Source organism: Alteromonas macleodii (genome assembly GCF_903772925.1).
GTDB classification, from domain to species: Bacteria; Pseudomonadota; Gammaproteobacteria; order Enterobacterales; family Alteromonadaceae; genus Alteromonas; species Alteromonas macleodii_A.
In genome coordinates this window covers 4,033,105-4,090,775 of record NZ_LR812090.1, presented here as the reverse complement: position 1 = coordinate 4,090,775, position 57,671 = coordinate 4,033,105, and the positions used below count along the sequence as shown (strand labels likewise).

Annotated in this window: 48 protein-coding genes, 4 tRNA genes, 3 rRNA genes and 1 pseudogene (1 of these 56 running past the window's edge); 53 read left to right on the top strand and 3 right to left on the bottom strand. The window is 41.9% G+C overall.

The genetic code is table 11. The annotated features are described in order from the left end of the window. The 10 genes from rpsE to rplQ form a co-directional block, all read left to right on the top strand. Positions 1-469: the 3' portion of a 30S ribosomal protein S5 gene (gene rpsE / locus PCAR9_RS17535; protein ID WP_012519221.1), read on the top strand. 32 nt of this gene lie to the left of the window's left edge; the window shows 469 of its 501 coding nt (coding positions 33-501); its start codon lies off the left edge, out of view; it ends in the stop codon at positions 467-469. A gap of 6 nt (positions 470-475) precedes the next feature. Beyond that, on the top strand, positions 476-655 hold the full coding sequence (rpmD, locus tag PCAR9_RS17530) for a 50S ribosomal protein L30 (RefSeq protein ID WP_012519220.1): 180 nt from the start codon (positions 476-478) through the stop codon (positions 653-655). A gap of 3 nt (positions 656-658) precedes the next feature. After that, positions 659-1,093, top strand: a complete 435-nt coding sequence (gene rplO, locus PCAR9_RS17525; protein ID WP_012519219.1) for a 50S ribosomal protein L15 — start codon at positions 659-661, stop codon at positions 1,091-1,093. Between the two features lie 5 nt (positions 1,094-1,098). Beyond that, on the top strand, positions 1,099-2,418 hold the full coding sequence (secY, locus tag PCAR9_RS17520) for a preprotein translocase subunit SecY (RefSeq protein WP_012519218.1): 1,320 nt from the start codon (positions 1,099-1,101) through the stop codon (positions 2,416-2,418). A gap of 38 nt (positions 2,419-2,456) precedes the next feature. Continuing rightward, positions 2,457-2,573 (top strand): 50S ribosomal protein L36, encoded by a 117-nt coding sequence (rpmJ, locus tag PCAR9_RS17515; RefSeq protein WP_012519217.1) that lies wholly within the window; start codon positions 2,457-2,459, stop codon positions 2,571-2,573. Positions 2,574-2,748: 175 nt separating this feature from the next. Continuing rightward, a complete protein-coding gene (gene rpsM / locus PCAR9_RS17510; protein WP_012519216.1) occupies positions 2,749-3,105 on the top strand; it encodes a 30S ribosomal protein S13 in 357 nt (118 codons plus the stop codon). 14 nt (positions 3,106-3,119) lie between these two features. Then, positions 3,120-3,512: a 30S ribosomal protein S11 gene (rpsK, locus tag PCAR9_RS17505; RefSeq protein WP_012519215.1), complete on the top strand. Its 393-nt coding sequence runs from the start codon at positions 3,120-3,122 to the stop codon at positions 3,510-3,512. A gap of 24 nt (positions 3,513-3,536) precedes the next feature. Next, positions 3,537-4,157 carry a 30S ribosomal protein S4 gene (gene rpsD, locus PCAR9_RS17500; protein WP_012519214.1) on the top strand — a complete coding sequence of 207 codons (621 nt, stop codon included), beginning with the start codon at positions 3,537-3,539 and terminating at the stop codon, positions 4,155-4,157. Between the two features lie 19 nt (positions 4,158-4,176). Continuing rightward, complete coding sequence (locus PCAR9_RS17495) at positions 4,177-5,166, top strand: DNA-directed RNA polymerase subunit alpha (protein WP_039217818.1); 990 nt, start codon at positions 4,177-4,179, stop codon at positions 5,164-5,166. A 41-nt stretch (positions 5,167-5,207) separates the two neighbouring features. Further along, complete coding sequence (rplQ, locus tag PCAR9_RS17490) at positions 5,208-5,609, top strand: 50S ribosomal protein L17 (RefSeq protein WP_012519212.1); 402 nt, start codon at positions 5,208-5,210, stop codon at positions 5,607-5,609. Between the two features lie 142 nt (positions 5,610-5,751). Here the strand turns inward: rplQ and PCAR9_RS17485 are convergent, their stop codons facing one another. Continuing rightward, positions 5,752-6,120, bottom strand: coding sequence for a hypothetical protein (locus PCAR9_RS17485; protein WP_179984715.1), 369 nt, complete (start codon positions 6,118-6,120; stop codon positions 5,752-5,754). A 246-nt stretch (positions 6,121-6,366) separates the two neighbouring features. Here PCAR9_RS17485 and PCAR9_RS17480 point away from each other — a divergent pair, with 246 nt between their 5' ends. The 27 genes from PCAR9_RS17480 to PCAR9_RS17350 all read left to right on the top strand — a co-directional run bounded on the left by PCAR9_RS17480 (position 6,367) and on the right by PCAR9_RS17350 (position 40,360). Continuing rightward, positions 6,367-7,719: a flagellin N-terminal helical domain-containing protein gene (locus PCAR9_RS17480; protein WP_179984714.1), complete on the top strand. Its 1,353-nt coding sequence runs from the start codon at positions 6,367-6,369 to the stop codon at positions 7,717-7,719. 222 nt (positions 7,720-7,941) lie between these two features. Beyond that, positions 7,942-9,348, top strand: coding sequence for a mannose-1-phosphate guanylyltransferase/mannose-6-phosphate isomerase (locus PCAR9_RS17475; protein WP_179984713.1), 1,407 nt, complete (start codon positions 7,942-7,944; stop codon positions 9,346-9,348). A gap of 78 nt (positions 9,349-9,426) precedes the next feature. After that, positions 9,427-9,873 (top strand): GDP-mannose mannosyl hydrolase, encoded by a 447-nt coding sequence (locus PCAR9_RS17470; RefSeq protein WP_179984712.1) that lies wholly within the window; start codon positions 9,427-9,429, stop codon positions 9,871-9,873. 267 nt (positions 9,874-10,140) lie between these two features. Next, complete coding sequence (locus PCAR9_RS17465) at positions 10,141-11,796, top strand: hypothetical protein (RefSeq protein ID WP_179984711.1); 1,656 nt, start codon at positions 10,141-10,143, stop codon at positions 11,794-11,796. Positions 11,797-11,801: 5 nt separating this feature from the next. After that, positions 11,802-13,286: a coiled-coil domain-containing protein gene (locus PCAR9_RS17460; RefSeq protein WP_179984710.1), complete on the top strand. Its 1,485-nt coding sequence runs from the start codon at positions 11,802-11,804 to the stop codon at positions 13,284-13,286. After that, complete coding sequence (locus tag PCAR9_RS17455) at positions 13,279-14,241, top strand: sulfotransferase family protein (protein ID WP_179984709.1); 963 nt, start codon at positions 13,279-13,281, stop codon at positions 14,239-14,241. Before PCAR9_RS17460 ends, PCAR9_RS17455 begins: the two co-directional genes overlap by 8 nt. After that, positions 14,234-16,255, top strand: coding sequence for an exostosin domain-containing protein (locus PCAR9_RS17450; protein ID WP_179984708.1), 2,022 nt, complete (start codon positions 14,234-14,236; stop codon positions 16,253-16,255). Before PCAR9_RS17455 ends, PCAR9_RS17450 begins: the two co-directional genes overlap by 8 nt. Continuing rightward, positions 16,256-17,266, top strand: a complete 1,011-nt coding sequence (locus PCAR9_RS17445) for a glycosyltransferase 61 family protein (protein WP_179984707.1) — start codon at positions 16,256-16,258, stop codon at positions 17,264-17,266. Then, positions 17,263-17,856, top strand: coding sequence for a sulfotransferase family 2 domain-containing protein (locus PCAR9_RS17440; RefSeq protein ID WP_179984706.1), 594 nt, complete (start codon positions 17,263-17,265; stop codon positions 17,854-17,856). Before PCAR9_RS17445 ends, PCAR9_RS17440 begins: the two co-directional genes overlap by 4 nt. Positions 17,857-17,886: 30 nt before the next feature. Continuing rightward, positions 17,887-18,546: an SGNH/GDSL hydrolase family protein gene (locus tag PCAR9_RS17435; protein ID WP_179984705.1), complete on the top strand. Its 660-nt coding sequence runs from the start codon at positions 17,887-17,889 to the stop codon at positions 18,544-18,546. Position 18,547: 1 nt separating this feature from the next. Further along, positions 18,548-19,663, top strand: coding sequence for a GDP-mannose 4,6-dehydratase (gmd, locus tag PCAR9_RS17430; RefSeq protein WP_179984704.1), 1,116 nt, complete (start codon positions 18,548-18,550; stop codon positions 19,661-19,663). Positions 19,664-19,727: 64 nt separating this feature from the next. Further along, on the top strand, positions 19,728-20,687 hold the full coding sequence (gene fcl, locus PCAR9_RS17425; RefSeq protein WP_269475072.1) for a GDP-L-fucose synthase: 960 nt from the start codon (positions 19,728-19,730) through the stop codon (positions 20,685-20,687). 331 nt (positions 20,688-21,018) lie between these two features. Continuing rightward, on the top strand, positions 21,019-21,729 hold the full coding sequence (locus PCAR9_RS17420) for a DUF6270 domain-containing protein (protein WP_179984702.1): 711 nt from the start codon (positions 21,019-21,021) through the stop codon (positions 21,727-21,729). Positions 21,730-22,037: 308 nt separating this feature from the next. Further along, positions 22,038-23,195 carry a glycosyltransferase gene (locus PCAR9_RS17415; RefSeq protein ID WP_232091245.1) on the top strand — a complete coding sequence of 386 codons (1,158 nt, stop codon included), beginning with the start codon at positions 22,038-22,040 and terminating at the stop codon, positions 23,193-23,195. A 668-nt stretch (positions 23,196-23,863) separates the two neighbouring features. Then, positions 23,864-26,578: a glycosyltransferase gene (locus PCAR9_RS17410; RefSeq protein ID WP_179984700.1), complete on the top strand. Its 2,715-nt coding sequence runs from the start codon at positions 23,864-23,866 to the stop codon at positions 26,576-26,578. A gap of 15 nt (positions 26,579-26,593) precedes the next feature. Then, the gene (locus PCAR9_RS17405; protein ID WP_179984699.1) at positions 26,594-29,383 is read left to right on the top strand and encodes a glycosyltransferase; all 2,790 of its coding nucleotides are present in this window, start codon (positions 26,594-26,596) and stop codon (positions 29,381-29,383) included. 409 nt (positions 29,384-29,792) lie between these two features. Next, entirely contained in the window at positions 29,793-30,308 is a 516-nt protein-coding gene (locus PCAR9_RS17400) for a hypothetical protein (protein ID WP_179984698.1), read from the top strand. A gap of 22 nt (positions 30,309-30,330) precedes the next feature. Continuing rightward, positions 30,331-31,647, top strand: a complete 1,317-nt coding sequence (locus PCAR9_RS17395; RefSeq protein ID WP_179984697.1) for an alginate O-acetyltransferase AlgX-related protein — start codon at positions 30,331-30,333, stop codon at positions 31,645-31,647. 42 nt (positions 31,648-31,689) lie between these two features. After that, positions 31,690-31,917, top strand: a complete 228-nt coding sequence (locus PCAR9_RS17390) for a hypothetical protein (protein WP_332066661.1) — start codon at positions 31,690-31,692, stop codon at positions 31,915-31,917. 12 nt (positions 31,918-31,929) lie between these two features. Beyond that, positions 31,930-32,814 (top strand): glucose-1-phosphate thymidylyltransferase RfbA, encoded by an 885-nt coding sequence (rfbA, locus tag PCAR9_RS17385; protein ID WP_179984696.1) that lies wholly within the window; start codon positions 31,930-31,932, stop codon positions 32,812-32,814. Positions 32,815-32,889: 75 nt separating this feature from the next. Continuing rightward, positions 32,890-33,435 (top strand): dTDP-4-dehydrorhamnose 3,5-epimerase, encoded by a 546-nt coding sequence (gene rfbC / locus PCAR9_RS17380; RefSeq protein ID WP_179984695.1) that lies wholly within the window; start codon positions 32,890-32,892, stop codon positions 33,433-33,435. Positions 33,436-33,492: 57 nt separating this feature from the next. Beyond that, complete coding sequence (gene rfbD, locus PCAR9_RS17375) at positions 33,493-34,362, top strand: dTDP-4-dehydrorhamnose reductase (RefSeq protein WP_179984694.1); 870 nt, start codon at positions 33,493-33,495, stop codon at positions 34,360-34,362. Between the two features lie 37 nt (positions 34,363-34,399). Further along, positions 34,400-35,482 carry a dTDP-glucose 4,6-dehydratase gene (gene rfbB, locus PCAR9_RS17370; protein ID WP_179984693.1) on the top strand — a complete coding sequence of 361 codons (1,083 nt, stop codon included), beginning with the start codon at positions 34,400-34,402 and terminating at the stop codon, positions 35,480-35,482. A gap of 86 nt (positions 35,483-35,568) precedes the next feature. Next, positions 35,569-37,245, top strand: coding sequence for a glycosyltransferase family 2 protein (locus PCAR9_RS17365; RefSeq protein WP_179984692.1), 1,677 nt, complete (start codon positions 35,569-35,571; stop codon positions 37,243-37,245). A gap of 163 nt (positions 37,246-37,408) precedes the next feature. Further along, complete coding sequence (locus PCAR9_RS17360; protein ID WP_179984691.1) at positions 37,409-38,596, top strand: nucleotide sugar dehydrogenase; 1,188 nt, start codon at positions 37,409-37,411, stop codon at positions 38,594-38,596. Positions 38,597-38,906: 310 nt separating this feature from the next. Next, the gene (locus tag PCAR9_RS17355; protein ID WP_179984690.1) at positions 38,907-39,554 is read left to right on the top strand and encodes a YkgJ family cysteine cluster protein; all 648 of its coding nucleotides are present in this window, start codon (positions 38,907-38,909) and stop codon (positions 39,552-39,554) included. A 149-nt stretch (positions 39,555-39,703) separates the two neighbouring features. Beyond that, positions 39,704-40,360 carry a transposase gene (locus PCAR9_RS17350; protein WP_179984689.1) on the top strand — a complete coding sequence of 219 codons (657 nt, stop codon included), beginning with the start codon at positions 39,704-39,706 and terminating at the stop codon, positions 40,358-40,360. Between the two features lie 29 nt (positions 40,361-40,389). On the opposite strand, the gene PCAR9_RS17345 is transcribed toward PCAR9_RS17350, so the two are convergent. Further along, positions 40,390-41,280 (bottom strand): LysR family transcriptional regulator, encoded by an 891-nt coding sequence (locus PCAR9_RS17345; protein ID WP_179984688.1) that lies wholly within the window; start codon positions 41,278-41,280, stop codon positions 40,390-40,392. 202 nt (positions 41,281-41,482) lie between these two features. Between PCAR9_RS17345 and PCAR9_RS17340 the strand changes: the two genes are divergently transcribed. The 3 genes from PCAR9_RS17340 to PCAR9_RS17330 are packed head-to-tail and all read left to right on the top strand — an operon-like array spanning position 41,483 to position 45,729. Further along, positions 41,483-43,228: an ABC transporter transmembrane domain-containing protein gene (locus tag PCAR9_RS17340; protein WP_179984687.1), complete on the top strand. Its 1,746-nt coding sequence runs from the start codon at positions 41,483-41,485 to the stop codon at positions 43,226-43,228. Then, on the top strand, positions 43,229-44,281 hold the full coding sequence (locus PCAR9_RS17335; RefSeq protein ID WP_179984686.1) for an HlyD family secretion protein: 1,053 nt from the start codon (positions 43,229-43,231) through the stop codon (positions 44,279-44,281). Beyond that, positions 44,275-45,729: a TolC family protein gene (locus PCAR9_RS17330; RefSeq protein ID WP_179984685.1), complete on the top strand. Its 1,455-nt coding sequence runs from the start codon at positions 44,275-44,277 to the stop codon at positions 45,727-45,729. The genes PCAR9_RS17335 and PCAR9_RS17330 overlap by 7 nt, the downstream gene beginning before the upstream one ends. Before the next feature lie 192 nt (positions 45,730-45,921). On the opposite strand, the gene PCAR9_RS17325 is transcribed toward PCAR9_RS17330, so the two are convergent. Then, positions 45,922-46,731: a hypothetical protein gene (locus PCAR9_RS17325; protein WP_179984684.1), complete on the bottom strand. Its 810-nt coding sequence runs from the start codon at positions 46,729-46,731 to the stop codon at positions 45,922-45,924. Positions 46,732-47,364: 633 nt separating this feature from the next. Here PCAR9_RS17325 and PCAR9_RS17320 point away from each other — a divergent pair. From PCAR9_RS17320 to PCAR9_RS17260, 13 genes and pseudogenes are all read left to right on the top strand, one after another. After that, a 16S ribosomal RNA gene (locus PCAR9_RS17320) occupies positions 47,365-48,897 on the top strand. A 329-nt stretch (positions 48,898-49,226) separates the two neighbouring features. Continuing rightward, positions 49,227-52,102: ribosomal RNA gene (locus PCAR9_RS17315) — 23S ribosomal RNA — on the top strand. A gap of 136 nt (positions 52,103-52,238) precedes the next feature. After that, a 5S ribosomal RNA gene (gene rrf / locus PCAR9_RS17310) occupies positions 52,239-52,354 on the top strand. The 16S, 23S and 5S rRNA genes sit together here, the layout of an rRNA operon. Positions 52,355-52,579: 225 nt before the next feature. After that, positions 52,580-53,503 carry a class I SAM-dependent methyltransferase gene (locus PCAR9_RS17305; RefSeq protein ID WP_179984683.1) on the top strand — a complete coding sequence of 308 codons (924 nt, stop codon included), beginning with the start codon at positions 52,580-52,582 and terminating at the stop codon, positions 53,501-53,503. 61 nt (positions 53,504-53,564) lie between these two features. After that, positions 53,565-53,993 carry a DUF4174 domain-containing protein gene (locus PCAR9_RS17300; protein WP_179984682.1) on the top strand — a complete coding sequence of 143 codons (429 nt, stop codon included), beginning with the start codon at positions 53,565-53,567 and terminating at the stop codon, positions 53,991-53,993. 166 nt (positions 53,994-54,159) lie between these two features. Beyond that, a complete protein-coding gene (gene murB / locus PCAR9_RS17295; protein ID WP_179984681.1) occupies positions 54,160-55,185 on the top strand; it encodes a UDP-N-acetylmuramate dehydrogenase in 1,026 nt (341 codons plus the stop codon). Then, on the top strand, positions 55,182-56,168 hold the full coding sequence (gene birA / locus PCAR9_RS17290) for a bifunctional biotin--[acetyl-CoA-carboxylase] ligase/biotin operon repressor BirA (protein WP_179984680.1): 987 nt from the start codon (positions 55,182-55,184) through the stop codon (positions 56,166-56,168). Before murB ends, birA begins: the two co-directional genes overlap by 4 nt. Positions 56,169-56,315: 147 nt before the next feature. After that, positions 56,316-57,062, top strand: a complete 747-nt coding sequence (locus tag PCAR9_RS17285) for a type III pantothenate kinase (RefSeq protein ID WP_179984679.1) — start codon at positions 56,316-56,318, stop codon at positions 57,060-57,062. Positions 57,063-57,183: 121 nt separating this feature from the next. Then, positions 57,184-57,259, top strand: a tRNA-Thr gene (locus tag PCAR9_RS17280). 7 nt (positions 57,260-57,266) lie between these two features. Beyond that, positions 57,267-57,351: transfer RNA gene (locus PCAR9_RS17275), tRNA-Tyr, on the top strand. Positions 57,352-57,384: 33 nt separating this feature from the next. After that, positions 57,385-57,459 (top strand) — tRNA-Gly (locus PCAR9_RS17270). A gap of 7 nt (positions 57,460-57,466) precedes the next feature. Further along, positions 57,467-57,542 (top strand) — tRNA-Thr (locus PCAR9_RS17265). A 67-nt stretch (positions 57,543-57,609) separates the two neighbouring features. Then, positions 57,610-57,671: pseudogene (locus PCAR9_RS17260) on the top strand (GTP-binding protein); the annotation flags it as partial.

Sequence of the window (57,671 nt, the reverse complement as noted above, 5' to 3'; positions counted from 1 at the left end):
TCTAGAGAAATTGATCGCTGTAAACCGCGTTTCTAAAGTGGTTAAAGGTGGTCGTATCTTTAGTTTCACTGCATTGACAGTAGTGGGTGACGGTAACGGTCGCGTTGGTTTTGGTTACGGTAAGGCACGTGAAGTTCCTGCTGCAATCCAAAAAGCAATGGAAAAGGCTCGTCGCAACATGGTTGACGTAGACCTTAACGGTCACACGTTACAGCACCCGATTAAAGGTCGTCACTCTGGCTCTAAAGTTTACATGCAGCCAGCATCTGAAGGTACCGGTATTATTGCCGGTGGTGCGATGCGTGCAGTACTTGAAGTAGCTGGTGTACAAAACGTACTTTCAAAATGTTACGGCTCTACAAACCCAATCAACGTTGTACGTGCAACAATCAACGCGCTAACAGAAATGAATAGCCCGGCGAAAGTTGCTGCGAAGCGTGGATTGTCTGTAGAAGAAATTTTGGGGTAATCAGACATGGCAACGATTAAAGTAAAGCAAACCAAAAGTGCAATTGGCCGCTTGCCAAAGCACAAAGCTACGCTTAAAGGTTTAGGCCTTCGTAAAATCAACCATGTTCGTGAACTGGAAGATACCCCAGCCGTTCGTGGCATGATCAACCGTGTACATTACATGGTTGAGATAGTGGAGGAGTAAGACATGCGTTTAAATACAATTTCTCCAGCCGAAGGTTCAAAGCCTACTGGTAAGCGTTCTGGTCGTGGTATCGGCTCAGGTCTTGGTAAAACAGGTGGCGTAGGTCACAAAGGTCAAAAAAGCCGTTCAGGTGGCCGTGTTAAGCCAGGATTCGAAGGTGGTCAGATGCCTATCCAGCGTCGTCTTCCTAAGTTCGGTTTCACTTCACGCAAGAGCTTTGTTACTGATCAAGTAACTCTTGCTGAAATCGCGAAGGTTGATGGTGATACTGCGTCTCTTGAGACTTTAAAAGCAGCTGGACTTGTTAAGAAAGAAATCCAGTTCGTTAAAGTTGTAAAGAGCGGTGAAGTTTCACGCGCTGTTACAGTAAGCGGGTTAAAGGTTACTAAAGGCGCTAAAGAAGCGATTGAAGCTGCTGGCGGTAAAGTAGAGGAATAAGCTAGATGGCTAAACCAGGATTGGATTCAGGCGCTAAAAGCGGCTTGAGTGAGCTTAAGGCAAGATTGTTGTTCGTACTTGGTGCGATTGTTGTATTCAGACTAGGTTCTTATGTTCCTATCCCTGGCATCGATCCAGCGGTACTTGCTGACTTGTTCGAGCAACAAAAAGGCACCATTGTAGAAATGTTTAACATGTTCTCTGGTGGTGCGCTTGAGCGTGCATCCGTTCTGGCTTTGGGCATTATGCCATACATTACTGCATCCATTATCATGCAGTTGCTCTCGGTGGTTCACCCACCGATGGTGGAGCTTAAAAAAGAAGGCGAAGCAGGCCGTCGTAAAATTAGTCAGTACACGCGTTATCTAACGCTTGTATTGGCTATCTTCCAATCTATTGGTATTTCGACTGGTTTGCCTAACCTGATTAATGGATTGGTGATAAACCCTGGCTTCGGATTCTACTTTACGGCAGTGGTGAGTCTAGTCACAGGAACTATGTTCCTTATGTGGTTAGGTGAGCAAATTACCGAACGAGGTATTGGTAACGGTATCTCTATATTGATTTTTGCTGGTATTGTTGCCGGTCTGCCAACAGCGATAGGTCAGACTGCGGAACAAGCAAGGCAGGGCGACATTAACTTGTTGTTCCTACTGTTGATTGGCGCAATTGTTATCGCTCTTACATACCTAGTTGTATTTGTAGAGCGCGGACAGCGCAGAATTGTGGTAAACTACGCAAAACGTCAGCAAGGCCGTCAGGTTTTTGCTGCGCAAAGCACCCATTTACCGCTAAAAGTCAACATTGCTGGTGTAATTCCACCAATCTTTGCTTCTAGCATTATTCTGTTCCCGGGTACTATCGCAGGATGGTTCGGACAGAATGAATCAACAGCGTGGTTGCAAGATGTAGCGCTTATGCTATCTCCTGGTCAACCGCTGTACGTGATGTTATACGCAGCTGCGATTATCTTCTTCTGCTTCTTCTACACGGCGTTGGTATTCAACCCGCGTGATACTGCAGACAACTTGAAGAAGTCTGGCGCGTTCATCCCAGGCATCCGCCCGGGTGAGCAAACGTCGCGTTACATTGACAAGGTAATGACTCGCCTTACACTGGCTGGCGCACTGTACATAACCTTTATTTGTTTAGTGCCTGAATTCATGCTAATCGCTTGGAATGTTCCGTTCTACTTCGGTGGTACGTCACTTCTGATTATTGTAGTGGTTATCATGGACTTTATGGCACAAGTACAGACACATTTGATGTCTAGTCAATATGAGTCTGTGCTGAAGAAAGCTAACCTTAAAGGCTACGGCCGATAAGTTAGCCCCTTAATATTGATAGAAAGGGGAAAGATGTAATGAAAGTTCGTGCATCAGTAAAAAAGATTTGCCGTAACTGTAAAGTTATCAAGCGCAACGGTGTTGTGCGTGTAATTTGCAGTTCTGACCCAAAGCATAAGCAGCGTCAGGGCTAATCTAAGCGGAACAAGATATTCGCAAAGCTAAGTAAGCAGAACCTAGATAGTACTTGTCTGGTTCTGCTAGTTTTGTTTTAAAGTATTTTGAACCTTAATTTGCAATTTAGTCGACGGGTAAGTATCCTATCGGGCTTTTTAGGTCGTCGACAAATAAACAAGAGGAGTGCTGTTAATGGCCCGTATCGCTGGCATTAACATTCCTGAGCACAAGCATGCTGTAATCGCTATCCAAGCGATCTATGGCGTTGGTCCCACACGTGCGAAAAGCATTTGTGCGGGTGCTGGTGTTGCAGAAAATACAAAAATCAAAGAGCTAGACGAAGCTACTATTGATAAGCTTCGTGACGAAGTGGCTAAATTCACCGTTGAAGGTGACCTACGCCGTGAAGTCTCTATGAGCATCAAACGTTTGATGGACCTGGGTTGCTTCCGTGGTATTCGCCACCGTCGTAGCTTGCCTCTACGTGGTCAGCGCACTAAAACTAATGCGCGTACCCGTAAAGGTCCTCGTAAGCCAATTAAGAAGTAAACGGGGAGTAAGTTATGGCTAAAGCACCAGCTCGTAGCACGCGTAAGCGCGCTAAACGTCAGGTTGCAGACGGTATGGCTCATATCCATGCGTCTTTCAACAACACAATTGTGACTATTACAGACCGTTCAGGCAATGCACTAGCATGGGCGACATCTGGTGGTTCAGGTTTCCGTGGTTCACGTAAATCTACCCCATTTGCTGCACAGGTAGCTGCTGAGCGTGCAGGTGTTGCTGCACAAGAATACGGTCTTAAGAACCTTGAAGTATTCGTTAAAGGTCCAGGTCCAGGCCGTGAGTCTGCGATCCGTGCTCTTAACGCTACAGGTTATAAGATCACAAACATTACCGATGTGACCCCTATTCCTCACAACGGTTGTCGTCCACCGAAAAAACGTCGCGTTTAATCGACGGACAGTTGGAGAAAGATCATGGCAAGATATTTGGGTCCTAAACTCAAACTTAGCCGTCGCGAAGGAACTGACCTGTTCCTAAAAAGCGGCGTTCGCGCAATCGATTCTAAATGTAAAATCGATACAGCGCCTGGTCAGCACGGTGCCCGTCGTGGCCGTCTGTCTGACTACGGTGTTCAGCTGCGTGAAAAACAAAAAGTTCGTCGTATGTACGGCGTACTGGAAAAACAATTCCGCAACTACTATAAAGAAGCTGCACGTCTAAAAGGCAACACAGGTGAAAACTTGCTACAGCTTTTAGAACAGCGTCTTGATAACGTAGTTTACCGTATGGGTTTCGCTAGCACTCGTGCTGAAGCACGTCAGCTAGTTAGCCACAAGGCGATCATGGTAAATGGTCAAGTTGTGAACATCCCATCGTTTAACGTTTCTGCCGAAGACGTGGTTTCTGTTCGTGAAAAGGCTAAAAAGCAAGCGCGTATCGTTGCTGCTTTGGAACTGGCTGACCAACGTGAGAAGCCAACCTGGATTGAAGTAGACAGCAGCAAAATGGAAGGCACTTTCAAGCGCGTTCCTGAAAGAACTGACCTGTCTGCGGAAATTAACGAACAGTTGATCGTCGAACTTTACTCTAAGTAAAGCTAACTAAAGAGGAAGCATTGTGGGTTCTGTGACTGAATTCCTAAAACCGAGATTAGTTGAGATCGAAAACGTTTCTCCTACTCGTGCCAAAGTAACTTTGGAACCACTAGAGCGCGGCTTTGGCCACACTCTAGGTAACGCCCTACGTCGTATTTTACTGTCATCTATGCCAGGATGTGCAGTTACCGAGGTAGAAATTGACGGCGTTCTTCACGAGTACAGCACCAAAGAAGGTGTTCAGGAAGACGTAATTGAGATTTTGCTAAATCTTAAAGGTTTAGCGGTTCGCCTTGAAGGTAAAACTGAGGCAACCCTAACTCTAGTGAAATCTGGCGCTGGCCCTGTTGTTGCTGGTGATATTCAGCATGATGGCGACGTAGAAATTGCAAACCCTGAGCATGTAATTTGTACTTTAACTGGCGAAGCTGAAATCAGCATGCGCATTAAAGTAGAAATGGGCCGTGGTTATGTACCAGCTTCTACCCGTCGCTCCTCTGAAGAAGATGATCGTCCAATTGGTCGTTTGTTAGTAGACGCTTCATACAGCCCAGTTGAACGTATTGCTTACAGTGTAGAGTCTGCACGTGTTGAACAACGCACAGACCTAGACAAACTAATCATCGACATGGAGACGAACGGTACTTTGGATCCTGAAGAAGCGATCCGCCGTTCTGCTACTATCCTAGCTGAACAGCTAGATGCATTCGTAGACCTACGTGATGTGTCAGAGCCAGAAGCGAAAGAAGAGAAGCCAGAATTCGATCCGATTCTGCTTCGCCCAGTAGATGACCTAGAGCTAACAGTACGTTCTGCAAACTGTTTGAAAGCAGAAGCTATCCAGTACATTGGTGACCTGGTACAGCGCACTGAGGTTGAGCTACTTAAAACGCCAAACCTTGGTAAGAAATCGCTAACTGAAATCAAAGATGTTCTAGCATCTCGTGGTCTTTCTCTAGGTATGCGCCTAGAAAACTGGCCGCCAGAGAGCATCGCTGAAAAAGATTAATCAGGTTTTTATCAAACTGATTTGTAGAGAAGGATAAAACTATGCGCCATCGTAAGAGTGGTCGTCAGTTGAATCGCAACAGCAGCCATCGTCAAGCTATGTTCAAAAACATGGCCGGTTCTTTGGTCAAGCACGAAGTGATCAAAACTACGTTACCAAAAGCGAAAGAATTACGTCGCGTAATCGAGCCTCTAATCACTATGGCTAAAGAAGACAGCGTTGCAAACCGCCGTCTAGCTTTTGCCCGCACTGGTGACAAAGAGGTTGTAGGTAAACTATTCAACGAGCTTGGTCCTCGTTACGAAGCTCGTCCAGGCGGCTACACTCGCATTCTTAAATGCGGTTTCCGTGCTGGCGACAATGCCCCAATGGCATATGTTGAGCTAGTTGACCGTCCAGTTGTAGAAGCTGAAGAAGAAGCAGTAGAAGCAACTGAAGAGTAATTAATACTCGATTAGAAAAAGGGGCCTGAGTGAAAACTCAGGCCCCTTTTTTTGTGTGTACGATTAAAGGCGTGGGAAATTTTGCATTGGGGCTCAGGCACGTACAGTAAGACTAAAAAGACCATTTAACTATTACTCTGTTCTAATAGTTCTCGGCCAGTTCTGAATAGCGCTTACAAGCCGTTGTTTCGTCATCAGAGTTAAGTAGTGCATCGCAGCCTTGATTGGCCATTGAATTAAGGCATTCTGTAGCGGGCTCAATAAGTTCATGCTCGTCGCCTAAATCAGCAATTCTCATATATTGGCCACATATCTCTTCTACCATATTCGACAACATGGCTTTCATTTCAGGTGGAAATTCGTCATTAGCACTTATCTCCTTGCCAATACACATTTTACTCTTATCACATAATTTCATGACCGCATCGTTTAATGCCGCAGTATCCGCAAAAACACAAATCGAATATCCAGTTAAAACTAGGGCCAAAATAATTTCCTTTTTATTCACCATAAGGTGTGACTCCATAGTATTTACTAGGTTGTACTAAATTTGCACAGCAATATCACATTACCGAACCTATATTTAAAGTCTAGCGTTGAAAGTGCTGTTTTTGGTAAGTGTCGAAAGCTATTTGGTATAAAGTTAGATTATCGTTCTTGGCGCGCGTAAGGGGTTTGTTGGCGTGCTTATTGCTGAAACATACATACAAACTATGCCAACTTAATTTAACTAAGATAAAAGCGTAAAGGAAATAACGTGCTTGCGGTTTCAGGAAATTACCAGTCTCTAGGTCTTTCAACTTTACAAAATACAGCACTATCCACCCGTCTAGAGCGCTTGAGTTCTGGGTTAAGAATAAACAGTGCTGCTGACGACAGTGCTGGACTTCAAATATCTAATAGACTTGCTTCCGAAAAAAAGGCGTATACCCAGCTTAATCGAAACCTAAATGATGGTATCAGCTACGCGCAAATTGCAGAGGGTGGACTGCAAGAGTCTGCCGCTATACTGCAAAGAATGCGGCAGCTGGCAATACAGTCGCAAAACGGAATTAATAGTGTAAGTGACCGTGCCGCATTAGATAAGGAATTCCAGCAATTAAAAAACGCACTAAATGGCATTGCCTACAATACCGAAGCATTTAATCGTTTACCGCTAGTGGATGATAGCGATCTGCTTTCAGCTAACGTTCCATCTATAAGCGATACATTTACAAACGGCGTAAATCAAAGTATGACCAGCGGATTGCGCTCTATCGCTTATATTCCCGCAGGCTCTACGAACATACAGATCAACTTAAACGACAATGGTGCTAATGACGATATTCAAGTGTTTACTGTAGACGGTAAGCACTTAGTAGGCACCCCTTTGTCTGCTGGCACATGGAATAGTAACGGCATTTCAAATAGTACTTCCATTGAAAGTACGTTCTTCTTACCAACTAATGGGTATGAACTAACCGCAAGTTATGATGACAGCAGTTTACTTACAAGCGGTTCAGCAACGATAGATGGAAATAGTATCTCATTCACCGGAGATCAAAACGCAAGTGGCAATTTCAACGAAACTTTGACCATTGCAAGCAATGCTCAGCCACTAATAATCTCGGTTATTGGTTCTGGTGCCTTCAATGTAACTGCGTCGTGGACGTCGCTAGGAAACGAAGGCGGACCAACCTTCACACTGGGCCCGGTAGACATTACCGCGACAAACCAACTCGGTATTGGCACCGATTTCATTGAACTCACTAAAACACCTGCGACGCTGACTGACCTCGGTTTAGATGGCACATCACTACAGAATGAAAGCGATGCAGAAAGTGCACTCGAGCGAATAGATAGAGCTTTGCAGTTGGTGAGCGAAAGCCGAGCATTTTACGGCGCGAAGATTAATCAAATGGCATCAGCCATTAGAAACAATGCGATAGGCTTCGAAAATATAAGCCGCGCCTACTCACAAATAACGGACGCTGACTTCGCTTCAGAAACTGCACTACTTACTCAAGCACAAATAGTTGAACAGGCAAGTATATCTGTTCGTGCCCAGGCTAGGTCTAGCGATGAGCAGGTTTTGGGGTTGTTGAATGACACAGTTAATCAAAGTGCATGAATAATGAGTTCTGTGTCTTGGCTCTGGCTGCAACACTTGAATTGAGACTATCTTAATCTATGTGCCATAAACCTAAATAACCATGCTTTAAGCCACTATTGTTTCAACTGTAGCTCAATACAACTTTGCCATTTAATCGTAATACAAACCTTTGTATACTAAACAGCGAATATATAAATAACAGGACGTGGGCACAGAACTCACACATCAAGGATATTACAAATGAAACCAGTAGTATTAGCTGGCGGCTCAGGTAGTCGCTTATGGCCGAAATCGCGTGCAGCGCTTCCAAAGCAGTTTTTGTCGCTTACCTCAGACAACACCATGCTGCAAGACACGATCACACGCTTAAAAGGTACGCCAGCACAAAACCCTATTTTTATTTGTAATGACGCACATAGATTTCTTGTAGCTGAGCAGCTTCGTCAAAAAGACATTCAGCATGGCGGCATTCTTCTAGAGCCTGTTGGTCGCAATACAGCACCGGCAATCGCATTAGCGGCACTACACGCAACTATAAATGGCGAAGACCCTGTTCTTCTAGTATTGGCTGCAGACCATCTTATTAAAGATAACCAAGCGTTTCATACTGCTATTGCCAAAGCCGAAAAGCTTGCTGAGCAGGGTAAACTTGTTACTTTTGGTATTGTTCCAGACCAGCCGCATACAGGATATGGTTACATCAAAGCCGGCGAGCGAGCAGGTGATGGCTTTGAGGTCGCTCAGTTTGTAGAAAAGCCTGCACTAGAAACTGCAAAAGAGTATGTAGATTCGGGTAGTTACTACTGGAATAGCGGTATGTTTATGTTTAAAGCAAGCCGTTACTTGGAAGAGCTAAAAAAATTCAACCCTGAAATGCTAGACGTGTGTAAGCGTGCTATCGATACAGAAACACCAGATCTAGATTTTATCCGAGTTGAACATGATATTTTTGCCACTTGTCCAGACGATTCAATTGACTATGCAGTAATGGAAAAAACGGATAGCGCAGCTATGGTTCCACTAGACGCAGGTTGGAGTGATGTAGGTAGCTGGTCTTCACTGTGGGAAACTGCTGAGAAAGATGAAAACGGCAACGCTACTGTAGGCGATACTATCTTAGAAAATACAAAGAACAGTTATGTAAATGCTGAGCAGCGTTTGGTTTCTGTCATTGGTTTAGAAGACGTTATCGTAGTAGAAACGAAAGATGCCGTTATGGTGGCTCACAAAGACGATGCACAAAGCATTAAAGCCGTAGTGAATAAGCTAAAAGCAGAACGTCGTCCCGAGTTTGAATTTCATCGTGAAGTATTCCGTCCATGGGGAAGCTACGACTCTATCGATAGCGGCGCCCGTTTCCAGGTAAAACGCATTACCGTTAAGCCTGGTGAAAAACTATCTGTTCAAATGCATCATCATCGCGCCGAACACTGGATTGTAGTATCGGGCAGTGCAAACGTAACCATCAATGAAGAAACGCAGCTAGTTACCGAAAACGAGTCGGTCTACATTCCTATTGGTGCGGTTCACGCGTTAGAAAACCCTGGAAAGATCCCTCTAGAGCTTATTGAAGTTCAGTCAGGTGCATATCTTGGTGAAGACGATATTGTGCGTTTTTCTGATAGATATGGGCGCGTTGCTAAGTAGCTCAATGCTGCCAGTAACTAGTGATAGGGCAACGAGCTAGCCCTATCGCCTCTAATATTATGATAATAAGGAAGTTACGTGTTTTTAGACGAAAAGACTTTTTCTACTGTTCTAGAAAGTACGCCCCTAGTCTCTATCGATTTACTCGTTAAAAACGAAAATAAAGAATACCTATTAGGCGAAAGAATCAATCGGCCAGCAAAAGGCTATTGGTTCGTCCCTGGCGGAAGAATTCTGAAAAATGAAACGTTAAAAGCAGCTTTTGAACGTCTCACGCTGGCAGAAATAGGTAAGTGTTACACTATAGAAAGTGCAAAACTCATAGGTCCATATGACCATATTTACACAGATAGTGTATTGGGTGATCACATATCAACGCACTACGTTGCGATAGCGTATGAATTTGAAATAGAAAAACTCGGAACATTACCAGTTGATCAACATAGCTCTTATACATGGATGACTGCTGAACAAATTCTGTCATCAGAAAATGTCCACCGCAATACGAAAGCGTATTTTAAGTAAAGTTGACCCCACAGTGAACGATACTCCACAAATTTATGCTTAATCTGTAAGTGAAGACAACTTATAGAAATGTTAAGTTAAGTATTTAGTTAGGCTGACCAACGCTATATTCTAGATGTTAAACTATCGTTGTCTTATACAAAATTAATACTTCTGATTAGTAAAAAAATTGTATTTTGAATATAACGCGATGCTTAAACTTTCATTAAAATTAGAAGAATCTGCTGCAGATGTTAAGCTCGCATCTGCGTTTTAACAGGACATTTTATGACGTTGATTTTATCTTTACACAACAGTACCGAATGGCTTGAAGTTATTGAAAATGGCCAAGTGAAAACTGTTGAGAGTATAGAAAGCTTAAATGATGCAAACGAAACTCAACTGATCCGACAGCCAATAGTATTATCACAAATTGAACTCCTGTTACAAAATTGGTCGCAAATAGTTGTATGTTATAACAGTTTCGAAAACACTTTGGCAGAACAACTATCTAGTGGAATTCACATTGATGAAGCGATAAACGATACCTCTAGTTTCTATAGTTCTCTACTGAGTTTGAGGAAGTCCTATAGAAAAAAAGTCAAGCTAATAAATCTCAACCAATTCCACGTGATTGATGATAATGGACTGGAGGCTTTGAGAGAAATTGGTTGGAATATAAGGAATAACTTTTCAACAAAATGTTCAAGTGTCTACGACGCATTAGCATATCAGTGTATTTATCAAGATGGCGCGCTCAAGAGCATCGCATCTTCGCTTGAAGCTAGTACAACAAAAGTGACAGAACTTGGTACTAGTCTAGATACAAATGGCATTTTACAACGGATTAAATGTGACGAAGCTAGAGTAACAGGCCTTGAGGAAGAAAAGTTACTACTTATTAATGATAAAAAGTTACTAGAAGACTCGCTATCTGATTTGAGCTTGAACAATCAGAGGGCGCTCGACGAGCTTAAAGCGATTTATAATGACCAGCTTGAGGTTCTCACTGTTGAGTTAGCTGATAACGTTAAGAGTTGTGATCTACTTCGATTAGAACTAGAAAATAATAAAGCATTGCTATTAGATTCAAATGCCGTTCTTGATAGTTCATTGGAAAACGATTGTAAGCTCAGGCGTGAGCTAAAAAGGCAAGCCGAAAACTACTTAGAAGGTGTCGCTAAGAATCAGGTTTTATCTGATAAGTATCTTCAATTGGAGGCTGAACGAAATTTGCTTCAAATGAACTTAAATGAATCTACTACTTTCGCTGTAGAAAGTGCCGAACGCCTCGAAAAGCTGCAAGAAAAATTCACTAAGTTAAAGAATGAATACGCTCAGCTAAAAGCTGATTATGTTGAAAGCCGTGCTTCTGAACACAAAAGTCACATAAAAGTAAAACAACTAGAATCCACAATAGGCTCACTTAGGAGCAAGCATTTAAAAGAAGCCAAAAAACTTAACCGTGAAAAGAATAAATTATCGAATAAGGTTAAGGAACTAAATAGAGAGCTTCTTTCAAAGTCTGATAAAGTTCAAAACCTAGAATATGAACTAAACAATATAAAACATTCTTCAACATGGAAGCTTAGTGCACCAGTTAGAGCATTTTCCAAGAAGTTAAAGAAAGAAGATCCCAAATGGGCACTGATGAAACAAAATGCAGGTCTTCTTTATACAAGCGAGCTATTCGATAGTGATTGGTATCTCACAACCTACCCTGATATTAAGGAGTCAGGTTCCGACCCAGCCGAACACTATTTGATGCACGGAGCAAGTGAGGGACGTCTACCGTCAGCATCTTTTGATGGAGACTGGTATTTGAAACGTTACCCTGATGTTGCTGAAACAGGTATGAACCCCTTGATTCATTTCATAAAATATGGAATTGAAGAGGGAAGGTCGTCTTCACCCAAGCTACTTGAATCTAAATCTAAGGGGTAAAGTTAGTGCATCAAAAAATATCCTGTCTTTATTGGCTAGGTGCCGGTACTGCTAGTTGTCCAGAAATAGAGTTTGATGATTACGGTAAAGTTGTCTTAGTAGACGCACGAACTGAAGCTTGTAATCGCCTTGGAAGTTTGGCGTCCGCACATCAAAACTTATGCGTCATAAATGCTTGTATCGGGATAGGCGGGGAGGAAACTTCACAGTTCAATATTTATAACGAGCATTCTCTATCAGCGAAAGGCAAGCCTACGACTTTGTTAGAGCTATTTCCAGGGCTTAAGCTTGAAGAGTCGGTAAGTGTTAAAGCACTCAGTGTTAGTGAAGTACTGAACGAAGTTCATCCGGAAAATAATAATATTCTCATTCTAGACCTACTCGATTCTTGCGGTAGCGTTTTGTTAGAGCTTAAAGAGACGGGTCTTTTACATTTCTTTGAGCAATTGTTTATAAGTTGTGGTGTAGACTCTTTGTTTGAAGGCGCATGGGAGAAGAATCAAGTTGTAGAATTTCTCTTTGACGAGTTTTTCAATGTAGAAAGTGTTAATGATGCTGACCCAGACATTCAATTAATTGAGTTTAAACTCGATCGTAAAGGTAAATCTCTAAAAGAGAGCAAACAAGAAAATCAAAACTTAAAAAAAGAGGTTGAGTATTTAAGGTCGGAAGTAGCGCGAAAAGATGGATTACTAATTGAGCACAACGCCGCGTTTTCCCAAGCGCAAGAAAAGCATGTAAAAGACCTTGAGCATTTAAAGTCAGAGATAGCACAAAAAGACGGTTTACTGCTTGAGCGCGACGCTGCATTTACTGAAGCGCAAGAAAAGCATGCAAAAGACCTTGAGCATTTAAAGTCAGAGTTAGGAAAAAAAGACGGCTTACTAACTGAGCGCGACGCGGCATTTACTGAAGCGCGAGAAAAGCATGCAAAAGACCTTGAGCATTTAAAGTCAGAAGTAGCACAAAAAGACGGCTTACTAATTGAGCGCGACGCTGCATTTACTGAAGCGCAAGAAAAGCATGCAAATGAGGTAGAGCATTTAAAGTCAGAAATAGCACAAAAAGATAGCTTACTGATTGAGCGAGACGCTGCATTAAATGAAGCGCAAGAAAAGCATGTAAAGGAAAGCGAGCAATTAAAATCAGAGATAGCTAAGGTCCATGCAGAGCATGAACGCAGTACAAATTCCATGAGTTCGACGCTTGAAAAACTTGATGATGAAAAGGCCAAACTATTACGTCAAAAACAAGAATTCCTTAAACAAGTAGCTCAACAAACAGCATCTATTTCAATTTTAGGTAAACAGAATTTGAAGTTACAAGTTGACCTTGATGACCTAAGACACAAGTTTGATGAAAAGGTGGCCAGCGAAGATGCGTTAAAATCTCTAATAGGTGAATTGCATCAAAAGCTGCAGCAGGCCGCAAATTTTTATCAAAAGCTAGAAAAAGAACACCCGGAGTTGCTAGGTAGAAAAAGTGAGTAATTTAAAGCAAGACATCGAAGCGCTAGAGCAAGCACTTTGCAATACCCTAGAGCTAATTAATAGCTATGACAATGCTATAGCAAAAGATAGCACACAAAATGAAAGCGATTTTCATGCGGTGACTAGCTTATTAGAGCGCTGCAATCAAGTTGTTAAACAGGGCGCTTCAAAACCAAAGTTACGCATTGTCCATCATTTAGCATGTAGTGGCGGGACTTTGGTTTCAAAATGCCTAGCAGCACTCCCTAATGTACATTTATTGAGTGAGCTTCACCCTACTACAGTTTTACATCAGGGAGGCGGCAAACCAAAGTTCTTGCCATCAGACGTTACTACTCAAGCTCGGTATGCGAATGTTCCGAATATTGAAAACTTAGCTTGGAAGCTTTTCAAATCAAATATTACAGATACATATGAACATTTAACACATTATTCGGGTACTTTAGTGATTCGAGACCACACTCACTCGGACTTTTGTGTAGGCAATGATTACAGTCAGTGTTCAACGGTGGCGAGACTATTAGCGGATGATTTTGAACTTCTGAGAGTTGTAACGCTAAGAGATCCAATTGATTCATATATTTCACTGGTAAAAAATAACTGGGTGCATTTCGAACCCAAAACCTTCGATGAGTATTGCAAACGAATTTGGGCATTTGTTTCAGAGTACAATGATAACCAAGTTTTCAAATATGAAGATTTTGTAAAATCACCGATAGAAGAAATGAGGAAAATTTCGGGCTCATTGGAACTAACATTCAACGATAGTTTTATCGATACGTTTAGCCTTTTCAAAGTAACAGGCGATAGTGGACGTTCTGGTGACGTCATCGAGGAAAGACCAAGACGAGATCTCACTACCGAAGAATTAAATGAGTTTTCTAGTTCAGAATATTACGCAATGATTGCAAAACGTTTTAACTATCGTTCATTGGAGAATTATAAGAGTGATTAACGTGTTTTTTCCGTATTATGAATGCGGAGACCCAGAGCGCCAGGCCGAAATTGATATGTGCCTTAGACAAAATGCCAATAACTCATTAATTGATAGGCTTTTTGTTCTAATTGATGACGATAGTGTTTGCCCAGTTGAGTCACCTAACTTAGACGTTATTTATGTCGATAAGCGTGTGACCTATAAATTCTGGATAGAACTTACAAAGAAATACTGCGTTAAGGGTATCTCTGTTCTATGTAATTCAGACATATATTTTGACGACTCATTAGATAAACTAAACACTGTGTTGTCTGAACCAAAGTCTTTTCTAGCACTCTCGCGATGGGAGTTGTTGGGAGGGGAGACTTCTAAGCATCCAAACCCTCATTGGTCTCAAGATACTTGGGCGATAAATGTAATGGATGAACTATCCGATAGCCTAATGCACCAGTTAGACTTTCCTATGGGAGTTCCACGTTGCGATAACAAAATAGCCTATTTGTTTGCTGTATTTGGATGGAAAGTATTTAACCCTGTTGATTATGTAAAAAGCATTCATGCTCATGAAACTCAAATGCGTACATATCACAAGAAAATGGATGAACGTATTTTAGGCGGCGTTGCTTATGTTCACCCCGGCGAAGGCGTTAATGCTGAAGCAACACTCGATTTTGATGTTTGGATTAAACGCGCAGATACTAAGATTAACGGTGTTAAGATAAACAAGACACTCGAACGTTGGCAAAAAGAGGCTGCAGAGGAACAAGGCAAGCCCAAGAACATAGAATTTAATGCCTTAAAATTAGTTGAGCCTTGCGAGCTTTTAGATGCTATTAAAAAAGGAGATGCAGAACAGGTGAGTTCTTATCCCTATCGTCTAATTGCGTACAAAGGTAGCTTTTACTTTAATAATCTTTACACCATTACGCACAGGCACTCAGTTTCAGAAAAGCTTTATAATGAAAATAAGCAGTTATATACGTTGGCGGGGTTTATACCACCTGTGCTTGATACGTATGTTAACGAAATTAACCTAAAGCCTGTTGATAAACGTGATATTAACTTTTGGCAATATCCATGCGCCACCGAAAAGCAAGCATTTGAAAATCATCTTGCTATGAAAGCAGGTGATAATATTGATGTTGAAAGTAAGTCAGTCAATATTTACGTTCCGTTACCTTGGGCAACTTATGTAGATAAAAAAGCATTTCCAGACGAATACCTAAACAAAATTAAAAGCCTACTAAGTAGCTACCGCGAGTTGGTTGCAAGTTTTGGTTATACCCTGAAAGTACACAGCGTTTGTCAGCATATACATTGGGTAAGAATGCTCGAAAAGGCAGAGTGGTTGGGGATAACAGACTTCTATTTATCCCACAAGGACTCTAAAAGTGAGGCCATTCAAGATGAAGTTGGCACTAACTTAGCCTTGCATGGTTGGACGCTAATTGCCGTTAACTATGAAACACCAGAAAGAAATGAAGGCATGGAACGCAAGGCCATGTCGGAAAGAAATCTGCTAGCATCATTTATTGGTGCTCATATGAAACACTACCGCGACGACAGCAGAATCAAATTGTTCGAAGCTGCAAAAGCTTATGGACAAGACGATGTTTTGGTAGACTTAGGGAATGAATGGCACTTCAACAAAGTTGTTTATGAAGAGCAAGTGCTAAACAAAGAAATAGAGTCCCATCATATTGATGAGCACCACAAGCGAACGTTCAGGTACAACACAATACTTTCTGATTCTAAATTCTCATTGTGCCCAGAGGGTGCTGGACCTAACACGCTGCGTTTTTGGGAGTCAATAGCAGTTGGAAGTATCCCTGTTATTTTTTCTGACGATTTAGAAATATTCAAATCTGCTGCTGGGAAAAAGCTTCTAAACTTGTGTATTTACTATAAGAAGGGAATTGATTCTGATCTATTTCAACACCTCAGTAATTTAAGACATGAAGACGTAAAAATGCGGAGTTTAGAGATAATAAAGCTATACGACTATTTTGCTAAATTTAAGGTAAGGATATAAATGAAAGGCTATTCTGATAGGTTTATTGAGTCAAATAGGAACTTTACTAACGTTAAGTATCACAAATATGTATTGAGTGATGTATACATTGACTTAAAATCAGGTCTTATCTTGGACAATAACAAGCACCCTATCTGGGAGTTAGCGTATGAAGTTTTATACTGGGGACCTCCGATAAAGGGGAAATACTTCGATAACCCGAAGGAATTGGACAATATTGTAGAAACTAGAAAGCAAGCACATTTAGAAAGGCTCTCTCAGTATACAGATGAAGACTACGACAAAGCGTATACATTCAACGCAAATGAGCAAGTTATATATCTCATCCATCCGTTTGGTTGGTATCCATATGGGCATTTACATGACTCTTTGCAGAGATTGTATCAGTGGAAAGATGTCAGTTTTAGTAACCCGAAGTTATTATGCAGTGATTTTAAAAGGGTTGTAGAATTTGACAAACATATTAATGCATGTGGTTATGCTTTTTCTACTGTGTTCAGTGCTTCTAAGTTAACAAAGTTAGTCAGAGTATCTAATCTATTCGTAGGGATAAACCCCGCAATGTATACCACTTTAACAGCTGAGAGTTATGACTGGCTCATGAGTGGATATAGATCCGTTTTTGGTGAAAGTAATAATTCGATTCCAGGAATATACCTTTCTAGAAACGGTATTAAAAAGGGCGCAAGAGGCGTCATTAATGATAATGAGGTACAAGAGTACCTTAAAGGTAAGGGGTTTGTAATAATTGACGGAACAGAGCCTTTAGAAAAGATTTACCAGTATTTCTCAAATGCCAATTGCGTTGTTGCTCCACATGGATCTCTTTTAGTCAATACTATTTTCTGTAAGAGAGAAAGCAAAATTATAGAGTTTTGTCCTAACAATAGGCCTGATTTCTCATTCAAAAATAAGCATAAAGACGCTTTTAATTATAAGCACATTCTGTTAGAAGGTGATGAAAGCTATAATATAAAGATTCCATTAGAGATGTTGGAGCAAGAGTTATGACTGATAAATTATTGTTTATACATATTCCAAAAACGGCGGGCTCTAGCTTAAATAGAACTCCTATTGTTCAAGCAGCTAGCAAAAAAATTCATCCGTTTAATGGTTTAATCGAAGATAAGATTACCGAAATTGGGGCTGTAGAATATTTCAAGTTCGGGTTTGTAAGAAATCCTTGGGCGCGTTTCTTCTCATTGTACAATTACTTTTATAAAATGGACGAAAATCATATACACTATAAATATAACGCACACATTGTAAAGGTGGTTAAAAAGTTTGATTGTTTTTCTGATTTTTGTCGTGATTTTCCAAGTTTAAGATTGAGGAATAATTTTCATTTTTATCCACAAAGCAGATATGTTTTCGATAGAAAGGGTAAGCAGATTCTAGATTATTTGGGTCATGTGGAAAATCTGGCTTACTGCGTTCAAGAGTTGTGTGAAACGCTTGGGTTAAAAAGTGATTTTCAGATTCCTCACGTAAATAAGTCTACGAGCGATGACTATAGATTATTTTATACAGCAGAAGATATAAAGTTAATTGAAGAATATTTTTCAGAAGATGTTCTACGGTTTAATTATAGATTTGAGTGAAGCGAGAATTTACTTTAGGTGGATTTTTAAGTGAAAGAATTGTTAGTTTTAGGTGATTCTCACGCTCTTACTTTTGAGCATAGTCAGCGGTTTAAAAAAAAATTTTGTAAATATAGTTGGGACTCTTTGATTGTAGTCGGTGCAACAATTTCCGGCTTGCAAAACCCTAATTCAAAAACACAAGCAATGCCTTTGTTTATCGATAAATTGGGTGATAAGAAGAGAGATACTATATTGATACTCTTGGGAGAGGTTGATTTAGGATTTATAGTCTGGTTTAGAGCTCAAAAATACAACGAAGATGTAAATGTTATATTCGATGATGTAGTTCTCAAATATCAGGAATTTATTAATTACGTCAAAAGATATTGTGACAATTTGATTGTCATTAGTGCCCCCCTTCCGACTATACCTGATGATCGCAAAGAGGGTGAAGTTGCGCAATTAAGAGCTTCAATTAAAGCAACCCAAGAAGAGCGAACTCACCTAACTGTGAAGTTTAACCTTTTAATGCAGAAATGGGTTATCAAGTCAGGATACTCATATCTAAACTTAGACGAGGCTTGTCTAGGGGACAATGGATTAGTAATTAACGATTTATTGAACTCAGAAAAAGCTGACCACCATTATGATAAGAAAAAGTATACTGATCTGTTGCTAACAGAATTAGAAAACTATTTGGACCATTAAAATGAAAAAAGCACTTATTACCGGTGTAACCGGCCAGGACGGTTCTTATCTAGCCGAATTTCTGTTGGAAAAAGGGTATGAGGTGCACGGTATCAAGCGCCGTGCTTCTTTATTCAACACGGAGCGTGTTGACCACATTTATGAAGATCCGCATGTAGAAAACGCGAATTTTATTTTGCATTATGGTGATTTGACGGATTCGTCGAATTTAATCCGAATAATGCAGGAAGTTCAACCGGACGAGGTTTATAATCTTGGTGCACAGTCACACGTGGCTGTATCTTTCGAAGCACCAGAATACACCGCAGATGTAGATGCAATGGGCACGCTTCGTTTGTTAGAAGCTATTCGCTTTTTGGGGCTTGAAAAGAAAACTAAGTTTTACCAAGCGTCTACTTCAGAGCTTTACGGTGAAGTGCAGGAAATTCCGCAGAAGGAAACAACGCCATTTCATCCTCGTTCTCCGTATGCGGTGGCGAAAATGTACGCATACTGGATTGCGGTTAACTACCGCGAGTCTTACGGTATTTATGCATGTAACGGTATTTTGTTTAACCATGAGTCTCCACGCCGTGGCGAAACTTTCGTAACACGCAAGATTACACGCGGTATTGCAAATATTGCACAAGGACTTGAGTCAAAGCTTTACCTAGGCAACATGGATGCACTTCGTGACTGGGGCCACGCAAAAGACTACGTACGTATGCAGTGGATGATGTTGCAACAAGATAAACCCGAAGACTTTGTGATCGCGACTGGCAAGCAAATTTCGGTTCGGGAATTCGTACGTATGTCGGCTAAAGAAGCAGGCATTACCGTCGAGTTTAGTGGTGAAGGTGTAAAAGAAGTCGCAACCGTAACAGCGGTAGACAACGAAACTGCACCGGGTGTGAAAGTAGGCGATATTATTGTGGAAGTTGACCCGCGCTATTTCCGCCCAGCAGAGGTGGAAACACTTCTTGGTGACCCAACCAAAGCAAAAGAAAAGCTTGGATGGGTTCCTGAAATTACCGTGGAAGAAATGTGTGCAGAGATGGTGGCACACGATCTTGGTAAAGCGCAGCAACATGCGCTATTAAAAAAGCATGGTTATTCAGTAGCAGTTGCTAAAGAGTAATGATTTAAAAACGTCTTTGATGTAAAAGCCTCATAAGAGGCTTTTTCTAGTTTAGGAAGTGGAAATGAAAACAGTATTTGTCGCAGGCCATCGAGGAATGGTTGGCGCTGCCATTGTCAGGCAACTAGAAAAGCGTGATGACGTCACACTAATTACGCGTACGCGCTCTCAGTTAGATCTAACCAGTCAAGCCTTTGTATCTACATTTTTTGCTGAAAACAACATAGATGAAGTATATCTCGCTGCAGCCAAAGTAGGTGGCATTCACGCAAACAACACTTATCCGGCTGAGTTCATTTATGAAAACTTAATGATTGAAGCTAACATTATTCATGCAGCTCACAGCTATGACGTGCAGAAACTTTTGTTTTTAGGTTCTAGTTGTATCTACCCTAAGTTAGCAGACCAGCCGATGACCGAGAAAGCATTGTTAACCGGCACGCTAGAGGAGACAAATGAACCTTATGCCATTGCTAAAATTGCTGGTATTAAGTTGTGCGAAAGCTACAACCGACAATATGGCCGAGATTATCGCTCTGTAATGCCCACAAATCTGTATGGCCCTAATGATAACTTTCACCCTGAAAATTCACACGTTATTCCAGCGTTACTTCGCCGTTTTCACGAAGCTGCACAGCGAGGCGATAGTGAAGTGGTTGCTTGGGGCAGCGGCACGCCAATGCGCGAGTTCTTGCATGTAGATGATATGGCCGCAGCCAGCGTACACGTAATGGAGCTTGATAATGATACGTATCAAGCCAACACTCAGCCAATGCTTAGCCACATAAATGTTGGAACGGGCGAAGATTGTACAATCCGAGAGTTAGTTGAAACTGTTGCTAAGGTAACGGGTTTTACTGGCGATATTGTGTGGGATACTTCGAAACCTGATGGCGCCCCACGTAAATTAATGGATGTGTCTAGACTACACGCCCTTGGTTGGAAGCATACTTATAACCTAGAAGAAGGTTTGGCTCATTCATTTCAATGGTTTTTAGATAATCAAGATAATTTCAGAGGTTAAATAATAAGCCAGAGCGGCCAAATTTTTGCCTCCGAAATGCAGTACAAAAGTCTACCCCTCGCTTGAAGCGTAAAGTAACTGTTGTTACCGAGAGTAGAAACGTCATACCCAGTTTTGTCGTTTTCATTAGCTGACGCACGGTAGTGATGCGGACTTAGTGTACTCGGTGAAGGCACAGGGTTCATTTAGGAGTTAATGAAGCTAGGTATGGTTGATAACTACAAGTTTCTTAATTTCTGCCAAGTTGAATTGAGAATGTAGATTTTATTTACATTTAACGTAATGAGATGTTAAAAATGAAAAAGAAGTTAATGTTATAGCGTTTTTTAAAATGAAAAAAGTACGAATTCTTGGTAGTTGTGTAACTCGAGATGCATTTGAAATAGCAACGGATTTTGAGCTAGTTGACTATACGGCAAGAACCAGCTTAGCGTCATTGGCAACTAAAAGCAGAAAAGACTCAAAATTACTAGATAATATTAAATCTACTTTTCAAAAGAGAATGGTAGAAAGGGACATGACAAAGCGATTTTGGCTTAGTTTAGAAGAAAGTGAAAATGACATTTTTGTTATTGACCTAATTGATGACAGATTTAATCTGAAATTGTTTGATGATGATTCATCACATACTATTTCATCTGAGTACAAAAAAGCAATGAACTCTCAACGTCAAGAGGGACGTATAGTAAAAAGCTCTTCTGGCGAATTTAAAAGTTTATGGGAAGCTGGCTTAAGACGTCTTAAGCAGCATTGTTATGAGCTAAAGTTAGACAAAATTTTTGTTAATTGCGTGTATTATCAGCCAACAGGCGATCACTCTATAGATTCTTCATCGAATATTGCAGAAAAAAATCAATATTTGCGAGAGGCCTACCTCAAGTTAGAAGACGCTTTCGGGCGTCACGCAATGATAGAGTATCCTGAAGGAATAATAAAAGCAGATGCTAACCATAAGTGGGGGTTGGCGCCTTTTCATTTTACTGCTGAAACATACAAATTTTTTCTTTCCGAGTTGCAAAAGAAAACTTCACAAGATTTGTAACTAGTTTAATTGTTAAGTTTGGTTTTCTGATTTCGGTATCAACATATTAGCCCGACGTAATATCCTGAAATATTAATTGTTTAAACTCTAATTATTCCTTTGCTGCCTTTCCTAAAAAGGCAAGAGATAGTTATAGGGTATATACTTTTAAATAAAGTAAGCTGACGAAAAGTTGCGAAGAATCAGAAGTTCGCTATTTTGAATTTACTTAAAGTGTAAATTTTAAATTTTTATTTTTTAGTATGCATATTTGGATATTTGCATATAGTTGAGATTATTGAGGTTTTATTTTTGTGAATTACTCATCGATGAAAAAAATTGGCTTCCCTATTTCCGGAAGAAAAGGAGAGCGTGGAAACTGGGAAGAGGCTAGACCCGGCGGCGCCGATTTATCAGCTCTTGATTTGGCTGTGAAAATGTCACAAATGGGCTTTCAAATTGTCGTAATTATAGATAACGATGGTCCCACCGTTGATTACATTACACGCCTAGGTTTAGATTACGTTGTCATTGAGTTGCCAACTATCGATAAAAGAGCGCCATTTGACGACTCTGTTATTGAAGAAATTTTATATCATTCTACTGATGTCGAGAGACATTTAATAAGAGAGTCTATTGGTACTATCCATACAAATGATGCTGGTATGCATAGAATTTGGGGGGCCTTGAAACAAAAACTTGGATTTATTCACGTATGGCACGAGCGAGGATTGTTTCAGCATCCAGCTAAAGCTGAAGAGTTTTTACTTGCGGCCGAAATGGTGCTGACTATTACGATGTTTGTTAGAGATCGTGCACCCGAAAGTATCAGAGAGAAAGTTATAGTAGTAGATGATCCTATTACTATTGATGGAGTTTATGATCGTAAACAAGATAGTTATTGGCTAAAAAAAGAGTTTGATATTCCATTAGACGCCAAAGTATTTACTATGATTGCAAATGGTAATAAAAGAAAGCGTTGGGATATGTTTTTTGAGGCAGCTGCAAAGTCTATAAAATCTGATAAGCGTCATTATTTCATTTGTCTTGGGTTAACGGTTCGTAGTGAAATTAATGATTTAAAACGTAAGTATTTACCATCAGAGGTTTCAAAAAATTTCATTATTGCTGGTTATCGTTATGATGCCTTGCGAATTGTATCGGGAACAGATGTATTAGTTTCTACCGCTAAAAATGAACCTTTGGGACGTACAATAGTTGAAGCAGGTATGTTGGGTACTCCGATGATCATTTCTTCTGAGGGAGGACATAAAGAGTTACTCCAGCAGCTTTCTCCATTCTGTCTTGTCGAAAATGTTAATGCCAAAAAATTTAAAGATGAATTTGATAACGTAGACGAGCTATCTCAGCGTTATGTAGGTGTTAGGGATGACGTGGCAAACAATATGTCATGGCGTTTTGCGCCAGAAAGGCATGTAAAGAGTGTTGCTAATTTATACATGTCGGTTCTTAATTTTACCGTGTAATCACGATCGGATTATTTTTCACTATTTAAAGTGCCTGTTTGTTAAAACAGGCACGTTTATGCAATGGAAGAACGTGTATGTCCTGTAATCCCTCCTAACACCTGGTAATGTCTAATTTTCTATATGGATTTCTGGCTTTTGGAGTTCATGGTGAGGTCATTAGGGATACTGGACCGCGCATGACACTAGGTGCCTACGGAATGCTAGAATCTCCATCCTATTTCAAGGTAGACGCATAGTGAGAAATGATCTTCTAAAATTGGGCATTCACTGTACAATTAGGTCTACCAAGCCGCCAGCGAATGACTTCCAAATTAACAGTTCTTTTTGCTACGAGTGAATTGCTGTTATACTGCCCACCTAGTAAGAGTAACAAGGCCTTATAGCTACAATTTTTAAAGGTAAGACAAACATTACAACTTTTCTGTTTGGCTCAAATATCTGTTATTTCAGTGCCTTCTGAGTAGATTGCTGAAAAGCCTACACGATACTCTCGAAATAGATACCAACGAATTTACTTACAAGGAAACAAGTCCGTTTCCAATTAAAATGTAGAAAAAGTAGTAATGAAATAAATTGAAGATGTATCGACCTAACAAAAACTTTTCGTTTTACTGATAAATTAAGTAGGTGTGTCGTACATTTTTACTGAAACATGGAAACTCATAATGTTCAAAGCATTTAAAAAAAGCTCTCCGTTTAAGCGAAACGTTACAAAAAAGCAAATAGAGCTTATAAAGCGCTCAAACCTTTTTGATTCTTCTTGGTATATGAGCGAAAATCCAGATGTAGAAATCGCTGGTATGGACCCAATCGAACATTACCTTAAAAATGGTGCGAATGAAGGTCGCAATCCTAGTGAAGCGTTCGACTCAAAGTGGTATATAGACTATTACCAAGATGTTAAGGAGTCGGGCATCAATCCGCTGCTACATTTCATCGAGTATGGACGAACGGAAGGCAGATTGCCTCTGCCTTCTTTGATGCACTCTTCTAAAAAAATTACTTCTAGGTTCAAAACAGCCCCTACTCAGGTAGCTGATCTCAGTAAAAAGTTATGGGGCGGCTTTAGCCAGTATGCTTCTGCAGAGTTGGCTAAAATAGCTGATGATTCTGCTGTTCAGGTGAAAGAACGTGTAGCTGCAATATATGTTCTAGCTCGCTGGCATGCTACGAATAGCAACTGGACTTGCACAGTCGAAAACATACGAAAGATTCGTAAGTTGGATATAAAGGCTTATCGCTTAAAGCGCACAAAACTGTTGTTAGTTGAGGCATTGCAAAAGCTTGGTAAGTATGAAGAGGCTTCTAAGTTCATCAAGCCATCTTTAGAATATAGATTTGACAGTGACTTTGTCTGTGCGTTATCGAATCAAGAATTACCGGCAGAGCAAAGACTTTCTTACATCAACGAAATTTACAATTATTACTCATTAGCCCCACTTAGCTTCAACGATGCTAGCAAAGGAATGAGTTTTGGTAATTTGAAAGCAGAGAAAAGTTTTATACCAATTAGCAATGGGCCCAAAGTCAGCATTCTTGTGCCGGTATATAATGCTGAGGACTACATTAAGGTTGCTATCAACTCGTTATTGGAGCAAAGCTGGTCGAACATAGAAATTATTGCTGTAGATGATTGCAGTAAAGATCGTTCTGTTGAGATACTAAACGAATTAGCGGAAAACGATACTAGACTCAAAGTTTTTGAGAACGCCGAAAACTTAGGGGCTTATGGCACTAGAAATAAAGCACTTAGCCTTGCAACAGGTGATTTTATAACAGTCCACGATAGTGATGACTGGTCTCACCCTCAAATGCTTGAAATTCAGTTAGGAGCGATGTTTAGCAACCCCAGGTTAAAAGTGACTTGCTCAATGATGGCGAGAGTTTTGCCAGACATGCGCTTTATGCTTAGGCCACAAAGAAATAACCTTGAGTACGTTCATAGAAGTTACCCATCAGTGCTTATAAGAGCAAGCGACTTGAAAGCTTTGGGTGAATGGGATGGTGTTTCGGCTAACGCTGATGATGAATTTGTTCAAAGAGCTAGAATTCTCTGGGGCAAAGAATCTGTTCGAGATATTTTGACTGGCGTGCCCTTATCATTCTTTTTAGTTCATGAAAACTCCTTAACTCAAAATGCAAAAACGAGTTTGAATAGCTTAACTTTCGGTATACGCCATGAATACTCTAGACAAGCTAATTACTGGAAAGAGTATAAGGTTGAAGATGATAGCGAAACTATTATTACTGAAAGAACAAGCTTAAAAAGACCATTCCCGATCCCCGCTGGTTTAGCGCCAAATAATTGGCCGATAAATAATCATTATGATCTGGTCATAATATCTGATTTAAGTCTTCTTGGTGGTACAAGAAGGTGTAATGAGGGTTATATAGCAGCAGCTTTAGAGTCAGGTCTCAGAGTGGGGCTTTTCCACTGGCCAAGGTATGATTTGAAGCTTGCCGATATTGCTAATGAATATACGGAACTTACTTATAAAGATAACGTCGATATGCTTGTTCATGAAGACGAAATATCTGCAGATTTAGTTATTATACATCACCCGCCAATATTGAAGTACGAAATAGACGCTGTTCCTAAAATTCAATGTGAAAAGCTTGGAATACTTATTAATCAATCTCCAATGCAGTTATGGAGTCAAGAACCGCATTACTATAACGAAGACGAAGTTAACCAACTGTGTGTCAAGTTATTCAATAAGAAGCCTACTTGGATCCCAATTTCACCTATTGTAAATAAAACCATGAAAATGGCTGGTGGAGGGCAACATCTTCATGACCAAGTTTGGTACCCACCGTACTCTAAAAGTCTAGTTGGCAAAACACCTGAACTACCTGAAAACTTTGGGGGCGAAAGGAAAATAATTCTAGGGCGCCATAGCCGTGACCATTGGACAAAGTGGCCTTCGCAACCTAAGCAACTACAAGCAGCTTATTGTGCAAACAGTAAACAGGTAGCTGTAAAACTTTTAGGTGGGGCTAAAACACCGAAAAAGATGTTAAAAACATTACCCAAAAACTGGTCTGTATTAGAGTTTGACTCCGTAGCGGTTGATACTTTCATCAGCGAATTAGATTTCTTTTTACACTTTACTCATGAAGATTACATAGAAGAATTCGGCAGAAATATAATGGAAGCAATGGCACATGGGCGTGTTGTTCTTTTGCCTCACAGTTATGAAGTGATTTTTGGTGATGCGGCTGTTTACTGCTTAGAGAAAGACGTAGAAAAAATGGTTTTAGAAATGTGGAACAGCACAGAGAAGTACAGAGCGCAGGCCCTAAAAGGCTATAACTTTGTCGTGGACAATTGCAGCCAAGAGAAAGTCGCAAAAAATATTGCTGGGCTATTATCCTGCTAAAAGATCTAACATTAAATGTGTAAGCAAACCTATTCATTTTACGTAGATAAAAAATGGTATCTCGAAACCTATCCGGATGTTGCAGCAGCCGGTATTGATCCTGTTATCCATTTTGAAAAACATGGTAGGAGAGAGGGAAGAATTCCCTGTGAGTTGCCTTCACTTTCTATTGAGCGCGACTTATGGGCGAACGCCCTCGACATAGAAGGCCACAAGCAATTTCTCGATAAACTAATTGAGTATTCTAAGAAAACGGAAGTTAATGGTGTATACGCGCAAAAGGTATTAACTGAATTTTCTCTATTTCGTTTAGAGTACTCTGAAGCACGGTCTTATGCAGAAAAAGTTGTTTTAAATATAGATGTAGCTTCAAAACTGTTTGACTCTACTTCACTTTTTTTATTGTGCTTTGAGTCACATCTCAAAAGTAAAGAATTAAACTCGGCTAGAAAGTTAATTGAGCATCCTTTATGGGTAGAATCTAACTCTAAACTACTAGCTAGACAAATGTTAGAAGCTCAAGATTGTAAGCTAGAACAACTAAATTCAATATATCGTTCTTGTGACCTTGCATCTATCGAGACAACCGCCAGCGAAATTAATATCGATCGCATTATTGCGAAAAAGCAGAAAACAAAGTTTGCACAACGTATTCTCAAAACTTTTTTCCCAAAGAAAGTATCTGTAATTGTTCCAGTATTTAATGCTGAAAAAACTATAAAAACAGCACTAGACGCTTTGTTAGCGCAAAGCTGGGATAATATAGAGATAATAGTGATTGACGATTGTTCAACAGACAATACGTTGAAAGTGTTGGAAGAATATAACGAAGAACCAAACCTCTTCGTATATCAAAACGATGAAAACAAAGGGGCCTACCCAACTAGAAACAAAGGAGCTGTTATAGCATCTGGTGACTTTGTAACGGTCATGGATGCAGATGACTGGGCACACCCAGAGAAAATAGAGCAGCAAGTTTTACCGTTTTTATTCAAACGCAAAATTAAGGCTACGGTTTCTCACTGGGTTAGATGTACTAAAGATTTGTCATTTACTAAAATGAGAATTGATGGTTCTCTCATCTATAGAAACATCTCCTCGCTAATGGTCGAAAAAAGTGTTTTTGACGATATTGGAATGTGGGATGAACTAAAAGCGGGTGCAGATACGGAGTTTTACCATAGGCTCATTGCAAATTTTGGGTATGATAGTGTGCACGAGGTTCTTCCTGATGTTCCTTTATCCTTTGGAAGGGTTGTAGAGACTTCACTAACACAAAGTTCCGCTACGCATTTGGTAACGCAATTTGGCGGGGCGAGACAGGAGCATTTGGCGTTTGCGCAAATGTGGCACAGGAATGCACCAACCCCAATTAAGTTTGATTTAACAAGAAGTTTATTTCCAGTGCCTCTTGAGCTTTGCCCAAACAAGGGGGCGAGGTCGTTGCATAATGAGAACTTGCATCGGTGGTATCGGGCTTTTAACAATAGCTGGTATTTAAGCAGTTACTCAAATGTAAACAAGATGGGGGGGAGTATTTACGACCATTACCTGTCACTGGGAGAGAGTTTGGACTTGTCTCCAAATCCATTATTTGTTCCCAGCGCTTACCGGTTAAAATTTCAGCTGCGGAATCAAGACTCTCCAACATGGCACGCGTTGAAAAGCTCTTGGTCTTTCGAGCACCCAGTAACTCTGGATGGCGACTCAAAAAACTCTCAAAGGGAAATTGCATTGTTTGCACACAGTGTGTCCCAAGATATTTTTGGTGCAGAAAAAAGCTTCTTGGACATAGCTGAGGCATTATCGGAAAGCGGGTATTGTCTACATATTTTTCTTCCCAACGCTTTGAATGAAAGTTATATAAATGAACTAAAACGGTACGCTGTTAGATTAATCTTTATCCCCCTAATTTGGTTCAGCAAAGGGAGAGACGCCAGCGCTATGCAGGTGGAATATCTCAGCAACTATTTTAAGCAAAGTCGCATAGAGCTTGTATATGTTAATACTATCATGCTTTTCGAGCCCTATTGTGCAGCTGCCAAAGCAAATGTAAAAACGATTACACACGTCAGGGAGTTGCCGGAGTTTGATGAGCATATCCGGAATGTTCTTGGTGAGGACGAAGAAGAAACTCGCGAACGCATCTGCAGGGTTTCTACTCACTTAGTCGCTAATTCTAACGTTACTGCCGAGTGGCTAGACGCTAAAGGTAAATGCAATACTGTTTATAATGTTGTAAATGTTTCAACAGTAACCCCAGCTATCGATACATCTAAACCCTTAAAAGTTTGCATGTTGAGTAGTAACTTGCCTAAAAAAGGTGTCGAAGATTTCTTTGAAATAGCCAGCAGGTGCGTAGACAGTAAAATAACCTTCTCGCTTTATGGTCCTGTTACCTCAGAAGTTGAAGCTGCGAGTAGGCGTTTCACCTCAAATAATGTATGTATTCGAGGATATACTGAGAAGGTGAGTACTGAAATATTAAATAATGACATTGTACTTTGCTTGTCGTCATTTAAAGAATCTTTTGGCAGGACCGCTGCAGAAGCAATGATCCACAGAAGAGTGGTTGTTGGTTATCAGTGGGGCGCTATCGAGGAGCTTGTAGATGAATCGAGCGGTATTCTTGTACCATTCAAAAATGTCGAGCAAGTCGCAGAAAACTTGAAAAAATTATCTGAAGAAAAAACAATGCTGATTAAATATGCCGAGAATGCTAAAAGACGAGCTGATTCACTATTTTCTCGGTCATCTTTTAATAGTTCAGTAAAAGCCATGGTTGAGAAAGTCATACTGCAGTAGATATTGATATTCTTTACTTTTAGGCTTTTTCAGCTGACGGTTTATCAGAGAATTGTCCTAGAAAACTTTTAAATACCGCAATAATCACATTTAGGAACGCAAGATTACTGTTACTCTACAAGAGTTACGATGTAACTGGAACTAAGCGTTTAATATCAGAAAATTTTGTGGTGTAATGCCAAATAACGTAGCAAGTTAGTAACTTATGTCTTATCGGATACATCCACTTTGGAGACTAGAGCGATTGGTGTCGCCTTCGATGTACTCGCGAAGTTTTCCTCACCCTCGTGTGACTTTTCTCTCTCATCATATCCCGAAAACCGCCGGAAGTTCACTGAGAGTTGCTTTCGAGCAGTCATTAGGGAACAGAGTAGTATACGGTGTTTATGATAATACAGGTGCATCTGAAATGTCGGCTGGAGAGGCAGTTTGGTTACCCGCCAAAGCTGCAATATTACATGGGCATTTTAAACCTCACATTAACCATGAACAGATGTTTCCTTTTGCAAAGAGGGCGGTATGGGTGCGCGATCCTCTAGAGCGGTTATGGTCACTAGTTGGCCATCTCATGTCAATAGGGACAAGGCATCCCCAGTATCACCTATTAAAATCAGCTTTACCAAACACTAACTTTAAATCTCAAACGAGTATTGTGCATGATCTAGTTACCGAAGATGCAGTAAAAGTGTTCACTCGTGCCTATAGTAATTTTTTTAGAAATGTACCAATAAGCGATTTTGCTTTCGTGGGATCCAAGCATCGTTACGAAAAGGGGTTGAATAAACTTTCTGCGTTATTAGATTTAGAACTAGAAATTAAGCAAGTTAATAGAAGAAATAATATGGGTCATAGTATACCTACTAGTATTCGTCGCCTGGAACCTTATCTTCAGGAAGAATACGAGTTAGTTGGGGATTATCTGTAATGTTTTATGGCAAGGAACTGTAGTGGCAGTTTATTCAATTAGTACGCAAAGGGTGGGCCCAGATGATGAAACGCAGTTTCGCTGGCATTTAGACTTTCCTGTACAAGGGCAGAATATTGATGGTTCTCTCTTGAAAAATGAAGGGTTGCTACTTCAGGGGTGGTTTTTAGAGGAAAGTGGCTCACCCATATCACTTGTTGTGTTAAATGGTTGTGATGTTATTCCTTTAACTTTGTCTCGCGCTAGGCCTGATGTTATTTCAAAAATTCTAGGGGAGTTGCCCGAAGAGCACCCTAATCTCCATTGTGGTTTTTCTCAGCAGGTTAAACTTAAGCATTCTTCCTTCTCTATCTGTGTTGTAAAAGACGGTCGATTTATTCAAATTTTAACGGGTGCGATAGAGGGAAAGTTTCAAATACTTAAAGGAGAGAACGGGTGGCTGTTTCTAGATAATGATACAAATAAAAGTATTGAACAACACACTGGTAAGTTTAGGTTGTCACGCACGGCAAGGGCAGAATGGAAAGAATACTTAGGTTCTTTAACTAATTATTCTCTTTCAAGAAAGTTACCTGTTTGTTTACTGGTTGCACCTTCAAAAGAGATGGTCTACCAACAATATTACCCATATAAGTTCTCTAAACAAGCGCCTATTAGGAAACTTACTGAATTAATTCCGGATGCTCTTAATTTCGTACTGCCCATACAAGAATTGAGAGAGCTAGATCGTCGGTCATTTCGAGTTTGTGATACCCATTGGAGTGTTCATGGAGCTAGGCTCGCTTCGCAACTGGTTTCAAGCAAACTTTCACGTAAACCTGTCAGCGAACTAGATATCTTTAATTCTGATGTTTATCAAACAAAAAGATTAAGTGGAGACTTGGGCTCAAAACTTTTCCCTGCTCAATTACACGAAGAAGATAGGCTTACTAGCTATAATTACAGGGAAAAGATTGTATATGACAATAATATAGATAACTTTGGTAGAGTTATTTGCATGTTTAACCGGGAAGCTTTACTTAGTGAAACGCTCTTAGTATTTGGGTCGTCTTCTTCTTACACGATGTTTGACTACTTAACCCGTTTGTACACAAACATCGTGTTCGTTCATACTGCTGGTAATATAGATCATGACGTAATTGAAGCTGTTAGGCCAGACTGCTTATGCTTACAAACTAACGCACGTTTTGTAGTCAAAGCTCCTAAGTTCGAGGATTCAGTTCTCGAATATATAAACGCGAAGAGAAAAACGGGCGAGCCAAAGCCTCCAACTATTGCTGAAATTCTTCCAGATCATAGTATTCCTTATATTGAGTTCTTTAACGACATGTTGCGTTAGAACTTTTTGAGCCTCTGTTAACTGTACGAGGTTTTTAGTTGAATAGATGTACGAATCAATGTTCGTCATAACGATCTAGATTCAGTGCTTGATTTGAGTGTAGTAAAAGATGCAGTCAGTCGCGTAGAAAAGTCTTTAGGTGAAAATGGGCGACTCGTTCTCAGAAAATCTGGAACAGAACCGTTAATTCGTGTGATGATAGAAGCTACAGATATGGGAATTGCTTCTGAGTTAGCCAATAGCTTGGCCGAAGTCATTAAAGAAAACTAAAAAGGAATAAGTATGAAACGGAAGGGCATAATTTTAGCCGGTGGTTCGGGCACTCGTTTGCATCCATTAACGAAAGTGGTGAGCAAGCAGTTAATGCCGGTGTACGATAAACCGATGATATATTATCCCTTGGCTACACTCATGATGTCTGGGATAAGCGATATCTTAATTATCACCACACCAGAAGAGCAGCGCCGTTTCATTGAGCTTATCGGCGACGGTAGTGACTTGGGTATTAATGTTCAATATGCAGCTCAACCATCGCCCGATGGTCTAGCTCAAGCATTTCTTATTGGCGAAAGCTTTATCGGTAGTTCTCCATGCACACTTATTTTGGGTGACAACATCTACTATGGCCACGACTTAAAACTATCGTTGCAGAATGCGTTTAAGCAAGAGCATGGTGCAACGGTGTTTGGTTATCACGTTAACGACCCTGAACGCTATGGTGTGGTAGATTTTGATGATGACTGGAATGCTCTCTCTATTGAAGAAAAACCAGCCGTTGCTAAATCAAACTATGCGGTAACAGGCCTTTATTACTACGACAATCGCGTAGTGGATTTCGCTAAAGAAGTGAAGCCTTCACCTCGTGGAGAACTTGAAATTACCGACCTAAACAACCTGTATCTTAAAGATGGCAGTTTAAAAGTAGAGCTAATGGGGCGCGGTTCAGCATGGTTGGATACAGGTACGCTTGATTCTCTACTCGATGCAGCAAACTTCGTGGCGGCTATCGAAAAACGCCAAGGCTTGAAAGTATGTTGCCCAGAAGAAGTAGCCTATAGAATGGGCTATATCAACGCTGAGCAGCTTGAAAAGTTGGCCGCACCACTTAAGAAAAGTGGGTATGGCGATTACCTTCTAAAAGTTCTAAAGGACAGAGTAAAAGTTTAATCTATATCTAAGTTCAAGAAGGTGGCATTGCCACCTTTCTTCTTATATTCATTTGCACATTTGTACGGAAAGTAAATGCAAGTAATTAAAACAGACATCCCTGATGTAAAAATCATCGAGCCTAAAGTATTTGGTGACGAGCGTGGTTTTTTTCTAGAAACCTTTCGCACCGACTGGTTTAAGAAAGAATGTGCAGATGTAGACTTTGTTCAGGATAACCATTCTAAATCTAGCCAAGGTATTCTTCGCGGCCTTCATTATCAAATGGAGCAAACCCAAGGCAAATTAGTACGTGTAGTCAGCGGTGAGGTGTACGATGTAGCCGTAGATATGCGCAAAGACTCTCCTACATATGGTAAGTGGGTCGGGGTGACGTTATCAGCTGAGAACAAACGCCAGTTATGGGTACCTGCCGGCTTTGCTCACGGCTTTTACGTAACCAGTGATTCTGCCGAGTTTGTGTATAAGTGCACAGACTATTACCATCCGGAATCTGAAATATCAGTTAAGTACGACGACCCAACGTTAAATATTGACTGGCCATTAGTAAATGGTGAGAAGCCTTCTCTATCAGGTAAAGACGAGGCGGGCTTGGCATTTATAGACGCACCTACGTTTTAATTGTCATTAATTTTTTCACTGGCTTTTTATTGGTGTTTTACTAGGTACTAGCGATTAATGAATATTGTAATTATAGGTAAGTCTGGGCAATTAGCTTTTGAGCTCTCTCGTGAACTAGATAATAGCGAGCACCAAGTTACGTTTCTAGGGCGCAATGATATTGATATTACGAACGCCTCTAATGTTGAAGAAACACTATCGCCTTTATCGGTTGATGTTTTAATAAACGCATCTGCCTATACAGCTGTTGATAAGGCAGAAGAAGATACAGAAGCGTGTAATGCCATCAATGTGTTTGCTGTTAAGAATCTAGCAAAATTCTGTAAAGCAAACGGCGCTTTTATGGTTCATGTGTCTACCGACTATGTATTTAACGGTCACAAAGGTTCGCCTTATCTCACGGACGATCCTATTGAACCACAAGGTGCTTACGGCAAATCGAAAGCAGAAGGCGAAAAAGCACTGCTTGAAATACTGCCAGAGGCTAGCTGTCTAATTCGTACTGCTTGGGTTTACTCTTCGCATGGTAATAACTTTGTGAAAACCATGCTGCGTTTGATGGCTGATAAACCTCAGTTGGGCGTAATAGATGATCAAATTGGAACGCCTACATGGGCTAAAGGTTTAGCTGAAGTTTGTGTTACTGCCGCTTTGAATAAAACCAGTGGCGTGTATCACTGGACTGATGAAGGCGTAGCCAGCTGGTACGACTTTGCGCTAGCTATTCAAGAGCTAGGTGTTGAGAAAGGTTTGCTAGATAAATCGATTCCAGTATTGCCTATTCCGTCAAGCCAATATCCAACACCTGCAAAACGCCCACATTACAGTGTATTAGACAAGCAAACCGCACGCGAAGCGTTTGCGGCGTGTAAGCCTACTCACTGGCGTAAGCAATTAGCCTGCATGTTAGACGAATTGAAAGCGTAAGCGACAAGAACAAGATTATACTTTTGGTAAAAAGAAAATGAGTAAAACAATTTTAGTAACAGGTGGCGCGGGCTTTATTGGTTCTGCAGTAGTTCGCCATCTTATAAACGATACTGACCACACTGTGGTTAACTTAGATAAGCTAACTTACGCGGGTAATTTAGAGTCATTAACTCCTGTTTCAAGCAGCGACCGCTACAGCTTTGAACAAGTTGATATTTGTGATGCTGAAGAAGTAAAGCGCGTGTTTAACACGCACCAGCCAGATATCATTATGCATCTTGCGGCAGAGTCTCATGTAGACCGTTCTATCGATGGGCCTGGCGAGTTTATTCAAACCAATGTAGTTGGTACGTATACCTTGCTTGAACAAGCAAGAGCGTATTGGTCAGCACTGGAAGGAGATAAAAAGGCAGGGTTTAAGTTCCACCATATTTCAACCGATGAAGTATATGGCGACCTTCCTCACCCAGATGAAGTTGAGCCGGGAACGGAGCTTCCACTCTTTACAGAAACAACCCCGTATGCACCAAGCTCGCCATACTCAGCAAGTAAGGCAAGTTCAGATCAGCTAGTGCGTTCTTGGCTTCGCACCTACAAGTTGCCAACCCTTGTAACTAACTGCTCAAATAATTACGGCCCGTATCACTTCCCGGAAAAGCTTATTCCGTTGGTTATTCTAAATGCCCTAGCTGGAAAGCCCCTGCCTGTATATGGCAAAGGTAATCAAATTCGTGACTGGTTGTATGTTGAAGACCATGCACGGGCATTGGTAGTAGTTGCGCTTAACGGCAAAATCGGTGAAACCTATAACATTGGTGGCCATAACGAAAAGCAGAACATTGAAGTAGTGCAAACTATCTGTTCAATTCTGGATGAAGTTAAGCCAAAAGGTAGCAAATACGCTGAGCAAATTACCTACGTACAAGACCGTCCAGGCCACGATATGCGCTATGCCATTGATGCTAGCAAAATTGAGCGTGAGCTAGGATGGAAGCCACAAGAAACCTTCGAAAGCGGTATTCGTAAAACCGTCGAATGGTATTTAGCAAACGAGGGCTGGTGGAAAGCAGTTCTTGACGGCAGTTACCAAGGCGAGCGTTTAGGTACCGGAAGCTGATACCCATATAAACTCACAAGTGTTAAACTAAAAAGCCGCTTTAAATAAAGCGGCTTTCTTTATTTTTAAGGCCCTAAATAGTCTACATGAAAAAAATTGCTATGCGGTCAGTGCGTGCCGCCCTTCAACTTATTCCTAAAAACTTAAAAAACAAGCTCAAACAAAACGAACGTTTAACTGGCTTGTATGTAAGGTCTGTAAGAAAGTCGGGGCTATTTTTCGATGCGCCAACGCCTAAACAAACTCAGGCGTTATACAATTATTGGCTTGAAGTAAATGAGTCTGCTTTTTCAAAGCCAGCAGGTAAGATTGATGGATGGCAAGCTATAGTATTTGGCACCGACAGCCAAGGCGTCACTGAAGGAAGGCTTAAGACGCTTAGTGTTAAAACCTGCTTTATTGCGGGCGATATAGATAAAAGTACCTTAGAAAAGAATATTGCTAGACTGGATGACCAAATTCCTACGTTATTACTTAACGGTGGTGATTCATTACAGGAAGTTGCTATTGGCCATCTATGTGATGCTTTGCAAGAACGCGACTTAGTTTATTGTGATACGGATGAACTTAATATAAATGGGGCTAAGTCATCACCAAGATTCTTACCCGATTGGAACCCTGAGCTTCAATTCTCTACCGCTTATATCAATACTGGGGTAATGATCAAAACAGCGCTGCTCAAGTCGCTATACATTACTAACCAAACAACAATTGCAGAGATAGTTACAGAACTTTCCCTCACTATCAAAAGTTTGGCTATTAATCATTTGCCGCTGCCCTTGGTGCACCAATTACCAGAGAAAAAAGGTGAATTAAACACGCTAGAGCGCGTTAAAACAGTGATAGAAAAACATACAAATGCGAAAGTCGAACTAGACGAGCAATTTAGCGTAAACCGAGTATGCTGGCCTAATAGTAATCCCTTGGTAAGCTTGATCATTCCCACGAAAAACGGGAAAGCTTTGGTGAAAGCATGCATCGAGTCAATTCTAGAGAAAACTACCTACCAAAATTATGAAATATTGCTGATTGATAATGGCTCTGATGAACAGGAAAGTATTGAGTATTTTAGTTATCTAGACACATTGAAAAAAGTAAGAGTTATTCGTTACCCGGCGCCATTTAATTATTCGGCAATTAATAATTTCGGTGTTGAACATGCAAAAGGCTCCATTCTTGGGTTAGTTAATAACGATATTGAGGTTATATCGCCGGATTGGCTTACCTATATGGTTGGCCACGTAGAGCGCAAAGATGTTGGCTGTGTTGGTGCAAAGCTGCTTTATTCTGATACACGGGTACAACACGCTGGCGTTGTTTTAGGCTACGGAGGTGGCGCTGGCCACGCTCACAAGAACTTTCCTCGCTTTCATACTGGTTACTTAAACAGGATCGTTGCTACAAACAACTATAGCGCCGTAACCGCAGCGTGTTTACTAGTTAAACGCACGCATTTTAATGCTGTAAACGGTTTAAATGAAAAGGACCTTTCCGTTGCCTTTAATGATGTAGATTTTTGTTTAAAGGTTAAAGGCTTGGGCGTTAATAACGTTTACTGCGCAGAAGCAGAGCTTTTCCATCATGAATCGGTCAGCAGAGGCTTAGATATTTCACCTGAAAAAGCGGCGCGTTTTAATCGCGAATTAGCTTACCTTCAAACAACGTGGAGTGACTTCATAGCAAACGACCCCGCTTATAATCCCAATCTTACGCTAAAGCGCGAGAACTTTTCGATTAGAAGCGCGGTAGAGTTGAAAGAGTGACGCATGAGGCATAATTGATGCATAGTGCATCAAACAGAGCTTTGATAAACTATTTAAAAAATTAGGCGAGTTAGCCGTAGTATTCATCATTGTTTAAAATTACTATGCAATGATAGTAATGAAGCTTTCGTAAATTATTTGTACAAAACTGGAGAGAATTTAAATGGATAGTACTATGCAGAAGCTTAAAATAGCTGTAGCAGGCACAGGCTATGTAGGGCTTTCAAATGCAGTGCTACTTGCACAACACAATGAAGTGAAAGCGGTCGACCTAGTCCCAGAAAAAGTCGAGATGCTTAATAATAAGAAGTCTCCAATTGAAGACAAAGAAATAGCCGAATATCTAACAACGAAAGAGTTGAACCTAGTTGCAACGCTGGACGCGCAAGAAGCGTATAAAGATGCTGATTATGTTGTTATTGCAACACCAACTGATTACGACCCGCAAACGAACTACTTTAATACAGGTAGTGTAGAAGCGGTTATCAAAACAGTAATGGAAATTAATCCTAATGCGGTAATGATTGTTAAATCTACGGTTCCTGTTGGCTTCACCCGAGATGCAAAGGAGCGTTTCGGGTCAGAGAACATCATCTTTTCACCCGAATTTTTGCGTGAAGGTAAAGCGCTTTACGACAACCTTTATCCTAGTCGTATCATCGTTGGTGAGCGAACTAAGCGAGCTGAAATTTTTGCGAAGTTACTTCAGCAAGGTGCAATTAAAGAAGAAATTGATGTGTTGTTTACCGACAGCACTGAAGCTGAAGCCATTAAGCTTTTTGCTAATACCTATTTGGCAATGCGTGTTGCTTACTTCAATGAATTAGACAGCTATGCTGAGAGCCATGGGTTAGACTCAAAACAAATCATTGAAGGTGTAAGCTTAGACCCTCGCATCGGCAGCCACTACAATAACCCAAGCTTTGGCTATGGCGGTTACTGTCTTCCTAAAGATACTAAGCAACTTCTAGCTAATTACAGCGATGTACCTAATAACATGATTCAAGCGATTGTTGATGCGAATCGTACACGCAAAGACTTCATTGCCGACTCAATTGTTAGCCGCCAGCCGAAAATCGTAGGTATTTATCGCCTTATCATGAAGTCTGGTTCAGACAACTTCCGCGCAAGTGCAATTCAAGGCATCATGAAGCGTATTAAAGCGAAAGGTATTGAAGTTGTAGTTTACGAACCAGTACTCAAAGAAGAGGACTTCTTTAACTCACGAGTAGTAAACGACTTAGAAGAGTTTAAGAAAATCTCTGATGTTATCGTCGCTAACCGTGTAACAGGCGATATCGAAGACGTACTAGATAAAGTATACAGCCGCGACCTATTCAACGCAGACTAACGAAATAAATTGGGATTGCGAAAAGCATCAGTCTTTTCGCAATCCTCCTCACAAAAAAACTTCCCAAAACCCAAAATTCAAAATAAAATCCGCGCCAATTCAACCCCTGCCATCAAGCCTCAAGCTTACTCACACCCGGCGGGGAAGAAGCATGCTTTAAATTATGGGGTCAGAGTATATTTCTGGCTCCAATGCTAACTGTTCACTGGTTACTAAAACCAGTAAACAAAGTGTTGAGTTCATGCTACCTACTAGATAAAGCAGCGTGAACTTCGTTTCGTTTTAGTTTGCTTTTATTAGCGGAGTCGTTATGAATAGGCTGCGTGAGCTTTCCAGCCAAGTAATGGATGTTTACCAAACTCTTTCTCAAGAATTTAGCGCATATCAATCAAGTCAGTCATTAAACTGTGTTGAGAAATGCGGTGCATGTTGCAATAAACCCGATATTGAAGTGTCGCCTTTAGAAATGTTGCCATTTGCTTTGCATTTGTTTGATATAGGGCAAGCCGAACAAGTATTCGATGAACTTCAAAGTTATAGCGGTTTTGCATGCAAGCAATATCAACGCTTAAGTTTGGACGGTACAGAAGGTTATTGCGGAATTTACGAATACCGCCCGGGAATTTGCCGTATGTTTGGTGCGGCAGGCTATAAGACAAAGTCAGGCGAAGCAACGCTTTCGGTATGCAAACCAATTAAACAAGCCGTACCTGAAAAATATGCAGCCGCGCTAATAGCCATACAACCAGCATGGGGTCAGAGTAACAGCTCTGACCCCACAACTACTTCAGGCCGCAAACCTCCAATGATTGCTGAAGGTAGGCAGAAACTTGCGCAGTTGGATTATGGGTTAGGCGAAAAGCTGATGCCTATAAATGAAGCACTTAGCTTTATGTTAGGAAAAATACTTACAATCAGCCTCTATTCTCAAAACATAGATGATGGTGTTGCAGCGTAATAGATAGCAAGAGATAGGGTCAGAGTCCCGACTCTGACCCTCAAATTTTCTATTGCTGGACTTTGTACCTGATTTTCTAGGTACAGGATTGTACTCCGCAAAAGTCCACTTATCATCGATAAGTAATAACGACCAATCGGAGCTATAGTATGGCAAGAAGGAGAAGGATTTCCCCAGCTGGTTTCCCTGTACATGTTATTCAACGCGGCAATAATCGTTCTAATTGCTTTCTAAGTGAAACGGACTTTATTGCTTACGTAAAATGGCTCAATGCCTACGCGAAAAAGTTTAATATACATATACATGCCTGGGTATTGATGACAAATCATGTGCATTTACTTTGCACACCTCAAGAAGATAATAGGGGGGTAAGTGCAATGATGCAGTCAATCGGTCGAATGTATGTAAGAAGATTTAATGCAAAATATGAGCGTACCGGAACATTATGGGAAGGGCGTTTTCGTTCCTGTGTAGTGGATTCAGAGAAATACCTAATGACAGTGTCACGCTACATTGAGCTCAATCCAGTAAGAGCTGGCCTGGCGAAACACCCAGCTAACTATAAGTGGTCAAGCTATCATCGCAATGCACGTGGGGTTCACACCTCATTGTGCACTGAGCACCCAATATATACATCATTAGGCACAGATCCTGAAGCTCGGCAAAAGTCTTACAGCGCACTTTTTCATGACGAACTTTCAAATAAAGATATAGAGCGTATTCGAACATACAGTCAAATAGGTAAGGCGCTTGGCTCAGAACAGTTTAAAACGCGACTATATGAAGCATTGGGGTCAGAGTCCTGACTCTGACCCTATAACTTACACTCAGAGCTTTACGCTAAAATTTCACGTGCCGATTTCACGATCGCTTCACTAATCGTATAGTCGGCACGGCTTTTACCGGTAATGGCGTAGTATCTTTCATTAAGGGTATTGGCGTTACCTATACAATGCACGCCATATTGTTCTTCTACATGTTTCGAAATGGCCGAAGGTGCGCAGAATACGCCGAAATCTTCGCTGCCGAATAACTTCAGCAGCGCTGTATCATCGAATTCGGCCACGATTTTGGGGTAAAGCTGTTCGGTTTCAAGCCAGCTTGTAAGTGCTTGGCGTATGCCCGACGTGTTACCTTGTAGCAGCAACGGCATTTGGTTTAAACAGTCAGGAAACTGTAAGCCTTCACTAAGGGGCGACTTAGCGAAAAAGCTTAATGAGCTTTCCCCTAAGAAGTAGCTGTTAGCGCTAATTTGCGTACCGGGCGCTATGCCTCTGTCGGCAACAATAAAGTCGATAGCGTTAATGGCCAACTCTTTTAGTAAACCATCAAAGCTATCTTCTTTAACTACGTACTTTACTTGCGAGTATTTGCGCATGATATCGTGCACAAAATCATAAAAGAGCACTTTTGGAATGCCATTTGTAATACCTATTACGAATTCCTTCGTATTTACTTCATCGCTATTGTTAAGTATTTCAGCCAGTTGGTTACCCTTGTGAAATATTTCGCTGGCATACTGATAACTTACTTTACCCCGTGCGTTTAGGTACAGCCGTTTGTTTATTCTGTCGAATAGTGAATAGCCAAGCTGACTTTCAAACGTACTGAGTTGCCCGCTTACCGTTTGCGGAGTAACGTGGAGTAATTTAGCGGCTTTAGCAATGCTACCTTCGCGGGCAACCAGATAAAAATAATATAAGTGATGGTAGTTTAGGTGATGCATACTTTAGCAGCCTGTTAAACGGGGAGAGAAATGTACTCTGACCCCATTAATCGTAAACGCAATTATTTTCGATGAAGTATTAAGAATATAACAGATTTATTCTTACTAACCATTGCAATACACTATAAGTGTTGTTGCATATGCTATGTATAACAACGCATAACTAACTTTTCTGAGCTAGCGGTATATTGAAGACATAACTATGGCCAAAACAATAAACTTACGTAAAACGCGAAAAACACTGTTTTCGTTATTGAAACCGGAGGCTGGCTTTTTTTGGGTTGCAATCGCTTATGGCGTGGCAATCAGTTTGATGACACTGGCAGTACCTATAGCGGTCCAAACGTTAATAAACAGTATTGCCAATATTGGCTCAACCCGTGCGGTTATTATCCTTGCCGTTATTTTGTTTCTTACCTTGTTTATATCAGGTGTGTTCAGCGCACTTCGTATGCGCGTAATGGAGTTTTACGAGCGTAAGGTGTATGCACGTCTTACCGCAGATTTGGGGCTTAAAACTATTCTTGCCCCGCACAGCTTTTTCGAAGGCCGTCAGAACGTAAGTATTACGCAGCGTTACTTCGATATTATGACGTTTCAAAAGAACATGCCTTCGCTGATGATCGACGGCTTTGCTCTGGTACTGCAAATGCTGGTGGGTTTCACATTGGTTTCTTTTTATCATCCCGCGCTTTTTGCATTTAATGTAGTGCTGCTCTTAACCATGTACGCCGTGTGGAAAATTTGGGGCCGCGGCGCTAAGCGCACCGCAATTGAACTTTCTCATGCGAAGTATGATTCCGCTAAGTGGCTGCACGACATTGCCATCGCACACGAGTTTTTCAAATCGGCGGATCACGTTGAATATGCCGGGCGCAGTACCGAAGGCTATATTAGTAACTATGTGAAAAAGCACAAAAGCCACTTTAATTACACTTTCGCACAAGTGGTAATGTTCTTATTAATGTACGCAGTGGCAAGTGCGTCGCTACTTGGTATTGGTGGCGTTCTTGTTGTGCAAGGCGAACTGTCTATTGGTCAGCTAGTCGCGGCCGAGCTGGTAATGTCTGCCGTATTCTTTGGTTTATCCCGCTTTACTCAGTACTTAAAGCTTTATTATGAACTATATGGTGCGGCCGAAAAATTAGGTGGTGCTTTAGCTATGCCCCAGGAAGAGCTAAATGCTTCAGAGCACATTCCTGCATCGTCTAAGTTAGTATTTAACAATGTAGAGCTTAAACATGGCAACGATACCTGCCATTTAAACGTTGTGTTCGAGCCTGGTACTAAGTACTTCGTTACTACAGATAAAAGCTGGGTTCAAAAGCAACTGTTAGGGCTGGTAAAGCAATACGACCGAGTGAAGTCAGGCGATATATTATTAGGTGAATTTAGCCTAAACGATTATGACACCCATGAGCTAAGGCAGGCGGTAACTATTTTAGATCGCTCTTTAATTATTGAAGTGTCTATCGAGCGATATTTGAAGCTGGCTCATCCCGACGCGAGCATTGCCGATATTCGCGCAGCCCTTGAAGAAGTTGAAATGACGAAGGTTATCGATAGCTTACCAGAAGGTCTGCAGACTAAAGTGTCGGTATTAGGTGCGCCTCTACAGCCGCTAGAATTCTTACTGCTTAAACTGGCTGCCGCTATTATAGGTAAGCCCAAACTTCTTGTATTAAACCAGCACTTTGATGCCATACCGGTCGATTTACGAGCAAGGCTACTGAGACGTTTAAGCAAGTACGATTTCACTGTGATGTACTTTACCAATATGCCAATAACAGACTGCTTCGAAGGTGTGCTTCATCTACATGATAATGCTACGGCTATGTTAAACAAATATAGCGCTAGCGATACGCCAGTCAGTGAGAAGCATATAAGTGCTAACGTTATTAACGAACAAGATAATAACTTACGCAGTAATAATAAGGAGGGTGAGTAAGTGAATAACGCAGAACGTCGCTTTTTAGACAACATTACATCGTTACCCTCTTTGAAAGTGCCCAAGCTTCACCGCGTCATCACAGGCGTGATCATTTTCTTGGTACTGGCTGCCGGGTTGATACTGTACTTTACTCCTTGGATCCAGACCGCCTATGGTACAGGTATGGTAGACTCGCTCGACCCTAAAGACAGAACCCAGCCCATTAATGCCCTTGTCGATGGGCAAGTAAAGCAATGGCACGTAAGGGAAGGGCAGCAGGTAAAAGCAGGTGAGCCTATTGTTACGCTTATAGATATTGATGCACAACGTCTTGAAAAGCTTCAGTCGCAGCTTTCGGCAGCAAATCTGAAGAACCAAGCTAACGAAACGGCGGTGAGAAATGCCGAAAATAACCTGGCGCGCCAAAAGTCACTGCAGGAACAAGGCTTGGTGTCTCGTAAAGAAGTTGAACAAGCTGAGATTAAAGTACAGGAACTAAGAGCTAAAGCCGCAGCGTCGGTATCTGAAATAAACGAAGTAAGCATGACGCTCTCTCGTCAATCTACCCAAACCAAATTTGCGCCGGTAGATGGTACCGTGGTGCGTTTGCTGTCGGGTGGTGTGTCTACTTTTGTGAAATCTGGCGATATCTTAGGTCAGTTTATTCCTGCCGATGCCAAGCGTAGTGTACGTGTAACGGTAAGAGGATTAGATGCACCATTGGTAAAGCCTGGTGCAAAAGCGCGATTGCAATTCGAAGGTTGGCCGGTTTTCCAATTTAGCGGGTGGCCTGGAAGTGCAATAGGTACCTTCGGTGGTGAAGTGGTATATGTAGAGCCAGTGGCAAACGCCACGGGCGACTTTAATGTTTGGATCAGACCCGACGAGTCAGACGTTCCATGGCCAGCAGAAAGTTCAGCCCGTTTAGGTAGCCGAGTAAAAGCATGGGTACTGCTAGAAGAAGTGCGATTAGGTTATGAAATGTGGAGGCAGTTAAATAACTTCCCGCCATTACCTACACAACAGTCATCTTCAGGAGGAGCAAAAGGGTCAGGAGCATCAATATGGTAATGCGCAGATTGTTTTTTACTGCAATTGCATTAGCTACATATATAGGTGGAAGTGTACCTGCTTCATTCGCGCAGACACAAAATACGAGTCCAGTGCAAACTCAACAGGGTAGACAAGCGCCAACCATCGAAGCGTTAGTCGATAGCATGGTGAACTATCATCCTTATGTACAGGCAATTAACGAAGGAAACTATCAAGCTGCCGCTGAACTTGAAATTGCAAGGAGCAGCTTCGACCCCTTTATTGAACAGAAAACCAAAAGCCGAGTGTCAGGTTATTATGATGGGACCAACCTCACTCAGCGTTTCACAAATCCAATCGAAGATTTCAACGCGTCTGTATTTGGTGAGTATCGCATCGCAGCGGGTGACTTTCCTAGCTATGAAGGGTATTACGATACGCTTTCTGCCGGCGAGGCTAGTGTGGGTGTTGCCATGTCGCTTTTGCAAAACCGTGAGATAGATAAACGCAGAACTGAATTGCGCAACGCGGGGCTAGCTACCTCTCAGTGGCAGGCACTAGCTACAAGCCTCATTAACGACTTTGTATATAAAGGGGTAAGTGAGTACATTGCGTGGTACGAGAGTGCGTTACAAATTCAAGCCGTCACTGAGTTACTTAATACGGCGTCTGAACGTGAAAAAGCCTTGGTTACTCGGGTAGAGAAGGGCGACTTAGCCAGTATCGTGCTTACGGAATTTAAAGCCAACTTACTTCAACAGCGTTTAACTTTGGCTGAACTTAAACAAAAGCGAGATACGCACGCGCAAATGCTGTCTTTTTACTGGCGCTCACCAACGGGTGACATGTTGGCAATTAACAGTGACCAGCCACCTACCGATTTAAGCTGGCCCTTTTGGATTGGCAACAGCCAGTTGGTAACGCTTCGCAATGCACTTCGAAGTCACCCAGAATTAGACGTAATGAAGTTAGAACAGCAGGTGGTAGAAAACAAAGTTGCACTAGCAGACAACGCGCTACTCCCCAAGCTTGACCTTACAGCCTCTATCGCCAGAGATGTGGGTGCTGGCTCTGAAACGTTGGAAGGGACAGAAACCAAAGTAGGCCTATCGTTTTCTTATCCACTAGGCAACAGAAAGGCAAAAGCAGAGCGTGCACAATTGCAGTCTAAGCAAAGAGAGCTTTCACACAAACTCACTTCAACACAACAAGCTATCGCACAGCGCTTTGAACAGGCGTTAGTTTACTGGGCTCAAGCAAAGGATATTGTGTCGCTTCAAAGCGAAAATGCTGCGTTAGCAAAAACTTTGTCAAAGGTAGAGAAAACGCGATTCGATGCTGGAGATAGCGATATGTTCGTATTAAATGCGCGAGCGCAAAACGAGATTAAAGCCAAGATCAAAGAGATCAAAGCCAAGGTCGACTTATTAAAATCGGAGCTTATGCTATATAAAGAAGCGGCGATGCTGCATTCCTTCGACAACTAGCTTTTTCAAAATCTAGACATTGTAATTACAATATGGGGATGTGTACGTGCTAAAAAGACTATAAGTACGTTGTACTGGTATTTACTACGAACCCCATACCAAGTGAAGTTACTACAAAGCCACAAACAAAAACGGCGTATTGATTCACTCAATACGCCGTTTTCAGATAAGCATTAATTACGAGTTAAGGCACTAGTTACTAAGCGCGCTATTAACATCGTCCTCGCTCAGCCCCGCTGACATCGCATATTCTTTTAACTTGTCTTCTGACACACCGGCATGTTGAGCGGTGTTTAAAATACGCATAACTTGTTCGCGTTGCTGCGCTGATTCTCGTACTGCTGTCTCAACCACAGTTTCCGCTTCGTTAGGAAATACAGCCAAAAGCGCATCTACTACATATTCACCCACAAAAGGTACAGCGTTCAACGCGCTTGTCATTATATCGACAATCTTGTTTGGATGTTCCTGAGACAATGTTTGCACAATGCTGTCAGCAGCATCAGGTTGCGTTAATACGGCAACGCGTACAATCTCATCTAACTCTTCAGGCGTAGAGACCGCAGCTGCTTGCACAACAAAATCTACATAAGTCGGTTCTGCCGTTATTGCTAGCTGTACAATGTTGGCGCAACTGCTTACTTCTTTTTCAATAGCCAGGTGAACAATCTCTTCAGTCGAGGCCGGTTGTGCCGAAATAGCCGCAAATATAATTTCTCTGTATTTATCTGGGTAAGTATCTAGCGCTATATCTACGATAGATACGATTTCTTGCGGGTAATGACCAGCTATTGAACTAATAGCTCTGCCAACAGACATAGTTTGTTCAACCTGACGCTTCAAAAAGGCAGTTTGAAAGCGGTTTGGCTCTTCAGCAGTTTCAACGCTTGTTGAAACAGATGGCTGAATCACTTCGCCCGTAGAAGCATCTTGTGCCATTGCAACAAAACTAACCTGAGAGGCTAGTACTGCAGATGATAGCAATGAAAGAGTTCGTAACATAAACCCACCTTTATAATTATCGCGTAGTCAATTTATGACACAACCAGTATTAATACATTTAGAAAGAACGCAAAGCGTACATCGTTTACGCTTATATACATTCTTATACGTATTCCTTTACGCTGGCTTCAATATCACTAACTAATACCAAGCACTAATATAATAACGGCAGCATCTACTACTACTTTAAGAACGACTACTTTATAGGATCTGAATCCCCATCCTATTAGTAATTAGTCCATATTGTCTACTAATTATCACATTTGAATGAAAAATAGACGGTTAGTTCAGTTTTTTCATCTTTTTTAAAATAAGTGTTGACGTGAGCGCTCATTTCCCTAAAATGCGCATCCGCTTCGGGGGAAAAGCAAAACAGCAAGCCTCCTGAAGTAAGTCTCTACTACCTATATAGGCCAGTAAAGACGGGAGTTTAGAAGAAACACTTCAGAAAATAAATTTTCAAAAAGTGTTGACAACGAAAACTTCCAGCGTATAATGCGCACCTCACTCGAACAGGGTGAGTCACTGAGAAGCAACGGCTTCAAGTGAAATGTTCTTTAACAATTTAGACAAGACAATCTGTGTGGGCACTCGTTAAGAGTGTCACAACGACGATTCATATTTCGATATATTTAATTGAAGAGTTTGATCATGGCTCAGATTGAACGCTGGCGGCAGGCCTAACACATGCAAGTCGAACGGTAACATTTCTAGCTTGCTAGAAGATGACGAGTGGCGGACGGGTGAGTAATGCTTGGGAACTTGCCTTTGCGAGGGGGATAACAGTTGGAAACGACTGCTAATACCGCATAATGTCTACGGACCAAACGGGGCTTAGGCTCCGGCGCAAAGAGAGGCCCAAGTGAGATTAGCTAGTTGGTAAGGTAAAGGCTTACCAAGGCAACGATCTCTAGCTGTTCTGAGAGGAAGATCAGCCACACTGGGACTGAGACACGGCCCAGACTCCTACGGGAGGCAGCAGTGGGGAATATTGCACAATGGGGGAAACCCTGATGCAGCCATGCCGCGTGTGTGAAGAAGGCCTTCGGGTTGTAAAGCACTTTCAGTTGTGAGGAAAAGTTAGTAGTTAATACCTGCTAGCCGTGACGTTAACAACAGAAGAAGCACCGGCTAACTCCGTGCCAGCAGCCGCGGTAATACGGAGGGTGCGAGCGTTAATCGGAATTACTGGGCGTAAAGCGCACGCAGGCGGTTTGTTAAGCTAGATGTGAAAGCCCCGGGCTCAACCTGGGATGGTCATTTAGAACTGGCAGACTAGAGTCTTGGAGAGGGGAGTGGAATTCCAGGTGTAGCGGTGAAATGCGTAGATATCTGGAGGAACATCAGTGGCGAAGGCGACTCCCTGGCCAAAGACTGACGCTCATGTGCGAAAGTGTGGGTAGCGAACAGGATTAGATACCCTGGTAGTCCACACCGTAAACGCTGTCTACTAGCTGTTTGTGACTTTAAGTCGTGAGTAGCGAAGCTAACGCGCTAAGTAGACCGCCTGGGGAGTACGGCCGCAAGGTTAAAACTCAAATGAATTGACGGGGGCCCGCACAAGCGGTGGAGCATGTGGTTTAATTCGATGCAACGCGAAGAACCTTACCTACACTTGACATGCAGAGAACTTTCTAGAGATAGATTGGTGCCTTCGGGAACTCTGACACAGGTGCTGCATGGCTGTCGTCAGCTCGTGTCGTGAGATGTTGGGTTAAGTCCCGCAACGAGCGCAACCCTTGTCCTTAGTTGCCAGCATTAAGTTGGGCACTCTAAGGAGACTGCCGGTGACAAACCGGAGGAAGGTGGGGACGACGTCAAGTCATCATGGCCCTTACGTGTAGGGCTACACACGTGCTACAATGGCATTTACAGAGGGAAGCGAGACAGTGATGTGGAGCGGACCCCTTAAAGAATGTCGTAGTCCGGATTGGAGTCTGCAACTCGACTCCATGAAGTCGGAATCGCTAGTAATCGCAGGTCAGAATACTGCGGTGAATACGTTCCCGGGCCTTGTACACACCGCCCGTCACACCATGGGAGTGGGATGCAAAAGAAGTAGTTAGTCTAACCTTCGGGAGGACGATTACCACTTTGTGTTTCATGACTGGGGTGAAGTCGTAACAAGGTAACCCTAGGGGAACCTGGGGTTGGATCACCTCCTTACCATTACGTCGATAGACGCACTTGATGCAGTGCCTACACAGATAGTCTTGTTTATATTTAAAGATGACTTAAATAAAAGCCCTTAGCTTTGATTTAAGATCAAACCTAAGTGTTTTGAATTAAGCACTATGCTCTTTAACAATTTGGAAAGCTGATATTAATAGTAATCAATCAAAATTGAGTAACTGAGAAATCGAAAGATGACTTTTTACTCTACTTGACTGAATTGCTTGTTATCAAATTATTGATAACAAGGCAATTCTTCCGATTAGCTTGTCATGCATACGACATAACTTAGACAGAAGTCAAAAGGCTGTTTGGGGTTGTATGGTTAAGTGACGAAGCGTATACGGTGGATGCCTTGGCAGTTAGAGGCGATGAAGGACGTGTAAGTCTGCGAAAAGCTGTGGTGAGCCGACAAAATGCATTTGAGCCACAGATGTCCGAATGGGGAAACCCACCTGTTTACAGGTATCGTTGCATGAATACATAGTGTAACGAGGCGAACGAGGGGAACTGAAACATCTAAGTACCCTTAGGAAAAGAAATCAATTGAGATTCCCCTAGTAGCGGCGAGCGAACGGGGAACAGCCCTTAAGCTGTTTTGAATGTAGTGGAATCCTTTGGGAAGAGGAGCGATACAAGGTGATAGCCCTGTACACGACGCAATCTTTACAGTGAAATCGAGTAGGTCGGGACACGTGTTATCTTGACTGAATATGGGGGGACCATCCTCCAAGGCTAAATACTCCTAACTGACCGATAGTGAACCAGTACCGTGAGGGAAAGGCGAAAAGAACCCCTGTGAGGGGAGTGAAATAGAACCTGAAACCGTATACGTACAAGCAGTGGGAGCCCTTCGGGGTGACTGCGTACCTTTTGTATAATGGGTCAGCGACTTATATTTAGTAGCAAGGTTAAGCGAATAGCGGAGCCGTAGCGAAAGCGAGTGTTAACTGCGCGTTTAGTTGCTAGGTATAGACCCGAAACCCGGTGATCTAGCCATGAGCAGGTTGAAGGTTGAGTAACATCAACTGGAGGACCGAACCCACTAACGTTGAAAAGTTAGGGGATGACTTGTGGCTGGGGGTGAAAGGCCAATCAAACCGGGAGATAGCTGGTTCTCCCCGAAATCTATTTAGGTAGAGCCTCGGACGAATTCCATTGGGGGTAGAGCACTGTTAAGGCTAGGGGGTCATCCCGACTTACCAACCCTTTGCAAACTCCGAATACCAATGAGAACTATCCGGGAGACACACGGCGGGTGCTAACGTCCGTCGTGGAGAGGGAAACAACCCAGACCGCCAGCTAAGGTCCCAAAATATTGCTAAGTGGGAAACGATGTGGGAAGGCATAGACAGCTAGGAGGTTGGCTTAGAAGCAGCCACCCTTTAAAGAAAGCGTAATAGCTCACTAGTCGAGTCGGCCTGCGCGGAAGATGTAACGGGGCTAAGCAATATACCGAAGCTGCGGCAGCATGTTTACATGCTGGGTAGGGGAGCGTTGTGTAAGTGGATGAAGGTGAGTTGTAAAGCTTGCTGGACATATCACAAGTGCGAATGCTGACATGAGTAACGATAATGGGAGTGAAAAACTCCCACGCCGGAAGACCAAGGTTTCCTGTCCCATGCTAATCAGGGCAGGGTAAGTCGGCCCCTAAGGCGAGGCAGAAATGCGTAGTCGATGGGAAACGGGTTAATATTCCCGTACTTATATAATCAGTGATGGAGGGACGGAGAAGGCTAGGCAAGCTTGGCGTTGGTTGTCCAAGTGAAAGTGCGTAGGCTGGAATTTTAGGTAAATCCGGAATTCTAAGGCCGAGACACGAGACGAGCTCCCAAGGGAGTGAAGTTGTTGATGCCCTGCTTCCAGGAAAAGCTTCTAAACTTATGATTATATGAACCGTACCCCAAACCGACACAGGTGGTCAGGTAGAGAATACTAAGGCGCTTGAGAGAACTCGGGTGAAGGAACTCGGCAAAATTGTACCGTAACTTCGGGAGAAGGTACGCCTCTGTTTGTGAACACTTCGCGTGGTAAGCAAGTGGAGGCCGCAGTGACCAGGTGGCTGGGACTGTTTATTAAAAACACAGCACTCTGCAAACTCGTAAGAGGACGTATAGGGTGTGACACCTGCCCGGTGCCGGAAGGTTAATTGATGGGGTTAGTTTTCGGACGAAGCTCTTGATCGAAGCCCCGGTAAACGGCGGCCGTAACTATAACGGTCCTAAGGTAGCGAAATTCCTTGTCGGGTAAGTTCCGACCTGCACGAATGGTGTAACCATGGCCACGCTGTCTCCACCCGAGACTCAGTGAAATTGAAATCGCAGTGAAGATGCTGTGTACCCGCACCTAGACGGAAAGACCCCGTGAACCTTTACTACAGCTTGGCACTGAACATTGAACCTACATGTGTAGGATAGGTGGGAGGCTTTGAAGCACAGTCGCTAGATTGTGTGGAGCCGTCCTTGAAATACCACCCTTGTATGTTTGATGTTCTAACATTGGTCCCTAATCGGGATTGTGGACAGTGTCTGGTGGGTAGTTTGACTGGGGCGGTCTCCTCCCAAATAGTAACGGAGGAGCACGAAGGTTAGCTAATCACGGTCGGACATCGTGAGGTTAGTGCAATGGCATAAGCTAGCTTAACTGCGAGACAGACACGTCGAGCAGGTACGAAAGTAGGTCATAGTGATCCGGTGGTTCTGTATGGAAGGGCCATCGCTCAACGGATAAAAGGTACTCCGGGGATAACAGGCTGATACCGCCCAAGAGTTCATATCGACGGCGGTGTTTGGCACCTCGATGTCGGCTCATCACATCCTGGGGCTGAAGTCGGTCCCAAGGGTATGGCTGTTCGCCATTTAAAGTGGTACGCGAGCTGGGTTTAGAACGTCGTGAGACAGTTCGGTCCCTATCTGGTGTGGGCGTTGGATGATTGATGGGAGCTGCTCCTAGTACGAGAGGACCGGAGTGGACGAACCGCTGGTGTTCGGGTTGTGATGCCAATCGCATTGCCCGGTAGCTATGTTCGGAACGGATAACCGCTGAAAGCATCTAAGCGGGAAGCCGGCCCAAAGATGAGTCATCCCTGACCTTTGAGGTCTGGAAGGGTTGTTATAGACGATGACGTTGATAGGCAGGGTGTGGAAGCGTTGTAAGGCGTTAAGCTAACCTGTACTAATTGCCCGAGAGGCTTAACCATACAACGCCCAAGAAGCTTTAGGCTTTTGAGTGTTGTAGACAAGCTAAGCTCTTATAAAGAGCCGCAAGTAGAGTGAAAAGACAGTTACTCACTGATTAAATTAATATCAAACTTTCCCAAATTGTTACCAGTTTTTCCTGGCAGCCATAGCGATACGGTACCACCTGACTCCATTCCGAACTCAGAAGTGAAACGTATTAGCGCCGATGGTAGTGTGGGGCTTCCCCATGTGAGAGTAGGACACTGCCAGGTCCCATTAAGAAGAACCCGCCTAACGGCGGGTTTTTTGCTTTCTGCACCTCATTGTTTAAACTATTCTCAATCTTTCTCGCCAATACACTGTTTCTATAACGGAATACGTTCATTAATTAATAAAAATTTATTTAAAATACTTTTAAGGTGTGCTTTAGCCTGTCTATACTCGACTGCTCGGCGAGTTCAATATTTTTAAATTAGAAGTAAAAGGGCGGGTACCATATGAGTGATTATTGGTCTGACTATTGGAAAGTAGGTCATCTAAGTTCTTTTGCGCAATCCAGTAAAGATAACTATTCGGGAGAAATAGCTTCGTTTTGGGAAGAATTTCTTCGTGACTACAATCACTCACATTGCAATATAGTAGATATAGGTTGCGGTAACGGAGCGCTAACGGACTTGGCGCTAAACAAGTTCAAGTACACTCAACCCAACTTTATAGGTGTAGATGCCGCTAAACTGAGTATTCCTAAGCACTTGTTGCAAGAGAGGGTACGCTTCTACCAGAATACGCGAGCAGAAACTTTGCCGTTAGAAAGCCATACTATAGATATTGCTATTTCACAATTCGGCTTTGAATATACAGATATGGGTAAAGTCTTAGAAGAACTATCACGCGCTCTGAAATTAGGCGGGAAGGTTTGCTTTGTAATACATCATAAAGATTCAATAATTGTTAAGCCCAATGCATTAATTCGCCAGGCCGTGGATGAAGTTATGGTAAAAAACGGCCCTTTCGATCTGTTATCCATGTTGGTCAATTCTATTCACAAGACTGGTAAAAATAACCCTAATGCTGAAAAGTACCGTCATTCGTTGAATACGCAAATACAACAGTTATCTTATTCTAATAAATTCGGCTTATACGGAACTGGGTTTCCAGATCTGCTTAAAAATACAATGTCTTCTTCGCTGATCGACTTTAAGTCGCGAAAGGACAAACTTAAAAACTTCCGCAGCGAAATGAAAACACTTGCTAAACGACTAGATAATTTACTTTCAGTTGCATTAGACAGTGATCGAATAGACAGCCTATTAATGTCTATGTCTGAATTAGGTTTTACCGATGTAAGTCAAACACCATTACGCCGAGAGAACGAGCTTCTTGGAGTGTCGATACAAGCTAATTTAATTTTACCGTCTTAAGGAAAATGTACTCTGACCCAACATTTTGTGCTAAATCGGTAGTTCACTAGTAAATATAAGTATGAAGATTATCTACTTTATTATTTTTTTACTGCTCACGGGGTTCTACTCCGCCTTTGCATTTGCAAATAGCGCTAAGGCCCATTGTAAGATTACTCTGGGGGAGCTTGCTTGGAAAAACAGGGTTTTAATCTACAATGCACAAAGCAAGGGTGAACTAGACGATCTTTATGCATTCGCTGAATATGAAAAGGTCTCTCTCACTGAAAGGAAGCTAGTGGTGATAGGTATAGTAGAACAGCAACCTGTTATTGTTTTTGGTTACCCTAAATGTCATATCTCTCTTAATAAGCTAAACCCAAAAACTAAAGTAACGCTTATAGGGCTAGATAGTACAATTAAAGCTAAATATGACACCTTCGATAGTGAGCTTATCTATAGCACGATTGATAAAATGCCTATGAGAAAAACAGAACTAAGGCGTTACTAAGTACTTTTTCTAAAGAAACGCTACTCTGAATAGCGTGGTAGCGATATAAATATCTTTAGGGGCAAAAAACTTACAGCATAGCAGCTGGGTTATTTGCATGTTTGCGCTTTTATTTGACGCGTCGTTACCCTACCATTAGCGAATTGTTCGCAGTTCATAAAATTCTATGCCCTCACTACAACCTTACAGCACATTTGGCCTTTCAGCGTCGTGTGATTCTATCCAGTCGTTTGCCGATGTTGCTTCATTTCTATCTACCTTTAATACCTATAAAAATGAAACCAACAAAGCTATTTATATATTAGGTGGAGGAAGCAACTCGATTTTTACCGATGATTTTGACGGAGCGATCTTGGTAAACGAAATAAAAGGCATTAGTCACTTCGATACTGAAAGCCATCACTATTTACGGGTAGGAGCAGGCGAAAACTGGCATGACTTTGTAACTCTTTGTATGAAAGAGAAGTGGTATGGGTTTGAGAACTTAGCGTTAATACCTGGTTCGGTAGGCGCTTGTCCTATTCAGAATATTGGAGCCTATGGTGTAGAGGTTAATTCGTTAATCGATAAGGTGGAATGTGTATTTCTTGAAACCGGTGAACAGGTGCTGCTAAGCAATGAAGACTGTCAGTTCGGTTATAGAGATAGTGTGTTCAAACATGCACTAGCCAATAAAGTACTTATCACTCATGTAAACTTTAAACTACCTAAGCAATACGAGCTCAAAATAAGTTATGGCGAGCTAGCTGCACTCACCGAACCAACACCAGAAAAGGTGTATAGTAAGGTAATTGAAATTAGAAAAAGCAAACTGCCAGATCCCAGTGAATTAGGTAATGCAGGTAGCTTTTTCAAGAATCCCGTTGTCTCAAAAGTAGTCTTCGACGCGATAGCGAAAGAATATCACTCGGTACCGAATTTTGTTGTAAGCGAAAATGCTGGAAACGAACAAGAACAAATAAAAATCCCTGCTGCTTGGCTAATTGACCAAGCAGGTTTTAAAGGCAAAACGTTGAACAAAGTACGTTGCCACCCTACACAGCCATTGGTACTTACTAACATAGGTGGCGCCACCGGAAGCGATGTAATCACCATGGCGAAAAATATCATAGCAAGCGTACAGGATAAATTTGGCATACAGCTGGAGCCCGAAGTACGCTTATTAGGAAACAAAGGACTTATTTCGCTATGAGACAAGCATCAAAAGCTATAAGAAAACATATACTCGCTTTGTTGTCTGACGGTCAGTTCCATTCAGGTGAAACCATTGCTCAGCAAGTTGGACTTTCACGTACCGCAGTAGCGGGTCATATTTCCCAACTTGCCGATTGGGGTTTAGATGTATTTAAAGTAAAAGGTAAAGGCTACCGATTAGAACGAGGTTTTCCATTGTTAAGCGCTGACAGCATTAAACGCCATTTAGGCAATACAAAACGAGCGGTTATTGATGTGGAGTCGGTTCTACCTTCCACCAATACAGAAATGAAAAAGCGTATTGCGAGCAAACGAGAAGATCTTGAAAATGGCGATGTTGTTTTTGCCGAAATTCAAACCGATGGGCGAGGGCGACACGGTCGTTCGTGGTTAGCTCCAGTTGGCGGCAGCTTAACTTTTTCTATGTATTGGTCTTTTCCTGATGGCTATCAGAGTATGGCTGGGCTTTCTTTATTAGTAGGTCTAGCTGTTTGCGATGCGCTTAAGGAATTTGGTGTCGAAGATGCTGAATTAAAATGGCCAAATGATATTTATCTGCAGGGTAAAAAGCTGGCTGGTGTACTTATTGAGGTAGAAGGGCAGATAGGTGCAACGGCGCATAGTGTTATCGGCATAGGTTTAAATGTTTGTGTTCCCGATAATCAATATGATGTTGGTCAGCCTCATAGCGATCTTGCTTCTTATTTAGGCACTATCCCTGATAGAAATGCGCTAGCAGCAGAAATAATTAAATCTCTGTGGTTTTATCTGCCCAAATTTACCCAACAAGGGTTCGGACCATTTACGGCTTACTGGGAAGCGCTCGACTTATACGCCGATAAACGCATTGTTTTACAGATGGGAGAGAAGCGTTTCTCCGGAATTGATAGAGGAGTAGACGCGAGCGGCGCGCTACTTGTTGAAACGCAAGACGGTATTACCCGATTCCACGGAGGCGAAGTTAGCCTTAGAGGCAATTAACGTTTTATTTTGTTTTACCTCATAGCTGAACTACGAAGATTTTGGTTATTTTTATAATAAAAGTACTTCGTAGTTCATCTTTGTGCTTTTTTAGTTAGCATTTCATCCGTCCGTTTTACGCATTGCTTTGCGAATGAAACCAAAAATATGAACAACATTGAAGAAAACCACGTCATATTAGTGGATATCGGTAACACCCGAATAAAATATTCACTGCTTTGTGATGCAGAAGAAGAGCCTAATGTATGCGAAGATGCCAAATCTCTATTCTCTTTTATCGATGATCAGAAAAAAATTTCCCATTTATATATAGCTTCTGTGAGAAACCAGGAGCTGGTTGATGAAATATCCGCCATGTGTAGCGAGCGAAATATTATTTTTGTAGAAAAGCACACAGAGAAAGAAGCCTTCGGCATAAAAAATAGTTACGCGAATGTTCAAAAAATGGGCGTTGATAGATGGCTTGCCATGGTGTGCGCTGCAGAAAAATCAAAAAAAGCATTTTTTGTTATGGATGTGGGTACGGCAATAACGGTCGATTTTGTTGTGGATGGTCAACATTTAGGCGGTTGGATCGTGCCTGGTTTTCAAGTTATGCGTAATGCATTGGTAGCTTCTACTAAAAAAGTGTACGCGAATGATGAAATTCCGACCACCTTTGGCGTGGGAACCGATACTGAAGATTGTGTGGCATCAGGGTGTCATGCGGCACTATATGGTGTTTATTTGAGCGCGATTGATTACATATCAAGCAAACAAACCGATTTTGATATAATTTTAGGGGGTGGAGACAAAAAAGTGTTTGCATTCTTAAAATCTGCTGATAACATGCGCCTCGCTCATTTGGTGATGCAGGGTCTTGCCCGCTACGCTCGAAGTGAACTTCTAAAGTGAACATCGACGTAAGTTTTTGATTAGTTGAAAAATTGGTCAAAAAAGAAAATTGAAAAATTTTCAAAAAGACACTTGCACAGAGTTAAACAATACTCTAGAATGCGCACCCACTTGATGTAGTGCCGACTTAGCTCAGTTGGTAGAGCAACTGACTTGTAATCAGTAGGTCGCCAGTTCGATTCCGGCAGTCGGCACCATCAATCTGGAGGGGTACCCAAGCGGTCAACGGGAGCAGACTGTAAATCTGCCGGCTCAGCCTTCGCAGGTTCGAATCCTGCCCCCTCCACCACTTTCTCTATGAGGTGGCCAGAGAATTAGGATTGCGGGCATCGTATAATGGCTATTACCTCAGCCTTCCAAGCTGATGATGCGGGTTCGATTCCCGCTGCCCGCTCCAAATCAGTGCTGATATAGCTCAGTTGGTAGAGCGCACCCTTGGTAAGGGTGAGGTCGGCAGTTCAAATCTGCCTATCAGCACCAGTTTATTTCTCCCCAGCTCATGTAAAATTTCTAAATTTTTTAATGTAACTTTGCTGGGATAATAGAAATGGCAAAAGAAAAGTTTGAACGTACGAAACCCCACGTAAACGTGGGTACAATCGGCCACGT

Coding starts and splice junctions, on each gene's coding strand:
- rpmD (WP_012519220.1), top strand. CDS start 476: ATGGCAACGATTAAAGTAAAGCAAACCAAAAGTGCAATTGGCCGCTTG.
- rplO (WP_012519219.1), top strand. CDS start 659: ATGCGTTTAAATACAATTTCTCCAGCCGAAGGTTCAAAGCCTACTGGT.
- secY (WP_012519218.1), top strand. CDS start 1,099: ATGGCTAAACCAGGATTGGATTCAGGCGCTAAAAGCGGCTTGAGTGAG.
- rpmJ (WP_012519217.1), top strand. CDS start 2,457: ATGAAAGTTCGTGCATCAGTAAAAAAGATTTGCCGTAACTGTAAAGTT.
- rpsM (WP_012519216.1), top strand. CDS start 2,749: ATGGCCCGTATCGCTGGCATTAACATTCCTGAGCACAAGCATGCTGTA.
- rpsK (WP_012519215.1), top strand. CDS start 3,120: ATGGCTAAAGCACCAGCTCGTAGCACGCGTAAGCGCGCTAAACGTCAG.
- rpsD (WP_012519214.1), top strand. CDS start 3,537: ATGGCAAGATATTTGGGTCCTAAACTCAAACTTAGCCGTCGCGAAGGA.
- rplQ (WP_012519212.1), top strand. CDS start 5,208: ATGCGCCATCGTAAGAGTGGTCGTCAGTTGAATCGCAACAGCAGCCAT.
- PCAR9_RS17485 (WP_179984715.1), bottom strand. CDS start 6,120: ATGGTGAATAAAAAGGAAATTATTTTGGCCCTAGTTTTAACTGGATAT.
- PCAR9_RS17475 (WP_179984713.1), top strand. CDS start 7,942: ATGAAACCAGTAGTATTAGCTGGCGGCTCAGGTAGTCGCTTATGGCCG.
- PCAR9_RS17465 (WP_179984711.1), top strand. CDS start 10,141: ATGACGTTGATTTTATCTTTACACAACAGTACCGAATGGCTTGAAGTT.
- PCAR9_RS17445 (WP_179984707.1), top strand. CDS start 16,256: ATGAAAGGCTATTCTGATAGGTTTATTGAGTCAAATAGGAACTTTACT.
- PCAR9_RS17440 (WP_179984706.1), top strand. CDS start 17,263: ATGACTGATAAATTATTGTTTATACATATTCCAAAAACGGCGGGCTCT.
- gmd (WP_179984704.1), top strand. CDS start 18,548: ATGAAAAAAGCACTTATTACCGGTGTAACCGGCCAGGACGGTTCTTAT.
- fcl (WP_269475072.1), top strand. CDS start 19,728: ATGAAAACAGTATTTGTCGCAGGCCATCGAGGAATGGTTGGCGCTGCC.
- PCAR9_RS17420 (WP_179984702.1), top strand. CDS start 21,019: ATGAAAAAAGTACGAATTCTTGGTAGTTGTGTAACTCGAGATGCATTT.
- PCAR9_RS17415 (WP_232091245.1), top strand. CDS start 22,038: ATGAAAAAAATTGGCTTCCCTATTTCCGGAAGAAAAGGAGAGCGTGGA.
- PCAR9_RS17410 (WP_179984700.1), top strand. CDS start 23,864: ATGTTCAAAGCATTTAAAAAAAGCTCTCCGTTTAAGCGAAACGTTACA.
- PCAR9_RS17405 (WP_179984699.1), top strand. CDS start 26,594: ATGTGTAAGCAAACCTATTCATTTTACGTAGATAAAAAATGGTATCTC.
- PCAR9_RS17400 (WP_179984698.1), top strand. CDS start 29,793: ATGTCGGCTGGAGAGGCAGTTTGGTTACCCGCCAAAGCTGCAATATTA.
- rfbA (WP_179984696.1), top strand. CDS start 31,930: ATGAAACGGAAGGGCATAATTTTAGCCGGTGGTTCGGGCACTCGTTTG.
- rfbC (WP_179984695.1), top strand. CDS start 32,890: ATGCAAGTAATTAAAACAGACATCCCTGATGTAAAAATCATCGAGCCT.
- rfbD (WP_179984694.1), top strand. CDS start 33,493: ATGAATATTGTAATTATAGGTAAGTCTGGGCAATTAGCTTTTGAGCTC.
- rfbB (WP_179984693.1), top strand. CDS start 34,400: ATGAGTAAAACAATTTTAGTAACAGGTGGCGCGGGCTTTATTGGTTCT.
- PCAR9_RS17365 (WP_179984692.1), top strand. CDS start 35,569: ATGAAAAAAATTGCTATGCGGTCAGTGCGTGCCGCCCTTCAACTTATT.
- PCAR9_RS17360 (WP_179984691.1), top strand. CDS start 37,409: ATGGATAGTACTATGCAGAAGCTTAAAATAGCTGTAGCAGGCACAGGC.
- PCAR9_RS17355 (WP_179984690.1), top strand. CDS start 38,907: ATGAATAGGCTGCGTGAGCTTTCCAGCCAAGTAATGGATGTTTACCAA.
- PCAR9_RS17350 (WP_179984689.1), top strand. CDS start 39,704: ATGGCAAGAAGGAGAAGGATTTCCCCAGCTGGTTTCCCTGTACATGTT.
- PCAR9_RS17345 (WP_179984688.1), bottom strand. CDS start 41,280: ATGCATCACCTAAACTACCATCACTTATATTATTTTTATCTGGTTGCC.
- PCAR9_RS17340 (WP_179984687.1), top strand. CDS start 41,483: ATGGCCAAAACAATAAACTTACGTAAAACGCGAAAAACACTGTTTTCG.
- PCAR9_RS17330 (WP_179984685.1), top strand. CDS start 44,275: ATGGTAATGCGCAGATTGTTTTTTACTGCAATTGCATTAGCTACATAT.
- PCAR9_RS17325 (WP_179984684.1), bottom strand. CDS start 46,731: ATGTTACGAACTCTTTCATTGCTATCATCTGCAGTACTAGCCTCTCAG.
- PCAR9_RS17305 (WP_179984683.1), top strand. CDS start 52,580: ATGAGTGATTATTGGTCTGACTATTGGAAAGTAGGTCATCTAAGTTCT.
- PCAR9_RS17300 (WP_179984682.1), top strand. CDS start 53,565: ATGAAGATTATCTACTTTATTATTTTTTTACTGCTCACGGGGTTCTAC.
- murB (WP_179984681.1), top strand. CDS start 54,160: ATGCCCTCACTACAACCTTACAGCACATTTGGCCTTTCAGCGTCGTGT.
- birA (WP_179984680.1), top strand. CDS start 55,182: ATGAGACAAGCATCAAAAGCTATAAGAAAACATATACTCGCTTTGTTG.
- PCAR9_RS17285 (WP_179984679.1), top strand. CDS start 56,316: ATGAACAACATTGAAGAAAACCACGTCATATTAGTGGATATCGGTAAC.